This window comes from Streptomyces sp. NPDC104371, from assembly GCF_055583785.1.
In genome coordinates, this window is sequence record NZ_JBVJNF010000014.1 from 54,136 (window position 1) to 105,518 (window position 51,383).

Here is a 51,383-nt window from a genome sequence, read left to right on the forward strand (position 1 = left end):
TACTCCGTGCTGGCGTCCGAGATCGAGGCCGAGTTTCCGCTGTCCGAGGCATACAAGAAGTTCGGGATCGACGAGAGACAGGTTGTCCGAGTCCACGAGAACTGGACTGAGTGGGTTATCGGAACCCCGGAGAAACTCAAGGACGCCGTTGATTGGGCCAAGCCGTACGGGCCAGTCGTTGTCATGTCGGCCGGGGACGCGGACCTTGCCCACTTCGCTGGGAGGCGTGTGGCGGTCGCGCCGTTCATCTGCGGGTCGACCCCGTTCGAGGGTGTGCAGAACAAGTCCTACGTCGATGAGGCGAGCATCACGGTGACCGACTCCACCACGGAAGGATGGGAGTTCGGCCTGACCGCCGAAGCTGGCATGGAAAAGAAGGACGGGCCCAGCGTTAAGTCGACCGCCTCGTTCCGCTGGTCGAAGACCACCACGCACACCACCGAGGTCCGCAAGAGCCACACTGAGACCACCACCATCCCGGGCAAAGAAGGGCGGTGGACGAAGCTGGACATGCGTGCCTGCGCTGGCGTCTATTCCGGCTGGCTCAGGTATCCCATTCGCCGCGACGAGTATGGCATTTACCCGATGCGGGCCCCCGTCCAGGCCCCCGGCTTCCCCAACCCCGTGGCCGAACACCAGCTCCACGCCCCCGCCAGCACGTACAGCGACACCGAAGCCACCCTCCTGAGGGACTACCACCAGGCTGAAGAGGACTACGCAAAGGCGCTGCAGGACGCCACCACCGCAGGCCCCTCCAACAGCTACGAAGGCATCTTCGCCGGTGCCAACCTGCACCTGATGAACGCCGATGCCGAACGCCGCCGCCTCGAAGCAGCCATCGACGCCCTCGGCATCTGACCCCCGAACCCAACACCAGCCCACAACAGCCTCGGGATACCGCGGCCCGACGCGCCTCTCCGGCGCATCGGGCCGCTGTGCTGCTCGATACCGAGGGACCGCGTTCAACCGGCCAACATTGGTGAATATCGCTCACTAACGGACAAGAGTCGATATGTCCTTGTCGGGCCAAGTAGTACATTGGCCGTTGACATCCCAACAGGTATGGCTCGTAGCGCAACGACTCGCACCCCACCCTGAATCACAGCACGCCCCGCGTACGCCGGCCAGCGGGCAGACCCGGGGATGACCGGCGTCCAGCAGGAAGCGCAGTTGCGCGGCTTCCCGCTCGATCAGCGCATCCGGGCGTAGCACGTACTCCCGCTGGGCGTGGCGGACCTGGGGCCACGGGCAGCAGGCGCCCCGCAGCACGGATACCAGCGACACCCCGAGCAGCGAGTGCTTCGCGTACAGTGGACGGCCGTTCACTGTGATCTGGCGAACGTATCCGGTGACGCTCGGGACGTGGTCGCCGAGGCCGACGTCGGCGTGGGGCCACTGCTCGGCTGCAGCGGCGCCGATCTCCAGGTCCGCGAACGCGAACACCTGGTCAACGGCGGGAGTCGGACTGTTGGGCAACGTGCTCACATCTGTGGTGCTCACATCTGCCTCCAACGGTGGGTGTTGACCATCTCCCGGGCACGCCGCTGTGCGACCGGGCAACAGATGAAGCTGGCCGGCGGGGTCGGGGGGACGTCCCGGCCCGGCCCCGCCGGGGTTTTACGAAGGGTGGCTCCTCACAGGTCACCCCAGGTCCCACGACGGGCAACCAGTTCGATCGCCGCCCAGGTTGTCGGCCACGGCTCGACGAACCCGGCGCCGTGCCGGGAGCGCAGGTACGGAACGCCTGCACGCACATCGGTCAGGACCGCCTGGCAGCCTCGAGCAGTGTCGCGGACGAGGTCGCCCACCCCTGCTGTGCGGGAACCCGCTTCGCCGGTCACCGGGCCGTCTCCACTTCACGGTTTCGACGTCGCGTGATCGCGTCTATGGCTCTCGCACTGCCCTCGCCGTCCTGGACGCGGCGCCGGTACTCCTTCCAGTCCTCAGGGATCCACCAGTCCAGGGCCGACGGGAACGTCTCGTCACGACCCTTCACTGGCCGCCCTCTACTGGCTGAACGCCGTACATGGCGGCGCAGCACTCGCAGGCGCGCAGGCCGCCCACGGGGTATCGGGGCAATGCCGTCCCCGCGCACCACACGCACGACGTCCCCGCGCGCTGCCGATCGGTCAGGGCATCCAGGTTGATTGTCGGGGCGTCTACCAGCCCCGGCAGGCGGAGGGGCGTGCTGCGCGTCGTCATGATCGGTCACCTCGCGCTCGCGGTCGATGTGGCGTGGTCGTTCCCGACGAGGGGGCGGGGACGACCACCGGCCTGAACACTCCCCGGTGCGGGGCTGGTTGGGCTGACACCCAGTCAACGATCACCGTGACGCTATGGGACCATCACCGATGCGGCATGCGCATACGGATATGCGCTCAGCGGGTACGGGCAGGCGCCGGTCGCCGCATGGACTCCTAGCGTGGGGGCACGTCGTGGACTTCCAGACAGGTCCGATCCGGGACGCCTCCCGGGCCGGAGACTACGGACGCGTCGTCGAACTGGCCCGCAAGGGGCGGCAGATGACGCAGGCAGCGCTGGGGCAGGCTCTGGGCATGTCCCAGTCCGCCGTCTCCCGTCTGGAGAAACGCGGCTCAGCCTCATACAGCACGGACGTCCTGACCGCGGCGGCTGCGCATCTTCAGATTCCGCCGGCGTTGGTGGGTCTGGCAGACGGGCGCATGACGCAGGTCCAGGTGAGAGACGACGATCCCATGCACCGACGCACCGTCCTTGGCGGCGCCCTTGCCGCGATGGCAGCCCCCATCCTGGCCACCGTGCCAGACACGCACGACCAGGTCGGCGGGCAGGCCGCCGCCCTGCGGCTGACCACGAGCGCCTACCGCAGACTCGACGGCACCACCCCGTCCAGGGACCTGGCCGGAGCGGTGGACGGCCACATCCGGCTCATCCAGACCATCACCCGCACCGCGACCGGTGATGCGGACCGGGCGCGACTGGCTGCTGTGGGCAGTGAGGCCGCCTCCTTCGCGGGCTGGCTCGCGTGGGACAAGGGAGACCACGGATCTGCCCGCTCCTGGTACGGCGGGGCCGTCAAAGCCGCACGAACATCCGGGAACACGCTCCTGAGCGCCTACCAGACCGGCACCCTCGCCCAGTTCGAGGCGCACGCCGGCAACGGCGTGCAGGCCTTGAACCTCGCCCGCCGCGCCCGCCGGGTGCTCGGCGACCAGCGCCCGGCCGTCGCCGACGCATGGCTGTCCAGCGTCGAAGCCCTCGGGCACGCGGCAGCCGGGAACCAGCGCAGCGCCGACCGGTCCTTGACCGAATCCCGCGCAGCGGCACAGGCGTTGACGGCCGAGCAGGAGCCGCCTCCGTGGCCGTGGGTGTTCTCCTTCACCCCCGACAAAGTGGCTGCCTGCCGTGTCACCTGCGGCGCGCGCCTGGGACTGCCGGAGTGGGCGCTCGATGAAGACGTTGCGGCGCTGACCACCGGCCACGTGAAACAGCGCGCTCTGCTGGTACTCGACATCGCAGCCGGACACCTTGCCGGCGGACGAGTAGAGGCCGCGTTCACCTTCGCCTCCCGTGCGCTCGACACCGGCTTGCAGTACCGCTCCGGCCGGATCGTGGAACGTGCCCGCGCCGTGCGCCGTAGCCTCACCACCACCTCTCCGCCCAAGGTGGTGCGGGAATTCGACGAGCGCCTGCACGGCGTCTACCTGTAGGAGAGTGACCACAGCATGAGGGTAGGAATCACCGGACACCGCGGACTGAACACGCAGGTCGAACGGCAGGTGCGGGTTCTCCTGGACGACCGGGTCAGGCAGTACGACCCGGCCGAACTCGTCGGCGTCTCGTGCATCGCCGACGGGCCCGACTCCTGGTTCGCCGACGCCCTGTTGAAGCATGGTGGCCGTCTTGAGATCGTCGTCCCGGCCACCGAATACCGCCAGGGCCTGCCCGAATGGCATCACCCCGTCTACGACCGGCTCACCTCCCGTGCAGCAGATGTCCACCACACCGGCCTGGCCGAGTCGACCTCCGAAGCACATCAGGCCGGATCCGAAATCCTCGTCGGCCTGGTGGACGAACTGATCGCCGTATGGGACGGGAAACCGGCGCGGGGGTATGGGGGCACCGCGGATGTGGTGGCGTACGCCGAACAGACCGGCGTGCCGGTGCACGTCCTATGGCCTGGGGGCGCCAGCCGATGACTGAGGACGCAAAACAGGCGCATACGCCATGAAAACGTCACCGCTATGCCCGTCGCACTCTGGCATGGACAGTCGTCTCCTGGGGAGACGCTGGCCGACATGAGACGCCCCATCTCTTCCCGCCCCGGCGGACAACACCTGCATCACGCCAGCTCACCCGCAGGTTGAAGAGACCAAGGAGTAACACCCGTTACATACCGCGCTCAGGTCCATGCCACTCGATCAAGCGATCAGACTCACTCAAAGGCATGTTCTCGAAAATGATCGGGCCGGGGTAGAAGACCGCACTGCCAGGACCGAACATGTCTTCGCCTGATAGATAGCGGTAAATCCACCCAGAGAACGAAATATGATACTCGTAAAAATCCTGCTCATCACCGTTGCAGGCCAAGATTCGCCATTCTCCAGGAGGGGACCCTGCCACTCCGAAGGCGTATTCTCCCCGGTCGGTACTGACAAGCGGGATAAGGCCGGATGGCCCGCCAAATATCGGACCATCCGGGAAACCAGGACACTCCGCGTCCGTCAAGTCACTGCGGGAGAATGCCTCGACGGTCTCCTTCATCCATCGGCCCAAATTCCACCGGTCAGTGGAAGGATGCTCCAAGAACAGGTGTACGTTCATCTGCACTGGCGCATATCCCCCAATGATCTCCTTGTAGTCGTCGGGCAGCTGGACACCCAACTCTCCCTCCAAGCCCGCCCACGCCGCAGCCGGAGGCGGAACACACCACGCCGGCCCCAGGATGCCGGTCACGGAGTTGATGAAGTTGCGCGGCATTGTCTTCCTCAAGGTTACTTCGGGCAGGTACTGGAACCAGTAGTTCTACCACCCGAGGGAAGCGGATGGATTACACAGTGTTTAGCAACTCCCGTACTTAAATCCGCGTAATTGTACTCAATCTCGGTCGGGATACCAGAATTCCTATCTCTGTAGTGCGGGTTGATGAACAAGGCAACGCTGTGACCGCTCTCGAGTGACTCTCGAATGTCATTTTCGACGCCGTCCCTGATATAGGGACTGTTAGTTCTCGCGTACTGCGGCACGAGGTTACGGAGGTCCTTCCCGTCCCCACCCGCCAACTTTGACTGAAGGTGTCCGTTTTGCGGGTCTCCACCCCTGAAATTCATTTCCTTGTACCCAGGCGGACGCTTGCTTCCCGTATCGGTACCCGGCCCCGGATGTTTCTTCGTCGTCAGGTCCTGCTGATCGACGATCCCGAACACGCCGAGGGCACGGCACTCTTCCTGCTTCGAGAAGTTGTCATAATAGCGCTCACGCGGCAGATACGTGACATGCCCGGTCGGGCTCTTTCCAGGCCCGTCGTCGCATTTCTTGTCGCTACGCTTTCGCCAGTTGTTGCCGCCACCCGGCTTATTGGAAGGATCAGGCAGCGGGACGAGATCTGTCCCATTGAGCACAGTGGGGGAGAAGACGGCTGCCCCCGCTAGGTTCACCATCGCCTGAGCCGAGATCGTCGCGGCCACGCCCTGTTCGGCCGTCCAGGCTGCTGCGGTCACGATCGCTTTCGGAGCAGGACATGTGGGTGCCGGAACCGGGTGCGGTCCCCTGTTGGGGTTCTGGATGATCGGGGGCTTCGGGGGCTTGGTCGTACGGACGGTGCAAGAGCCGCTGCAACCGCCACCGACGTGCTGGGACCTGCCGCTCCTGTAGTAGGTGACGCCCCTGCTGTAGCTACCGCTGCTGTAGTAACCGCCCCCCTCCGCTGGACCAGTTGATGGTTCCGCGACTGTAGTGGCCGCCGCTGCTGTAGGAAGACTGTCCGCGCCCGCCGCACTGCACCGCCCAGGAGTGGGTGTCACAGAACAGGTCGTGAGCCTGGTCCGGGACAGGTTCAACCCCGGGGACGAGTCAATCTGTATCGGGGCAATACACCTAGCGCTCGGTGAATGCGGTCGATCGGAGGGGAGTCGTTGTCTGTGACGATGATCTGTAGGCGGTCGATCTGTTCGGCTGGAGGAGGAATTGCTCCCAGGCCTCGCCCAGGCCTCGCCGACGCGGTCACGGAGGCGGCCGGGCAGCTGAGCGAGTCCGCTTGAACCCCAGCTTCACCACGCTTGCCGACCCGTGGCTGCCCGTCTGAGCGGGCCGGGCAGATGCGGCGCACAGGCATCCCGCGCGATCGCCGTCCGCGGTGGCGGCCTGAGCGGCACCCTGCTGGTCGGGGGCGCGTTCACCGCCGCCGCGCTCGCGACCGCCGCCGTATGGGATGCCGGGGCGCGGGATCCGGAACCGGCCTACTGGGCCATCGGTAAGGATTGTTAGCGTAAGGACTTCACCGCCCCTTCGCTGCCTACGGCCGTACCGGTACCACGGCGGCGCGGGTATCCGTCGACCGACCCGATTGCTTGGAGAGAGTGTGACGCAGCGTCAGGACCTCATCGCCGTCCGCCCGATCACCGAGGCCGATGTCCCCACCGCGGTCGACACCCTCGCCCGGGCCTTCGCCGACGATCCCTTCACCCGGTATGTGCTCGCCGCCGACGGCCACGAGGAGCGGATCCGGCGCTTCCAGGAACTGTGCCTGACCCGCATAGGCATGGTGTACGGACGCACATGGGTCGCCGACGGGGGCCGCGCCGTCGCCGCCTGGACCACCCCCGAGCAGGACCCCTCGCCCGCCTTCGCCGAGCTCGGCCCGCTGTTCGGCGAGCTCGCGGGGGACCGCGCAGCCGCCTTCGAGGCTGCGGAGCAGGTCGTCGAGCCCCATCGGCCGCAGGAGCCGGTATGGTTCCTCAACACGGTCGGTGTCGCCCCCGAAGCCCAGGGGCGGGGCCTCGGCGCCGCGGTGCTGGCCCCCGGCATCGAGGCGGCCGCCGACGCGGGGTACCCGGCCTTCCTGGAGACCTCCACCGAGTCCAACGTCGCCTTCTACCGGCGCCTCGACTTCGAGGCCACTGCCGAGGTCCCGCTCGACGGCGGACCCCACACCTGGTGCATGCGCCGGGACCCCCGCTGAGCGCGGGCCGCGAAACCTTCTGAACCTGGCCACCGCCCCTCGCGGGGGCGGTGGCCAGGTTCAGGGGCGAGGGTGGCACAGGGGGACGGCGGCGCGGACGGGGCGCCCTTCCCGCTCACCCACTGCCAGCCAGTGCTCCCTCCAGGCTCCGGTCCCGGCTCCGGCCGCGACGAACGGCTCGTCCCACAACTCCCGGAACCCCACCGTCTCGCTGTTCGCCAGAGGACGCCGAGCCAGCAGCAGCGCCCCACGCTCCTCAGCGAACAACTCCCGCACGTTCAGCCGCTCCTGCCCCGGAAACGGCAGACGCACCACCGCCGCATCCACCTCGCCTTGGGCCAGACCGGCGCTCAAGTCCGACCAGTCGAGCTGACGCAGTTCCACCGTCACTGCGACTACACCTGGCGGAAGTCGGCGATGACCTCAGGGACGGCGCCCACCGCGCCCGCGTCCAGGGAGCCCAGGCGCAGCACCCGCGCCACCCCGCCGGTTGCCCGGACCGCCTCGTCCCAGCCGTCCAGCAGTGCGGGCACCCGCGCTGCGAGCTCCCGGTCGGCCTCGGTCAGCGCCATCCCGGACCGAGAACGCGAAGAGTCGTACCCCGAGATCGTCCTCCAGGCGCAGGATCTGCTTGGTCAGCGCGGGCTGCGAGACGAACAGCCGCTCCACCGCCCCGGTCAGGCTGCCTACGCCGCTACTGCGGCGAAGTATCGGAGCAGGCGCGTGTCCACATCCATGCCGCCAGGTTATAGAAGAAGGTATTGGACGGTGCGGAGACGTCCGGGGAGGCTGAAGGCATGACCGGTACCCATGGTGCACTCCTCGTTGTCACCCCGTTCACCGCTGCCATCAACATCGGTATCGCTGCCGCCGACCTCGCTGGAGCGCGTTTCGTGCCGGCCAACTCGGCAGAGGTGGGGGTGCCCCGAGCCTGGCTGCCCGGCTGGGCGTCCTCACGCCAGCCGGTGCGGCTGGCCTCCTCCTCGGTCTCAGCGACACCCTGCGTCCCCTCGGCGCTGCCGCGGCCTGCGGTCTCGTCCTGCTCTACCTGGGCGCGCTCGCCTTCCACCTGCGCGCCCGTGTGCTCCACAACCCCGCGTTTCCCGGCTTCTCTTTCGCCGCCGCCGTCGCTCGCCGGCCCTGACCGTCTCCTCCTGACGGCGGCACCGCCCAACCTTTGATGAGAACACTCCTGCGCGGCGACAGGACATCTCACCGTCCAGTGCCGAACAGGGCCGGGCACGCGTGCCATCGAACCCTGGCCGTCACGCAGGACCGAGCCACTCCGGTGGCACGCCGGCCTGCCGCTGTCGTGGCACGCGCGCCGCCGCAGGCCAGGGCGTCGAACGTACAGGGGAAGGGTGTGTCGAGCGAGAGGAACGCGGTGCCGCCGACCAGCCCCGCGACACCGAGGAACAGGCACGCGGCCCCGCCTCTCGCGCACTGACCCGCGACCGGCCGACGTCTCAGCACCGACGCCGCGTTGGCGGCCACAAGCGTACGGCTGGCAGGCCGCACACCCCGGGCGGGTCCACAAGAGCCCGCCTCACCTGCCCCACGCCGCGAGGACAGCCGACAGGACCACCCCGCCGACGGCGTTAGGCCCAGTCAGGCCGGTCGCCCGGGCCTGTGCCGACGACACCGACCCCGTCGCCCAGGGCACCATCCACTGCTGCCCGGACAGACCGCGGCCCAAGAAGACCACCACCCGATCACACAGCCAAACGTGTCGAGAACGACGCCGGCCCGAATGGCCCGCGGAGCCCCCCCGGAGGGCGCAGCAGCGCCCCAAACCCACCCTCGGAGACAGGACGACCGACATGACCCGCCTTCACCCCCTGACCCGGCACGGACGCTGGGCGATGACCGGCGCGGCCGGCAACGTGGGGCACCATCTGCGCGGCGCGCTCGCGGAGCGCTTCGAGCACCTGCTGCTCCTGGACACCGCCGAGATCTCCGACTGCGCGCCGCACGAGAGCGCGGTCCGGGCGGACCTGCGGGACTTCGCCCTGCTCAGAGAGGTCCTTGCCGACCTGGACGGGATCATTCACCTCGGCGGAATCCCCGATGAGGCCGACTTCCACGACCTCGTGGACGTGAACATCACCGGTTCGTTCCACGTCCTGGAGGCCGCCCGGATCAACCGCGTGCCCCGCGTGGTGTACGCGAGCAGCAACCGCGCCACCGGCTTCTACCCCACGACCCAGTCGGTGAACCCCGACCTGCCGGTACGACCGGACGGGCTCTACGGGGTGAGCAAGGCGGCAGTCGAGGCACTGGGACGCCTTTACGCGGACAAGTTCGGCCTCCAGGTCGCCTGCCTGCGCATCGGCAGTTGCGAGCCGGCCCCCTCGACACCGCGGGAGCTGGCCACCTGGCTCAGCCCGGACGACTGCACCCGGGCCTTCCGTGCGGCGCTCGACGCCGACTACGGGTTTGTCACCTTCTACGCGGTCTCGGACAACCGCGGCCGCTGGTGGGACCTGGAGGCCGGACGGGCGATCGGGTTCGATCCGCGCGACGACGCCGCCGAAGTCGGCGCACGCATCGCTGGAAGCCCCACCGAGCCTCAAGGAGGTGACTTCGCGTCTCCCGGCTACACACTGAGCCGGCAGCGCCATCTGAGCAACGACCCGACCGGAACAGAGAGTTCACAGCCGTAACCAGCCGCCCCGGGACGGTCTGGCATCCGAGCGCGGCGACCATCCGCCATACACAGCGCGGCACCGGCTGCACCCTCGGTCCAGAACCCGGGCAGGTACGGCCCGCGGCCCGCCAACGCCCGGCCCTGAGCGGAGGCACAGGCGGCGAGTACCCGATCCGGCGGTTCTCCCGCCCTCACCGAACTCGCCTCGCCCCCAGGAAACCTCTCAGCCACTTGGAGCCTCAGCCCCTCCCAGACACACCGGCCCTTGATTCCCGCCCCCTTGTGGACGCCAGAAGCCTCCGGTGATACCGCAGCCAGTCGCCGAGCCCCCACGACACCAGCGGTCCGGGGCATCGGCGAAGGTCTGTCACCGGCACCGATATGCGCCCCTTTCCACAACCCAAGAGATCCTGAACCACTGGAGACCCGCAGTGTCCCGCCGTACTCCCATGCCACCCGCCCTGCTCGAAGCGTTCGATGCCGAGATGGCCGCAGCCCGGACCCCAGGACCCACGGCGCAGCGATGGAGGGCCGTGGAGCGGGCCCACATCCTGTCCCAGCCCTGGCCATGGCCCCACACCCGAACCCACGGCGTGATGTTCCGCCTTGCCCTCCGCGACCGCGACGTGTGGGAGATGCTCGGCCAAGTGGTACGCCTGGTCGTCGCCGCGCCCGGTTCCGCGGCCGGGAACTACCCGGACGGCAACACCGGCCGCACCCGGGTCGGGCTGACCACCCACATGCCGATCCCCGACGACCTCGCCGCACTGCTCCACGACGCCGGCGCGCTGCGACCATAGGGCCACCGTCAAACCCCGGCGCTGTCAGGGAGCTTGAAGCACGCGAAGGCCGACGAGCCCGTGCCGCTCGCCACCGACGAGAGGGCGATCGTCGGGCGACCGCTTCGCTCACGACTGCCGCGGCCCGTGCGACGCGAGTCGATCACCTCCACCACCCTTACCTGGGGGGCCGCACTATGAACCACCAACCCGGTGATCTGCCTAGCTGGGACGGGCGATGAAGTCCTCGCCACTGCCATCCTCGACCGCCTCCTGCACCACTGCGACGTCGTCTCGATCAACGGCCCCAGCTACCGACTCAAGAACCGCCTCGCCGCTATCGAAGCTATCGAACGCGGCAACGCGGCCTGACCAGCAGGTCCGTGACCAGAAATCGATCGGCTCTCTCCGTGTGGGCCTGGTAGAACCAGGTCCACACGGCACTGGGGCCGCGCGATTCAGGGAGCATCATGGCGGGACCGGCAGTGGGACTGTGGCTCTTCGGACATCGGAACATCGAAGAGATAGGTGCCAGTGCGATTCCGTGGCTGGAGACGTTCTGTGATCCGGTCGAAACCGAGGCCGACGGCGGCCTGGCCTTCCGAGTTCGAGAACCTGCAGCCTTTGGACTCCACCCCTTCAATACCGCCGGGGCGGGCATGTTCTTCCTCTCGGAGGACGACTTCATCCCGGCAGACGACGAGGACTACTCAGCCTTCTCAGCCGCACCCGCTCAGGGCCTCGTACTCGCCGCCGGCGTCTCGGGGCAGGTGAACCACACTCTGCTCGGCCACCTTGCTCTCGCCTTCGCCCGACGACTCCACGCGCTGATCGACTTCGACGGCGTCCTTGGACACACCCCTGGCGATCGGAGGCAGGAAGCCGCAGACCTGGCCCGAGCGCGGGCAATGGTGGCATCGCTCCCGGGCACCCTCAGAGAAGTCTCCTACGACACTGGCCGCGGCGACCGCTGGATCCGACATGTCGGCGACGAGGAGTTCCTCACCGCCTGGCTGCACCACCCAGACTTCCACCTCATGCGGACAGGACCATCCCCGCATGCCCCAGTAGCACCAGCCGTTTCGCGTGCGCTCGGCCCACGAGCCGCCTTCCGGTCACGGTGAACCATCCCGGTCACAGCAGCCGCGTCGCCGTCGTACTCGACGCCCTGCCGGGCGGGCTGCCGCCACGACCAGCCGTACTGCCGTTCCAAGGAAGCCGCTGTCACCGGGCGCGAGACCGGCCGGAACAGTACAACTCCACGTTCCCCCTTCCCATACGCACAAGTTCATGAGGCCGTAGCCGCGTGCGGGGGCCAGGCGCGGGGGCCGAGGATGCCGAGGATGTAGGCACGGGCGACGAGGGCGGGCCTGGTCGCCGCGCCCAGCAAGGCCCGGAGCCGGCTGAGGTGGTAGTCGACCGTCTGCCGGGAGAGCCCCAGCGAGGCGGCGATCTCGCCGTTGGTGCTGCCTCCTGCGAGGAGGGACAGTATGCGGATCTGCGCGGCGGTGAGCGGGGGTTGGGCCTCGTGGGCGATGCTCTGGTGAGTGACGACGGCCCACACGTGCGCGACGCGGCCGGCGGGCCCACTCACCGTGGCCAGGTGGAGCCGCGTGCGGCGCTGGCGTCCCTGGGCATCGAGGAGCACGGCAGAGGTCTCAGCCCGTCTGATGCGGCGACTGATCAGCCCCTCCCACGCGTGACGCAGGGGGCGGAGGTCGGGCGTGCCGGCGAGCAAGGTGTGGGCGCGGCGGCCGATGAGGTCGGACAGGCGTGTCCGGAGCAGTTCGGCGGTGGCTGTGCCCGCCTGTTCGATACGGCCGTCGACCGAGAGCAGCGCGCAGGGCAGACCGCTGTGATCGCGCAGTGCCTTCAGGTTCTCCTCGGCCTCTCGGCGCTGTTCCATCGCCCGGGCGTGCTCGGTGATATCGACGTAGATTCCGGCCACGCAGGTCCGGCCGCTCTCCTGGACGGGGAAGCGATGGCCGGCCGCCTGCCCCGTGCCGCCGTCGGTGCGGTGATACCTCAGGTGGTGGCGCACCGGCTTGCCTCGGCTGAGTATCTCCTGGTCCAGGGCGCGGAACTGGGCGGCGTCGGAGGGGGTGTCGAGGTCCTCGATATGGCTGCCGATGATCCGCTCCGGTGTGGTGCCGTAGAGGTGGGCATAGGAATGGTTGGCCCATAAGTAGCGGCCGTCGCGGTCGCGGAGGAAGGCCGCGGCCGGGGCGAAGTCGGCGAATTCCGCGAAGGCGGCGTACTGGCGGTCGCCCGCGGGCTGCGCGCCGGTCTCCACCGCGAACCCGCGGGTGCGGCCGTGGTCCGGGCTCTCGCCCGGGGGCCAACGCACGTGGAAGGTCCGGTCGTCGAACTGGACCAGGAGGTGACCCTCTTCGAGGGAGCGTCCCCGAGCGGACATCTCCTCGCGCGCGCGGTCGAGGAAGCGCTGCGCGGTGGACAGGTCGGCGAAGGCACCGCCGCCACACTCCGTCACGCGCGACTGCTCGTCGGCCTCCCACCAGAACACGGGGAGTTGCTCCAGGAATGCCATGACACCGGAATCGTCCACAACTGCCTTTCTGCCAAGTTACTGCCGGGCGGCGGAAGGTGACTCCGCGATGCCTGTCCCGGGCCGGACCCGCCCATGCTCGGTTATCGGCCGACTGCGGTGCGTGAGCGCATCCCCGCACAACTCACCGTATGTGGCCCCAGAACCGCACTCCTCGTTCAAAGGGGTCTGCGACTCAGGCATTTGCCTGATCCCGCGGTCGTCTCTTGTGGCACTTCCGGGGTTCGGCGTCTGGTTCTCTTGAGCACACCGCCAGTACCCCGCGTGTTCTACGCGGGTTGCTCCCGGGGCCGGTTGAGCCGGGCCGACCGGTCGTGAGCGGAGCCGGGCCACTGCTCGATGCCCGGACAGGACATGCGATAGGAGACGAACTTCAGTGAGCACAGTGCTGTTGGTGCACGCCAAGGGTGGTCCGCCGCTCGGCCATGTCCTGTCGCGGGCCACGGCGAGAGCGGAAGTGCATCTGCTGGCGCTCAGCGCGCTTCCGCCGACGGTCGCCGCGTCCGCGAGCAGGCTGTGCGCCTCGGTCGTGAGGCCGACCGACGCGGAGCGGTCCGACCTGGTCGCGCTGATCGTCTCGCGGGCCGAAGCCGTGGGCGCGGACGCCGTTCTCACCTTCTCCGAGTACGCGGTCGTGGCCGTCGCCGAGGCGTGTAAGGCGCTCGGCCTCCCCGGGGCGGGAGGCGCCGTCGCGCTCGCCCGCGACAAGCGCCGGATGCGGCAGACCTGGCATCAACACGGCCTGCCACAGCCCGCGTTCCACCCCGTCACCACGCGGCAGGACCTCCACGAGGCCGCCGCTACTCTGCCCGTCCCCATGCTGCTGAAGGCGGCCTGGAGCGCGGGCTCCACCGCCCACCAGATCATCGGCTCCCCGCAGGAAGCCGACGCCGCGTGGCGGCGCTCGCGCGCGACGATGGCCGAGTCCGCCCAGATGGGCTTCGCCGAACTGCATGTGGCCGAGGCCGACGCGCATTACGTGGTCGAGGAGATCGTGACCGGCGAGGCCACGCGATGGTTCGACGAGCCCGGCTGGGGCGATTACGTCAGCGTCGAGGGGGTCGTGACGGACGGTGTCTTCCGTCCGGTCTGTGTCAGCGGACGGATGCCGACGGTCGAGCCGTTCACCGAACGGGCGAGCATCACCCCGGCGTTACTCCCCGCGGATCTCCAGGACCGCGTCGTGGCCCTCGCCCGGGACGCCGTCGACGCCCTCGGCCTGCGCGACTGCGGCACGCACACCGAGATCAAGCTCGGCCCTGACGGGCGCATGTGGCTGATCGAGACGGCCGCCCGGCTCGGCGGCGCGATGACCGTCCCGCAGATCGAGGAGGTCTTCGGGCTCGACCTCGTCGGCATGCTCGTGGACCACCTCCTGGGCCGCCCGGTGGACTGGCCCGAGCACGCCCTGGGCCCCGAGCAGGCACGAGGCGCCTCGGGTTCCCTCGTGGTCCTCGCGGTGGACGGCCACGGCGAGGCCTGGCGGGACCGCCGGGTGTGGGACTTTGCCGCGGTGCGGGAGACCGTCGCGCTGAGCGAGGGCAGCGCTCTGTCGGTGATACCGGAGAGTTCGCTGCCGGACGGCACCACCGTGCCGGTCTACGACCCCGTCGGCGGGGCCAACACGATGGCGGCCCTGTGTCTGCTCTCGGCCCCCGATGCGCGCACCGTACTCCGCGACTTCACGACCCTGATAGACGCGCTGCCCACGGTGCTGCCGCCTGCCGGGGGCGCCGTAGCGCAGTCTGCTTCCGTAGCGCAGTCCACGTCCGCCGCGCCGCAGCCCGAGGGAGCCCTCGCATGAGCACCGTCACTCTCCCCACCGACATAGCGGAACCCGCGACCGACCGCACGGTCGTCGGCGAGCACCTCTCGCTGCCGCTGTTCCGCACGCTGTCCGGGGTCCTGGCCGGGCACCCGTACCTCAAGGTCGTGGTCGACCGCGCCGAGTCCACCTGGCACCTGCTGGACACGGCCGCGCACCCCTTCCACGTCAACTACATAGCCACCCGTGTCCTCGGCATGGACCTCGCCGAACTCGACGCCGCCCTGGACGAGTTCAACGCGTCCGTCTACATGGACCCTGGGCGCCGCTTCCTGCTCGGGGTGCTCTCCCTGCACACCGACACGGACGGGGAGGGCCGCGAGCGTACCTTCCTCGTGCTGGAGACGACCGAGGCCGACACCATGCACGGCGAACTGCTGGAGTTCTTCTACTCCTTCGTCCGCGAGCGCGTCGACGGCAGGCTGCCGCTCCTGCTCAAGCCTGCCAATCACGGCCAGGAAGAGGAACTCGCCGCGGTCAGCGAGCAGCGGGTGCCGCGCATCCTCAGCCACCAGCTCTTCGGCACCAGGACCCGCACGCCGCTCAACCCCGGGGACGCGACAGGCCGGTTGCACCACTTCCGGACCGTGGAGGCGTACGAGGCGGCGGCGGGCGGGCTCGGCTGGTCCGACATCGTTGCCATGCCCTGTCTGCCGGACGACGTGCAGAGGGTGGCCGGATTCATCAACACCACGCCCATCACACCGCTCTCCCACACCAACGTCCTCGCCTCCGGGTGGGGCATCCCCAACGCGATCGTCCGCGACCTGGAACAGCTCGTCGAGAAGGACGCTCTGGACGGCGCCTGGGTCCGCTACCGGGTCCGCGAGGACGAGATCATCCTGGAGCGGCTGGAAGAGGTTCCGGAGCTGCGGGCCCCGGCCTGGCACCAGCAGCGCATCCGGCTGGAACCACCGCTCCTGGAGGACGCGCCCGTCCTCTCCCTGCGCCGACTGCGCAGCACCGACCGGGACCGCTACGGCACCAAGGCGGCCAACCTCGGGGAGCTGCACCACGTGCTCGACAGCCGCACGGCCGACCTCACCGCGTTCTACAGCCGCCCGCGCCCGCCGCGGGAGAACCTGTACGGGCACCTCGCGGCCCGGCTCGGCCTGCACGCGCCCTCCGCCGTCGAACTCCGCGCGGCCGCGGCCTCCTTCGTGGCCGACACCGTCGAGGCCCCCGAGGGTGTCGCCCTGCCGTTCTCCCTCATGCACCGCTTCCTCACCTCCTCCCCCGCGCTCCAACAGGGCATCGGCAAGCTGAAGACGGCACTCGAACTCGACGCCACGGACCTGCTCGACTCGCTCTGTCCGCAGCTCCAACACCTGATCCGGCACACTCCGTTGCCCGACTCCGTCGCCCAGCAGATCACGCGAGCCTGTCGCCCCCTGCTCGTCGCGGGCGGCCGACTCGTGGTGCGCTCGTCCTCCAACGCCGAAGACCTCCCGGGCTTCTCCGCGGCCGGTGTCTACGACTCCGTCACCGCCGTGCACGGCACCGGCGAACTCCTCAACGCCGTACGGCAGGTGTGGGCCTCGCTGCTCTCCCCGCGCAGCGTACGACTGCGTCACCAGGTGGGCATCTCGCTGAACGAGACGTACATGGGCGTGATCATCCAGGTGTACGTCCCGGCCACGCTCGGCGGCGTCCTGGTGACCTGTAACCCGACCCGGCGCGAGGACTTCCGCAACGTCTACCTCAACTGTTCGCCGGGCTCGCCCGAACGGGTCGTCGAGGGTCAGACCCTTCCGCAGCAGTACCTCTACAACACCGTCGAGGGCGGCGGGCGTACCGTCGCCCTCGGTTCCTCGAGCGAGGAACTGCCCGCCGCCACGCGGGCCCGGCTCGCGGACCTGTCCCTGACCGGGCGGCTGTTGCAGTCCCACTTCAGCGCACCCGAGGTGGACCGCCCTCTGGACATCGAGTGGCTCCTGACCGACCAGGGCGGCCTCCGCCTGGTCCAGATCCGCCCCTACGCGCTGTGAGCCCCCGCCTTCCGCGCCTCACGGCAGCGTCACGGCCTGCAACAACCTCCCTGACAGGCACGGCTCGTCGCATCATCCGGCTCAACTACGGCTTCCAGCTCCTGTTCAACCTGCTGTGGTGGATGCCGGTGTTCTACGCCTATCAGAAGGACGCCGGACTCTCCGACGGGCAGATCTTCGGCATCCAGAGCATCTACTACGTGGCCTTCTGCCTCTTCGAGATCCCGACCGGGCTGATCGCCGACCGCATCGGCACCCGCAACTGCCTGCGGGCCGGGGCCGTCGTGATGACGGCGGCGAATCTCGCCCCGGTCTTCAGCGCCTCGTACACCGGATTCCTCGTCCACTTCCTCGCCATCGCCGCCGGCCGCTCGCTCACCTCTGGAGCGGCCAGCGCCTACCTGTACGACGGGCTGCGTGCCGAGGGGTGCGAGGAGCACTACCTGAAGGCGGAGGGCACGGCGCGGGCGCTCGGGCTGGCCGCGAAGGTCGTGTGCTGGCCGCTGGTCGGTCCGCTGATGGCCCTCGCCCATCCCGCCCCGTACATCCTGAGCGCCGTGAGCGCGGCGGGCTCCCTGGCCTGCGTCGTGGCCCTGCCCCGCGCGGCAGTCCCCGCCGGGGCACGGCGTACGGACGCGCCGGGCCACACAGGAAAGGGCCGGGCCACGAAGCGCGGGCGCGGCGGTTCGCTGGGCGAGGCGAAGGCCGCGCTGCGCTGCCTTGTCTCCTCGCCGTGGCTGGCACTGGTGATGGTGCAGGGAGTGGCCGTGTTCACGCTGTCCAGGATCTGCCAGGTCAACCTCTTCCAGCCGATTCTGCTCGACCACGGCATCGGCGAGGCCTCACACGGCGGGGTGCTCGCCGCCATGACGGTGGCGGAGGCCGTGGGCTCGGCGCGCCCCCAGTGGCTCGGCCGCCGCCTGTCCCCGGTGGCCTGGGTGTCCGTCCTCAGTCTCGTCCTCGCGGGCACTCTGGCGGGCATCACGCTCGGCGGGCCCTGGACGGTCGTCGCCCTGCTCTGCCTGTTCGCCGCCGCCGCCGGATTCGCGTACCCGATCCAGCGCAAGCTGGTCAACGACGCCGTGCCTGCCCACGCCCCGCGGGCCACGCTCCTGTCGGTCGAGTCGATCGTGGACCGCGCGGTGTGCGCCCTGGCGGCCGTCGCCGTGGGCGCCTACCTCTCCGCCGGACACCTGGACGCCCTGCTCTGGCACAGCGCCCTGGCGACCGCGGTGCTGCTCGGCGCGTTCCAACTGGTGGTACGCGCCGGGGCGATGCGGCGCGGTCCCCGGGAGGCGGCGGAGCCGCAGACATCGCAAGCGCACCCCGAGGCCGTCATGTAAAACGGGCTCACGCCCGCGCTCTGCCTCGGGCGCGGGCGTGCGGGAAGCCGTGCGGACGCGTCAACGGGAGCCGTGCGCCAGCCGTTCGATCACGCCGGTCGGGAGGTAGGCGGGGCGAGAGGGCCGACCCGTCTGGTAGGCCACGTAACCGAGCGAGGCCGCCACGTGGGTCTCCTCGGCCGTCTCCCCCTCGTAGACGAGCCGGCAGCCCCGCGCCTGCGTCTTGGCACGCTCCCAGAGGGTGGGCGCCGGCTTGCGCTCCGCCTCGGTACGCGGAGTGAGAACCCGGTCGCCGAAGTCCTTCCAGGCGAAGGGGACGGAACCCTTCCAAGCGCCGTCGACCTCCTTCTTCAGGGCGGCGGCACGCTCGGCGTCCGTCTCGCCCCAGGAGGACGGCACGTTGGTGATCAACCCGACCTTGACGTGCCGCTCCCGCAGCTTGCGCAGATAGGCGGCCGCGCCGGGCATGTAGCCGGTGCGGGCGTCCTCGTCCGTGTGTACCAGGGTCTCACCCAGGTCGAAATAGACGACGGCGCAACCACGCGCGGCTGCCGTTCGCGCCACAGTCGAAGCGGCGTGAGACGTGTCCGTCGGCACGGCCGCGCTCGCCGCGGTGCCCAGCGTGGCCGACGCCACCACAGCGCCCAGCATCGCAAGACCGGTACGGCAATAGCCCCGGTAAGGCGGTCTGTCCATGGCGTTCGATACCTCTCTCTTCGGCGCATCGCACGGATGCGGCACATGTCAGGTGCGTGACAAGCACGTACACGGGGCACCCCTACGACCCCCACGTGCTCGAAGAGCTTCCCCTCAAGACCCGCTCCTATCCGCCGCCACACATCGCGCTGTGTGCTCCGCTCGCCCTGCGCCTGCCGAAACCAGGCGTGTGATAAGCAAGTTCCCGGACACGGACACTCGAATCGGTACTCCCGCACGGCTGGTGATCACCCGTCAGGACGGCCGGTCGTGCCGCTTCGACTGACTCACCTGCACGGCTGAGGCCAACGGGATACGGGCGGCCGACTCCGGCCGCCCGTGAGGCCGCCGTTCGACCGCCCAGTACCCGGCCACGGTAGTGCGGTCACCGCTGGACAGTTCGCTGAGGACCACCAGCGCCGGTACGGCGTGCGGCGGTTGTGCCGCCTCCCGGCCCTGGGCTGGTCAGCCTTCCGCTACTGGCACCGGACCGTCAGTTGGGGAAGGGGACCGCGTCGGCGGCGTTGGCGTGCCAGTTGGTGGTGATGGGCTCGTCGACCAGCACGGTGCGAGGGAGCTTGAAGGTGACGGGGTGGGCCTCGTCGTCGGAGACGGCGATGATCAACTGGCCGAGTTCCTTGCCGTAGTTGGTGTTTGTGGACTTGGGGCTGATGCCGGCGTAGGCGGTGGTGGAGCCGGAGAGCTTGATGGTGTCGCTGACGGCCTGCTCGGCGGGCGATGCCTGGGAGTCGGGAGAGGAGCCGAAGGCGGCGGAGGGGATGGTGCCCTCCAGGTAGCACGTGATGCCGGGCTTGGCCTTGGCGGTGACGAGGAAGTAGCCGCCCGCCTGCGTCTCCTCGGTGACCTTGTAGGTCAGGTCGAGGGTGCCGCAGGACTTCTGAGCGGTGTGGGCGTTGCTCCGGCCGTCGGCGGCGAACACGGTGGCGGAAGCCGTGGTCGTGAGGGCGACCGCGGCGACGGCGGTCAGGACGAGGCGGGCGGAGCGCGTGGCAAGGCGTGAACGCATCGGGATCTCCATGGTGCGGAAAGTGGGTTCGTCCGGCGGTGTGCCTGGACGACCACAGTGTGTGTCGCGTTCCGTTCCATCGACCACGCCTGACCGGCATTACGGGACGCTGGAATGCCGGGACGGGCAATGACCAGCACAGATGCTGACGGCCTGGAACGGACGGCTGGGACGGGAGGGGACGCCGACCGCATTGGACCTGCTGAACGAGAAGTCGATCGTGGGCGCGCCGCCGAGGCGATGCGGGACGTCACGGTGCTGGTCAACAGCGCGGGCACCGCGACCGGAGCCAACCGGCTGACCGATGACCTGGACGCGATCCGGCAGGACCTGGAAACGCATTTCCATGACCGACGGTGTACACGCTGACTCGCCGGCCAGGAGACTCTCGTCCAGGGCGTGCTTCTGGCGGCCGCGGGCACTGACATGACGGCGGGGCGCGGCGCCCCAGGATCGATCCCGCGGACGTCGCACGAGCCAGCCTCGACGGGGTCCAGGCTGGTGCCATCGAGGTTCTGGTCGACGACTCCCGTCGCTCCGCCACGCCGCCCTCGCCGCCGACCCCGCGCAGCTCTACGGACCGCCGCCGTCCGGGAACCGACCCGTTGCCCGATGAGCCGCTCGTTTTGCCTGCGGTCACTTCTCGGTGGTGGCGCCCTGTTGCGTCAGCATCGCCTCGAACGCCAGCATGGCGGCGTTCGCGGGCCGTTCCGGGGAGCGGGCGACATAGACGTGCCACCGCAGATCTGCGTGCTGATCCGCAATCACGCGATACCGTCCGCCTCGGCCGACCGCGGGGACGCGACGACAGCGATGCCCAGTCCCTCCCGGACGCAGTCGGCAGCGGTGTCGGAATCGCTGACCTCCAGAGCGACCTGCCGGGCAATGCCGATGTCCTCGAAAGCCCGGTCGACCACCGTGCGGCTGCCGTAGCCCACCGGGAAGCCGACGAAGCTCTCGTCGGCCAGCTCGGACAGCTGAACCGCGTCACGCCTGCCAGCCTGTGATCGCCGGGAACGAGTACGCACATCGGCATGCTCTCCAGGCGGGTGACGACCAGACCACGCGGCGGGGTGCCACTGACGGACAGGATGGTGATGTCGAGTTCGCCGAGCTGCAGTGCGCGCGAGGTCGCGGGACCCGCCGGGGCGAGTGCTCAGCCGGACGACGATCCGCGGATGAGCACGCCGAAGGTGGCCCAGAACTCTCGGCAGATCGACGGAACCGACCGAGGCCATCGTGCCGACGCGCAGCAACCCCCGCGGTCCGCCGCGCGTTTGGTCCACGGCGTCCAGCGCCCGCTGCGCACTGGCCAATGTCTCGCGCGCATCGGTCAGCCTCACCTCCCGCGCCGTCCGGTGGAGGATGCGCACGTGCGCAATCTTCACGACGCCGAAGACGCCGTCATGAATGCCCTACTGACCATGCACCGCAAGATCGAACGCATCCGCGCGGCCGCGAACCCGATGGGACTCGCGATCAAGATCGCTGCAGGACTCGATCACCGACTACTCCCGCCGGAACATCCGGCTCGCCGACAACGAGCACCTGGTGCCCGAAGTGCCCGCCAGTTCGCACCTGATGGAACTGGGCCGCTGTGACCAGCTAGACAGGGCGATGGAGGCGCTGGAGATCCTCTCGCCCCTGCAGGCCCAGTGCGTGCAGTTGCACGACGTGGCCCAACTGCCCTACGCAGAGGTCGCAGAGATCACTGGCATCACCAAAGGCGCAGCGAGAACGAACGCGTACCGCGGGCGTAAACAGCTGATGGAGCTCATGCTCACTGAACCTGCTAAGGAGAGAGGGGACTCCTGATGCCGAAAGACCTCCTGAACCAACAGACCGGGACCGTCCGCAAGAAGGCCGCTCACCACTTTGAAGAGGCTGAGGACGGCCCGGACGAGCCCGCTGGACCGGACCAGTCCCCGGGCGCAGCGGGAACGGAGGATGCGGCGGAACTGCTGGCCCGCCAGGCCGAGGCAATCCGCGCCCAAGTCCTGTCCCACAGCACCGAGGACTTCATGCAGCGCCTCGCGGCACGGATTGCATCCGAGGCCAGGCGGCCCGCACGGGTGCAGTACGCGTCCGCAGGTCCGGCCGCCGACGCAGACCCTCTGCACACAGAGGAGAGCGCAGAGATCACCCAGCTGGCGCCGCCGACCGCCGGGCCGTCCTCACGGACAGCCCGGCCGGACGGACGGCCTCACCTCCGGCTCCGGTCCCGCCGGCCCCGCCCAACCCCCATCAACGCCTTCGATCTGAAAGCCAGCCAGCACGTCGCCTTCAGCTACGTGACCGAGCTGTGCAACACCGTCCTGCGCTCCGCGGAGATCGACACCCTCGACGCCTTCGCAGCCGACTACGACGAGGCCGGCGCCCGAACCTTCGGATGCCTGCTCTACAGCCTCGACAAACGCGAGTCCGCAACCTACTGGTGGCGCTTCGCCGCCGGCGCCGGCGACGCGCTCGCCGCACATCTCCTTGCCGCCCACCACGCGGCCACCGGCCCCAACACCGACTCCCGCGCATGGCGCGCCTTCTCCAGAATGCTCGGCTTCCGGCGGGACCGGCACGTACCCCAGCCGGTCCGGCACCGCACCGAACTCGCACCGAACTTCGCCCGTGAGATCCCTGTGCGGAAGGAAGCCCGTATCTTCCTGCGCTACCCGCGACTACCTGCGGGGCTCATGACCCGGTAACCCGCCCTCACCGTCCGACAATCCGGCGTCGCCCGGCCGACAAGCCGTCCGACGCCCAGGAGGCATGTCCGTGAACAACATCATCGAAAACGTCGTCGCCGGTGTCATCGTGGCCGCGATTGCCTGGGGAGCCGCGCGAGTCTGGAGCCGCTGGCATCGCAAGGAGCACACGGATTAGCCCGGCTGCCAAGCCCATGAGCGAGGGGGCGGCTGTGGTGGGTGCTCACCACCGCCACCCGAACTCGGCAGCGACGTAGGGGCCTTGACCGATCTCACGATGCTGACCGGCGAATCGGCCTAACGCCCGCCTGCCTTCAGGCTACCGAGGTCACCGGTAGCAGTCCGGTACCGGGTCGGTCTCGCTGGAGATCGCGGTGTCCTTCATGAAGCCGAGCCGGCCGTTGTCCGCCTTGGTCATCAGCCAGCGCGTCGGGTGCGGGCCACCGACCCAGGCCTGGCCGTCCTCCTTGCACCAGAACCAGCTCGGGTTGGAATACATGTATCCGACGATCGTGCTGGGGTCCGGGTACGAGTGATTGTTGCCGATCATGCCGTACACCGGCGCGCCCGACACGTTGTTGCAGTACCAGCGGATCCCGCCATCGTTCGTCCAGCAGCCGGGTGCCGCGGTGGCGGACGACGCCGCTACGGCACCCATCCCCACGGTCAGCGCCGCCGTCGCCAGCACCGCTCCGAGCTTCCTGCGCATACGCATGTGTCTCCCTCCCGCCACTCATCGGTCGACACACCGATCGTGGTGAGCTTTTGGAACGCCGGGGGAGACGCGATCCGGCCGACTTCAAAGGCAGGCACTTCTCCGGGGCGACGCCCCTTGCGCCGACCCAGGCCTGGCCGAAGGTCAGGTCGGGTTCAGTGGAGTAACGCCAGTGCCCGCGTACAGCTCAGGTTCCAGCGACAGGACGGTGAGTGGCTCCCCCGCCTTCACCGCCTGCCAGGCGATCGCCGTCGCGTGCGCTGCGGTGAACGGCACGTTCTCCGCGAACCGAAGGGACGCCGCGTGCTTGCCCGCACCGGCGACCTGCTGCTCGGCGGCCAGCATGGACAGCGAGGGAATGATCACCCGGCCAGTGCCGCGTGAGGCCTCGATGTAGAGGCCGGTGAAGAAGGGATCCGCACGGACCAGGGCGGCCAGAGCGGTGTGGTCCAGGACGGCCGTCAGATTCATGCGGCGGCGGTGCCCTGATGGGCGCGGATCTTCGCCCAGGCCTCCTGGCCGGCCCGCTGGACCTGCTCCGTGTACTCGACGCCGAGCTCACGGGCAGCCTCAACAGCCCGCTGCTTCCGTCACGGTCGATGGCCGGCTTGTCGGCCCGGGTCCCCCGTCAGTCGGGCGCCTCGCGGTGCGTCGTTCGCGGGCCCGCCGCCGCGTTCACGCCCGTGTCCGAGCCCGCATGCGTACGGGACGGGTGAAGGCGGTGGTAGGCGTACAGGGCCGCCAGGAGCGTCCCGGCGCCGGACAGCAGGATCAGGGTGCGCGCCCCAAGCAGCACACCGGGGGTGCCGAGGAGGTAGCCGGTGGTGACACACGTGTTGGCCAGAACTCGGTAGCACGCCCAGGTGACTCCGTGGTCGGACGCGGGGACGTGACGGTGCACCAGGGTCCGTATGCTGGCGTTGTGGGCGCCGTTGCCGAGGCCTCCGGCCAGGAACGCCACGGCGATCGCGCCGGTCAGCGGGATCAGGCCCTCCGTCAGCAGCGCGGCGCCCATGAGCACGGCACCACCGCCGACGAGCAGGTTCTCCCTGCCGCCGAGGCGGTTCCAGCCCGCGAGCAGCGCCCCGGGGACGGAGCCGACGGCCCAGGCGGAGAGCAGCAGTCCGTACGCGCTGTCGCTGGCCGTGACCTCGCGGAGGTAGAAGACGCCAGCGACGCCTTCCACAGCCGTCGCCAGGATCGTCGCCGCGAGGACCGGCAGCAGGGGGCCGGTCACGCCGTTCCGGCGCAGGAGCCGGAAGCCGCGCCGGGTCGGCTTGCGCAGCGGCTGCTCCGTAGAGTGCTGGGCGGAACGGGCTGGTGCCACGAACGCCACGGCGCCCGCGACCGCCAGAAACGACAGGGCGTCGACGGCGAGGATCCAGCCGGTCCCCAGCGCCGTGTGGACGGCTCCGCCGAAGCCCGGTCCGACGAGCGCGGCGGACGATGTCGCCGTCGTCATCCAGCTGTTCGCCTTGGCGATGCGGTCGGCACGCGAGATGTCTGGCAACAGCGCGAAGCAGGCGGCACCGGTCGCGACCGCGAGGACACCGGAGAGCGCCAGCAAGGCGACGCGCAGGTGGAACCCGCCGGCCGCCGCGGCGCACCCGAACAGCGCCGCCTGCGCGAGGGAGCCTCCGAGCCACACCCTGCGCGTGTCGTACCGGTCCACGAGCGCGCCAACGGCCGGGGCGAGGAACACCGAGGGCAGCAGCTCGGCAAGGAAGACCTCAGTGACGCGCCAGGTCTGTCCGCCGCGTGCCGCGTCGAGGACCAGGCCCAGCGAGGCCGCCGCGTCACCGGTGGTCGAGACGAACGTGGTGACGACCACGGCGAGCATGGCCGCCGTGCCCTGCCGTCGCCCCGTCACGTCCGCGGTTCCGCGTGGGGCGGCCGGTGCATGCTGCGCAGGAGCAGCGCGTCGCACGGCCATCCCTCGGCGCCGCCGTCGTCCACCACGGCCAAGTCCTGCGCCAGGAGCTCGAACCCGCGGGCGCCCGCCTCGGCGACCACTTCGCTCGTGGTCCACACCCGTTCCCGCACCAGGCCGAGGACGCCGGGGAACCGCTCGTCGTCGTACTGGATGAAGTAGTTCTGACGCAGGTCGCGGTCGTGCTCCGGCCGGAAGTCAATACCGCGCCAGATGAGACGGCGCCGACCGCTGTCGTCGCTGAACGGCACCGCGTCCATGGCCCGGCCGAGCACGCGGAAGAGGTCGGGCACGTGGTCCTGGTAGACCAGAAGCGCGGCGTGCCCGCCGGGCCGGAGCACGCGGTGCAGGAAGTCGAGGAGCCTGGCGAGCTGCTCGCGGGTGCGGAAGCTGTTGACGGTGACGCTGCCCATTACGGCCAAGTCCGCCTCCGCCGCGGTCTCTTCCGGCGCGGTGACGTCCACGTGCCGGAAGCTCACGCCCGTCTCGCCCGCGAAGCGTCCCTCGAAGCTCTTTCGCGCCGAGGCGGAGGTGTCGAGCCCGAGGTGGCGGCTGCCGATGCCGTGCCGGCGCAGGTGCCACAGGATGCGCCCGTCGCTGCAGCCGACGTCCACCACAGTGTGCGGGGCAACGCGTGAGGCGAGCCGGGCGAGCGCCGGGACGTCCCACTCCTGCGGCCAGGCCGCCTCGCGCGAGTACGCGAAGAAGTCCGCGCCGTAGTAGCTGAGCAGAGGTATGTCCGGGAACTGCCGCTGGATGGCGAGGAAGGGGCCGAAGAGGGGGTCATCGCCCCAGAGGTCAGACACCGAACGCCTTCAGCTGCGCGCGGGCGTCCGCGTCGTGGGTGGTGTCGAGGCCGATACCGAGGTCGGCCAGGTCCGTCGCGTGCCATTCGAAGACGGACACCAGCCACCGGACCATGGCCCGTCCGTCGAGGTCAAGCGCCGGGTCCAGCGCGCCACTGGCCGCGACGAGCCAGAAGAACCGGGCCCTGCCCCAGTACTCGGTGAGGCGCTCCTCCGCCGTGGGGTGGGCGAAGCGCGTGCGACGGAGCGCGATGAAGAAGGCCGTGAGGTGGGTGTAGACGTGCAGGGTGGAGAGGATGCGCAGGCAGTCCATCACCCTGCGGCGGCCCTCGACGGGGCTCCAGGGGATCGTGAACAGGGGGCCCTGGAGGAAGTCGAAGCCGGGCCGCACTACGCGCCGGGTCGCGATGAGGTCGTACAGCTTCTGGTGGCACGCCTCGTGGAACACGGCGTCCGCGGTGGCGACGACGTCGTCGAGGACGCGGGTGCTCAGGACCGACACCCGGGGGGCGGGCACGATGAACGCGGATTCGATGGTGTTGCTGTCGACGAGCAGAGCGCCCGAGACACTGGCCAGAGCCGATCGCGCCAGGCCGCCCGTGGTGTCGGCGAGCAGCTCGATGCCCGCGCGGATCCGGGCGGCATGCTCCGCCGTGGCGTCCGCGAAGGTGACCGCGTGCGGGAGGTCCTGGGCGACGTTGTCGAGCAGCCGCCGGCCTGCGGGGCTGCCTGACCAGCCAGCGGCCACCGCGTAGCCGTCGCTGACGGGGAGGCAGAAGCTGGCGCCCAACGGCTCCTTGAGGAGCGTGGAGGCATCGGACAGGGCGGCGGCGGCGGTCGCTGCGTCCGCGTGGACCAAGAGCGCCTTGGAGGCCCGGTCCATGGCCCACCGGCGGACACTGGCGCCGATCATGTCGTCGGACGCCACCAGGTGCACGCCGGTGGTGTGCGCGAGCATCTCGGCGAGCCCGACGTGGAAGGTGGCGAGGTCCCTGCCGAGCCCGTCGGCGTCGCCGAAGGGCCCGCTCTGCAGCACGGCGATGGATTCCTGCTCAGTCACTTCTCGTCCTTGTCCCTCATAGGGCCGGTGTGCGGGCGGGCGGCGTGCAGGCGCCGCCCGCCCGCATTTGGTGTCAGATCATGCGGGGGTACTGCGCCTGCGCCTGGATGTCCGGTACGACGACGGCAGACACGGGCTGCGTGTCCGCCGTCGCGTCGATCTCGGCGAGCAGGCCGTCGAACTCCTGCTCGTAGCCGGATGTCTCGTGCGTGATCTCCATGATGGTCACCTCCTTCCTCATCGTCGGAATCGCGGGAGCCCCGGACGCGGGGCCAGCCGGCCGGAGAGCCCGGTCGGAGTCAGGGGGCGGTGTGCTCGACGAGGCGTCCGAGTCCCGCCGTACGGAGCGACGCGACGGCGTCGTCGAACACCCGGTCACTGGTGCCGGCATCCGTGCCGCGACGGGCCATCAGGCCGCGGAACCGCTCGCGGAGGGACTCCTCCGGAGCGGGCTCCGTTTGGGCCAGACGGATGACGAGGACGGTGACCGCGTCGAGGATCACGACCGTGGGCGGCTCCTGGCTGAACAGGAAGTACCGGCCTTTAACGGACATCGGCTTGATGCGGATGCCAGCGGGCGACGAGGTGTGTGCGGTGGTCATGCGGAGACCAGATCCTCTCGGTTCCATGTTCCGGTGGGGTAGGGGGCCAGGGTCAGTCCGTCGGCGGCGCCGACGGCCGGTGCCGGACCGAGCACGTCCTCGGCCAGCCAGTCCCGCAGCCGCACCCCGTCGGGGCCCAGGTGCTCGGCGATTTCCGGGAACCGCAGCGCTCGTGCGAGATAGGCACCGCGCTCGTAGTTGGTGGTAAGGCGCCTCCGTGCCTCCGCGTGGTGTTCCCGGTGCGCGGCGGAGGCCAGTACCGCCACGTGCAGCGCGGTCAGGTGCGCGTACACGTGCAGCGTCGACAGGAGCCGGTTGACCGCGAACCGGCGCCGCTCGCCCATGGCCAGCGACCAGGGCAGCAGGACGCGGGGGCCAGCGGTGTCGCTCTGGCCGGGCCGGACCAGCCTGCGGACCAGCCGCAGCAGCGTGTACTTCTCGTGCAGCGACTCGTGCAGCAGGCACTCCCCCACGACGAGCGGGCTATGCGCGCGCAGCAGCCCGTCCGACAGGAAGACGCTCTCCGGCACCTGCGTCAGATACATGCTGGGAATCTCGCCGCGCAGCACGCACAGGACGCGGACAAGCGGCAGCGTATGAGCGGTGGTCCGCGGCAGCGCCTTTTCAAGCAGCGCGACCCCGGCGACGACGGCACCTCCGTCGCGGTGGTCCGGTGCGTGTCCGTCGATGCTGCCCGCGTACCCGCTGAAGTCCATCACCTGGCGCGTGACCCGGAGGAGAACTCCGGTACGGGCGTGGCCCCAGTCCCGGACGAACCAAGCCCGGTGCCCGCGCGCCCACGGCGCCGGGGAGGTCGGATCCGTGGCCGCCCCCTCGACGCCGTCCCCTTCCACCGGGGACAGGGACGCGAAGGACACGTTGGCACCCGCGCGGTCACGCTCGGCGCGCTCGGCGATGCGGTGGAGCGCCTCGATCCCGGACGCGGGCCGTTCCACGGGTACGGTCCTGCGCAGGGACCAGCTCTGGCCGGCGACCAGTGTGTCGCGGTCCGCCGCGAGGAGGTCGCCGTCGCCGAACGGCCCGCTCGACAGCGCGGTGTCCAGCCGGGCGGCGATGCCGGAGGAGGACGTCATGACAATGCCCCTTCTTTCGAGTCGCTCAGGGCCGCCATCCGGTAGCCGAACGAGAGGAGCGTGACGCGCTCCCTCTCGCTCAGCTCGGTGCGGCCGTGCCGGGTGCGGACCGAGTGGAGGACAACCTCGCCGGGCGAGGCCCTGGGGAGGTACAGGCCGCCGCTGGCGCCGCCGCCCGGACCGCGCACTCCTCGTCCAGGCCGAACGTGTTCCTTCGTCCGAGCTGCCGGTGAGTTACAGGTCATCTCATTTGGCTGGGTAGGCTGTTGGTCGTGGTGGGGATTGTTGAGCGGCTTGTGCCGGATGAGTTGTGGGAGCTGTTCCAGCGGGTGGTGCCGGAGGCGCCGTCGCGGCCTCAGGGTGGCGGCCGGCGTCGCCATGGTGACCGTGAGGTGCTGGCCGCGATCGTGTTCGTGTCCACGTCGGGCTGCACGTGGCAGCAGCTGCCCTCGGCGTCGTTCGGGCCGTCCGGTGCAACGGCCCACCGTCGGTTCACCGAGTGGACGAAGGCGCGGGTGTGGGCCAAGCTTCACCGCCTGGTCCTCGACGAACTCGGTGCCCGCGGCGAGCTGGACTGGTCCCGTTGCGCGATCGACTCGGTGAACATGCGGGCCCTGAAAAGGGGGACCTGACAGGTCCGAATCCTGTTGACCGGGGCAAGTACGGCTCGAAGATCCATCTGATCACCGAGCGGACGGGTCTGCCCCTGTCCGTCGGCATCTCCGGCGCCAACGTCCACGACAGCCAGGCCCTGATCCCGCTCGTGAAGGGCATACCACCGATCCGGTCCCGTCGAGGCCCTCGTCGGCGCAAGCCGGGCAAGCTCCACGCCGACAAGGGCTATGACTATCGCCACCTGCGGAAATGGCTGTCGCAGCGGGGCATCCGGCCCCGCATCGCCCGCAGAGGCGTCGAGGCTTCACAGCGACTCGGCCGACACCGCTGGACCATTGAACGGACCATGGCCTGGCTCGCCGGCTGCCGCCGACTCCACCGCCGCTACGAACGCAAAGCCGACCACTTCCTCGCTTTCACGAGCATCGCCTGCACCCTCATCTGCTACCGCAGACTCGCCAATTGAGATGACTTCAAGGGCTGTCCGTAATCCCTGGCGGATCAGCGTGCGGCGTCAGATGCGGTGCATCGCAAGGCGGAGGGACGTCCGCATACTGGATGTATGCGGACGTTCCGACAACGCGGCGAGGTGCCGTAGCTGTCGTCGCACGCCCGCCAGGGATTACGGGACAGCCCTTAGGACTCCGGGGTCATCAGGGGATGACGTACGACTTACTGACGTAGTTCTCGTAGGCGCCTGCTGCACCCTTCGACCGCCAGACGTCGACGGCAACGCGGTGACCACTAGGGGGGACCGAGAGGGACTTATGGGCACAGCTACCGCCGGCGCCACCTGTGTCCTCGACCTGTCCCAATGTGGCGCCAGTAGTGAGGTTGCGAACCCTGATAACCGCGCGTCGGTTATCGCCGAGTGTGTCGCAAGCTTCGGTGTAGCCGTCGTCGTACCAGTAGAACCCGTCTGCTCCGGTAGTGGTGACGTAGTAGCAGGCGGCTGCGTACGCGGTTCCAGACAGACTCGACGCGAGCGCCAGTGCCGCGATTGCCGTACCCGCCGTCGATAGGATTCGGCGAACTCTCATTCGTTTCTCCCGTTGTAGGAGCGGTAGCTGGGCTGAAGCTTCAGACTCCGAGCCCAATGGCTTGAACCTTTCCGGGCGGTGACAGCCCATGAGTAAGGCACAGGGGTGCACGAGAGTTAGGCCGAATTCGCTCCACAGATCATTGGCCAACCACTTCCCGTGCTTCACCTGGTCTTGGACACATCATCTTTGGCCGAGCGTGATCTCGACAAAGACCGTCGGTTGTAGCCGAATGTCCCTGGTCAGTACGCACCACGCGCAAGAATTCGGACATTAGGGGCTTTATGTTGCGAATCCACTTCACTTCGCAAGACCTGGCACGGGTGACGCTCGGCTGCAACAACTCACTCCCAGTGAGTGAGGCCGTGATGAGTCTCCAAACGCTCCGTCGTGGCTCGAGCCCACAGCTCTCCGCGTGGCGCCACCTCGTCAGAAAGCGACTGCCTCCCCGAGCGTCGCTGCTCGGCTCCCTGGTGCCGGCCTCCGGCTGGGTCCCAGACTTCCTCACTCCAGGACCCGACCAGGCGTCCCCCGCCACAGGGGCATTCGACGCCATACGAGCTACGCCGCGAAGACGTCTCGCAGCTGAACTGCGCCAGATGTCGAACCACCACCGCCTGCCCGCCTGGGCACAGCTACTGGCCGACGGAGACCGCGAGGCATTGGACGCGGTGTCCGACACACTGGCCGCCTACTACGACGTCGCGGTGACCCCGTTCATCGATCGCATGCGGGCCGTACTGGACGCAGACCGAGCCTGGCGGGTGCACACCATGACACGTCTCGGCGTCGGCACGGTACTGGCTGACCTGCACCCACAGGTGCGCTGGAAGGATCCCGTGCTGGAACTCCCCGGCCCGCCCGGACAAGGCCAGGTCGACTTCCACCTGGAGGGACGAGGACTCCTCCTGTCCTCCCACATCTTCTGCGGCTCTCGCCCCCGGGCACTGCTCAACGAGGTCGGCACGCCCATTCTCGTATACGCGCCCGTCTGGAATCTGCAGAGCGACAGCCTCGTCGTCGAACGACGGGATACCCAGCAACGTGCATCATCAGCCCTGGCGACCCTGCTCGGCCGCACCCGCGCGGCCGTTCTGGAGGCCCTGGCATCCCCTGCCGGCCACAGCACCAAACAGCTCGCCGAAAGCCTTGCTATCTCTCCTGCCTCAGCCTCGGAACATGTCACCGCCCTGCGAGCCGCCGGGCTGGTCACCAGCCTCCGACAGGCCAACACGGTGCGACACACCACCACCGCCTTGGGGGCCAACCTCATCTCGACCGCAGCGTAGGTCAGTTCTCCCACCCACAGGCTGGTTGTGGGCCATGGCGGAGAACCGGTGATGCGGAGACGGCCAGCCTGCGGTAATCAGCCGCTCCCCCGACACGCCGATGGCGAAGTCGGCGAAGGCGGCAACAGTGCCTCGGGGACGTGAGTCTCCACGAGGTGGCTGTTACCGCCGCAGTGAATGGCCGACCGAGTGGCTTCCTGAAGGAATGCCAGAACGGCGTCTGTTCCGTCCTGGGCGGCTGATCAGGTCCAGGCTCAGCTTGCAGCACCCGTGGCAGCCGGTCAGGGTCAGGAGCAGGTGTCGAGCATGGACGACAGGATGCTGGGCCGGACATGTCCTGATCACTGCACAATCCTGTCCGAGATCAAGCCGCGCTTCTTCGCTTGCGGCCATCCGAGGTAGAGCGCGCCTCGCCGCAGCCACACCGCCGACGTGGTGTCGCCAGGGCCGGACGCGGGACTCGCCGCCGATGAAGAGGCGACACCCCAACGCGGGCCAGGGCAGCGCCAACGCTGCAGCGGCATCAAGGCCGACGGCCAGGTGGGCCCCGAAACCTGGAACTACGCTCGACACCTCCATGTCCGGCGGCGGCCACTGACGCCCCCTCAGGAACCGGGCCTCGCCTCTCAACAGTCGCACCCCACGGCTCACCTCCGCTCGCGCAGAGAAGACAGTTACCTGATCGTCAGCCACGCCACCCCCGACGGCTCACCTCCGCTCGCGCAGAGAAGACGCCATGTCTGGGGTCGTGTGGTGATCCTGGCACGGCTCACCTCCGCTCGCGCAGAGAAGACAGGTCAGGGATCAGTTCCTCTACCGGCTGTGTCGGCTCACCTCCGCTCGCGCAGAGAAGACTCTTCCTGACCTGCATCGTTAGGGGAGGTTTGCTGGTTCTTTACTGTCTCTCGCGAAGGACATGAGGGTCAGCCCGTCGAAGTCGACCGGTGTTCGGCGTTGGGCTCCAGCGGTGCGTAGTTCGAAGCCCTGCTCGTTGTTGCTGGGGTAGGCCAGTACGGCGGTGCCGTTGTCGGCGCAGGCAGTGACTGATTCCCAGAGTTCATCGCGGACTCGGGCTGAGACTGTGCCGATGTACAGCTCGGGTGTGACTTCCAGGAGCCAGCGGGTGAGGGCGCCTCGCAGGTGGTCGGGGACAGCGGAGGCGGACAGGATGATCATTGACGCCATGGCGGCTGTACCTCTGGTCGGGGACCGTTCATGATGCGGCTCCGTGGTTGGCGCCGCCGGGGAGAGGCCCGGCTACCGGGTCCCAGAGGTCGACCAGTTGCTCCTCAGGGTCGGGGGCTTCTCTGTTCCCGTCGGGGTCGAGGAGCTGCTGGATGTCGTGAACGATGCGCGGCAGGAGACGGAACAGGCGTAGCCCGTCACGGAAGGAGCGGCGGGCTTCTGCTTCGGGGTTGGTGGAGGCGTGGAGGGAAAAGGCCAGGGGGATGGCGAGTTCGGCTTTGTAGAGGTCGGCGATGTCGTAGACGAGGGCTTGCTGGTTACCGCTGTGGACGAAGCCGAGTGCGGGAGAGCAGCCGAGGGCAAGGATCGCGGCATGGACGATGCCGTACAGGCAGGTGTTGGCTGAGGACAATGCGAGGTTGACCGGGTCCTGGTTGTGCCATTGTGCGGGATCGTAGGCGCGTCGGAAGCGGCCGATTTTGTACTGCTGAGCGAGGATCCGGTATTGGGCTTTGACGCGTTGGCCTTCCATGCCACGCAGTTGCTCCAGCGTGGTGCCGGGCGGGACCGTTCCGGTGCCGAAGCGTCTTTCGTACATAGCGGTGGCCACCGCAACACGGAGGTCGTCGTCGGCCCAGGAGCGGACTTGGCGTTCGAGCCAGGTGGTACTCAGGGAGTCCGGCTGGGCTCCGGCGTAGCAGCGGACGCCGCCGGAGCCGGTGACGAGAACCGTGGTGCCGTGGCGGGCAAGGGTGGCCAGGGCTCGCGCCGTGATGGAAGTCCCCGGGCCGAGAAGGACGCAGCTGAGCGCGGCGGTGGGCAAGTACACCGTTTCCCTGCCGTGTCGCTCGCTGGTCACTTCGGCACAGACTCCGGTGTCGTCCTGGAGGACGCGGACGACGTCGAGGTAGAGGAAGGACAGGGAGTCAGCGATGCGGGGCAGCATGGCGACAGTGGGGGCCGCCAGCCTTCGGCGCGCCTCGGTGCCGGACGGGGCTTTCATTCCGCGCCGCCGCGGGCGGGGGCGATGGTCAGCAGTCCGCAGCCGTAGGCCTTGCCGCGCCCGATGCCTTCAATGATCTTTGTGCGGAGCAGGTCGGGGTCGATGATGACGGCGGTGCCGTCAAAGCGTGTACGGGCGTGGCGGACACGCTGCTGGTCGCCGCTGCCGCGCTGGCCGCGGATACCCGTGGCACTGTCCAGAGGCTGGGCGTTGTGGGTGAGGACTTTCAGTCCGGCCATGTCGGATTGTCGCAGCCACCACTCGTCGGCGTGAGCGCCATGGAGGGGGATGACGGCGGGGAGGTTGTACAGCTCGCGGGTGGTGGCGCCGGGTTTGCGTACGGGGCTGGCGGTGCAGCGGAAGTTGATGTGCGCTCCGGAGCGCAATGCGGCGAGGAGGGGGGTGAGTTCGCGGGTGGCAGCTTGGCCGTAGTGGGTGGGCAGGCGGCTGAGGTCGGGCTGGTGGCGGGATTGCAGGAGGACGTAGGGCCCGGTGGGGGCGTCGTCGATGCGGTGGAGGACGCCGAGGGCGGCGCGGGGGTCGGGTCCGGCTTTGTCGGGGAAGAGGGCCATCAGCCGCCGGTGGAGTGCGACCACGTCGGCGAGGTCGCGTCGCGCGTCGCGGGAGGCGGGGCTGGGGACGATGCGGGTCAGCCAGAGGGTGCTCATCGGCGGCTCCCTTCGCTGGTGGGCAGGGCTTGGTCGAGGTAGGTGGCCAGTCTTGTGAGGTAGTCGGCGCCGAGGCCGCCCCACTGGGTGGGGGGCGGGGTGAAGGTGCGCCGGTACAGGGGCCTTGACCGGTGGGTCCGCCGGCGAGGGTGGAAGGTGGTGGGCTGGTCGTTGATACGCCCGCTCGGATGGGCCGCGTCGGCTGGGTCGGAGGAGTCGGCGCTGTCGGGCAGGGGGAGCTGGTCGAGCGGCTGGCCGCCGACGATCTCCACTGTGGCGGGGCTGCCGGGGCGGGGGGCGGTGGCGGCGATGGGCAGATGCACCAGGTGGTGGAGGGCGTTGTCGTGGGCGCCCAGCAGCAGGGGCCCGGCGGGCGGGCAGGCACGTCGGCCGAGGTAGAGCGGCCAGCGCGGGGCATTGAGTGCGCTGGCGTACTTCCGGAGGAGATCGGCCTGTGCTGGGGCCTCTGGCGGGGGCGTGATGGCCACGGTGAACGCGGCGTCGGCGAGATAGTGGCGGTGGGACAGCAAGGTGGTGGCGTCTCCGGAGCGTTTTTTCCCCTGCGCTGTGGTCACGGTTTCGGAGGGGGACAGGCCGCCGCCGACCGTGTGCAGGTCGCGCAGGAGAACGCCGGCGCGGTCCACTCGGACAGTGATCCGCAGTTGGGCGAGGTCATCGATCGGTTCACCCCGGCCGCGGCCCAGGGCCGCGGCGAGGAGGCCGATGATGCCGGAGCGGGTCGGGAACGCGGCGGTGTCACGCTGGTTGAAGTGACTGTGGTGGCCCCATGACTGGAGCGGGCCGCTGCAATGGAGCAGAAGTCCCGGTCCTGGCAGGGTGGTTGCGGAAGGTTCGGCGACAGGGGTGCTCACGCGGCGGCTCCGGAGCCGCTAGGGGCAAACGCCGTCTCGAGAGCGGCGGTGACCAGGCCGCCCAGGGATGTGTGACGGTCTCCGAGGCCGTTGTGGTCCTTGGCGTCCAGGCCGGTCCAGCTGGCGCGGAGGATGCCGTCGTCGCCCATGAACGTGTTCACAGCGTCGGCGTACTGGGCGAGGGCGTCGCGGGAGGCAGCGGCGTATCCGCCGTCGGCAGCCATCTGGACGGGCCTTTCGAAGGCCGCGGCGAGCGAGAGCGGCCGGTCGGCGCGGACCGTGAGGTGGATGAGGTCCGGCACCGTGTTGGGGGCGGTGGAGTTCTTCTTCGCCTGCGGAAGCGACCTGATGAAGGAGTCCAGGAAGGCTTCGGTCAGTTCCCTGGCGGCTGCCGCGTCACCGCCGAGGTTGGCGGCGAGTTCCTCAAGGTCGATGGTGGCGTAGCGGTAGAACGTACCGGCGCTGAACTCGGCGTGGCCCATGTGGCCGCTGCCGGTGGAGTCGTTCCATTCGTCGGTGACGTCGTCGACGGCGGAGAAGTAGTCGATCTCGATGTCGGTGGGGTGGGTGGTCATGGCGTGAGCGACCTGGACGGCGCCGTCGACGCCTGCGTCGTCGACCTCGGCCAGCATCCGGCCGAAGAGGTTGATCACGCCGTTGCGCGTTCGAAGGATGGCGGTCACCCGGTCCTTGGGCAGGATGCTCTTGTCGCTGGATTTCTTGATGTCCTTGGCCTTCTCCAGCTCCGCCCGGTGCTCTGCGGCCAGGTCGGCGAGCTCGGCGACGGCGGTCTGCGGCACGTACACCAGCGCGTTACCGATGACCTTGTTGACCTGGACCTGCTTGTCCTTCTCTTCGAGTTCGAACTTGATACCGCTGGCGGCAGCGAGGTGCGCGCCGGCCCGTGCGGCCAAGTCCTGGGGCCAGCCGCGCTCTTCGGCCAGGAAGCGGGAGACGCGTTCGCCGATCCGACGGGTACGCAGCGCGGCCTGTCCGATGCGCTTTTGGAAATCGCTCCGCGTTGCCCGCTTCCAGCACTGGCTCGAGACCCGGGTGCGTAGGACGCCGCCGTACTGGACGGTCTTGACCGAGTTGGTGTCGTCCCGGTTGAGGTTGGCAAATGGCACGGTCTGCAGGACGTGGATGCAGATGAAACGGGCGAGGGGCCTGGCGGTCACAGGTGCTCCTTCTGAAAGTGCTGGTCGATGCGAGTTGTGGGGTGGGATGCGTGCTGTGCGGGGCGAGTGGGTCAGCCGGCGTCGGTGCCCGTCGGCTCAGAGGCGTCGTCGCTGTCGCGCTGGTCTGCTTCGCGGCGGGCGTCTTCCTGGCAGCGGCGATAGAAGTCCTGCAGCCAGCGGCGTGTAACGCGCCCGGAGTGCCGACGCCAGTCGACAAGGTCCTGCAGCAGCCGTGCCCAGTCCACGGGCACGTCCAGGGACCGCAGGTAGCGGACAGAGGCGGGCAGGTGCCGGTGCAGGCCCGTGACGCCCTGCTTGCAGAGGATGTTCAGGCGGCTTTCGGCCGTGCTGCGCCGCATCTGGCGTTCCCGGCCGGGGCTGTTGATGACGGCCAGGGCGAAAACGGCCCCAAGGCTCGTACCGTAATCCCGCTCATCGGCATCGCTTTCCTCCGCAGGCGTCGCCTGGGCGCCCTTTGCCGATGGCTCCTCGGCCTCGGGTTCGGCGGCTTCGCTGTCCGTGGTGTCGCCTGTGTCGTCGGCGGTGGTGCCCGGCCTGCGGGCCTGTTCGGCGATCATGGCCGCGATGGCGTAATACGCCCTCTGCGTGTCGTCGGTGACGTTCGGCGGGACCAGGTGGGCGATGACCCGGTGCATACGAGGTACGGCGTCGAGGTCCTTGCGTACTCCGGAGCGCAATGCGGCGCGGGCGCCCGGGTCACGCTCGCACGTGCGCAGGACTGCGTCCGTGAACTTCCGGTAAGCGGTGAGCCGGGTCGTGCCGACAGAGCGCTGGGAGGGTACGGAGGTGGTAGGAGGGCATGAAGCAGTGGTCACTGGCGGATCTCCTTCGCTGTCGTGCGATTCAGGCGACGCCGGGACGGGCGGGCTTGCCGCGGCGGTCGCCGAACAGTTCGATACGGGCTTCCTCTACCGCTTTCGCACCGCGCTGCGTGCGGGCCGCCGAAGCAGTGACGTCATCGAACGCACGCACGGCGAGCTGAAGGAATGCGGTCCGCGCAGCCGCGATGTCCAGGCCGCCGTCGAGCACGGTCCCCGTGCGGTCCAGCAGAGCGAACCGGTCCCAGAACACCCGTTCCGCGGCAGGCCAGTACCGAGCGGTACCCTCCTGGGCCCAGGCGTCCGCGCTGTCCTTCTGATCGTTCACATACATGCGCCAGGCTCGGCGCAGAGCCCGGTCCAGCCGGATACCGAACTGCTCCCCCAGCGCCCGCAACCGCCCCACGGCGGGCTGGGTCCGCGCCGAGCGCTTCTCCACGAAGCCGAGCACGGGCGGGGTGGCAGCGTCCACGAACTGGGTGTCCTTGGCCTGCCCGTCCTGCTCGAACCCAAGTGCCCGCACGCGCAGTTCAGGCGACACTTCGATGGCCCACTCGAAAACGGCCGGGCGCCGCGGCTGCGCGACACCGGGCGGATCGATCAGCAGCAGCGCATCCAGGTCCCGCCACAATGCCCGACGGGAGTTGGCGGGGCGCGGGTAGGTGTTGCCCTGCTTGCTGATCTGCAACATCAGGTAGGCGTCGTCCGGACGGGTGCCGCGCCCGGTGCGGTAGGCCCACGTGATGTAGGCGTCCTGCACGCGCGCGCCGTCGTCAGGGTCGGGGACGAGCAGCAGGGCGTGCATGGAACCGGCTGTCAGCCGCGAGCACGGGCCCGTGAGCGCGGGCGGTTGTCCGTCAGGGTCGGGGAGTTCGTCCCACTCCCACGGGCACTGATCGTGCTCGGCCTCAACATCCCGCGCTGGCGGTACGAGACCGGCAAGCAGCGTCTCGAAGAGCGTGTCCCCCTCAGGGTGATACGAGAGGCTGGTGCGCAGGGGACCCGCCTTGGCGCTGGCACTCGAGACACCGTTGACTTCGCGGGCCGAGCAGCGCCCGGATGGCCCGTAGTAGTGCCACGTCAACAGGTTGAGGACCGCCTCCGCAGCGGTCGGCAAGTCGGGGCGCGCATCGCTGGCGTGCCGGAACCAGGAATGGTTGTTGCCCGAGGGCCGCGTCACCACCAGCTTGTTCACCCCGGCCGTGTTGGACGGGTCGCACTGGTCCTTCAACCGTCGATCCTGCATCCAGGGCCGACCGCCCGGCTCCACGTCGAATAGGAAGAAACGCTCCCGGTAGCGGTCGAAGTACTCCTCGATCCCCTTCTGCGGAAGGCGCCCCTCTGCCAGTACGTCATCGCGCAGGAGCTGCCAGTCGTCCGGACCATCCTTCGCCTCGTCCAGACCGGTCACGCGCGCGGTCAGCGCATACAGGATGCGCAGGAGAGCAGAGTGCGCGGGCGCGTCCGGCACGGCGAGCCCCTCGATCTCGTGACTGCGCAGCAGCAGTTCGAGCAGACCTACGCGGGATGGCCTGCTGCCCGCGTTGCGCTCGGCTTCCGGGGACCACCGCACGGGAAACAAGGGTTCTTCGACGATGTTCACGGTTGCGGGCATGGGTCTCCCGAAGAAGTACAGAATGAAGGTGGGGTCCCTGCGCGAGCGGGGGTGAACCAGCTGCCGTCGCGAAACGGCCCAGACGACCAACCCCCTGCATGCGAAAGCAGGCGTACTCACCCAAGTCCCCCCGGACTAGGCATAGTTGGACGCTACCAAAGGCTGCGGTCGCAAAGAGAGCACTCCAAAGAACTCGGTCACAGTTGCTCGAGTCCGACTTCAGAGATGCCGATCGTCCGATCACCGCAGCGGCAGCTCCACACGCCGTCGTCGGCCCTGGTCATCGACAACACCGCCAGATCCCGAAGCGCGGACGACTTCTCCCACGCGTCAGGGAGGCTCGCCAGGCCCGCTTCCCTGACCCACTTGCCTGGCACCGGCGCCACATGGGCGACGATGCGCGCCACAGCGTCCCGGTTCAAAACGCGCCCTTCAGCACCAGGCAGAGGCACCGAACCGGCAACATCGAGGGTACTCCGCCCGTCCTCCCGGACATACAGACACACAACACGGCCCGTATCAGCACCCAGCCGGGCGGTCAGCAACTCCTCCGTAAATCCTTCGAGTTGGCGGCTGATGAGGTGCAGATTTCCTTGGATGTCTCCAGGGCCCCCGATGCCGACCATGCCGGCGAGATCCGTCTCCGCCGTAGTCGACGCCAGGCGCTCGCCATCCAGCAACCGCAGCTCCTGCCTGGCGGCAGCGTCAAGCCCGTCGACAAAGTCGGGAGCATAGACAGCGTCCACGAGCTCCTGCACCCCGTCCGGCACAACAACCCCGCCCGCCGCCCGCTCAGCCAACAGAAGCGACGTACGGATCAGCAGGCTGGTGTCGTAGACCGAACCCCAACTGCGCGGCTTGTCCGCCTTCTGCGCATGCCGGAACGGATCGAGAACGACCAGCCTCGGCCGATCCTCCGCACGCGCCCACGCCGGACGCCCACCAGGCCCCCTGCGGTGACGGCGACCACGACCCGCACGCTGCAGCAACTGCGCCAACGGCGCAAGGTCACTGATGACCAGATCGAAGTCGAGATCGAGGGACTGCTCCACCACCTGTGTGGCCACCAGCACCGACGCCTCACGCACCCGCGCACGCTCCCCATCGCGAGGCTTTCCGTACGCGGCCTCGCACTCCGCGGTGATGCGCTGCCTCGTGTTGGCCGGGAAGCATGAGTGCAGCAGACGCACCCCACCCTCACGGACCGCCAACTCAGGGAAAGCCGCGCGCAGATCACGGAAAGTCTGCTGCGCCTCGGCGACCGTCGTACAGCACACCAGCGCAGTCCCGCCCTCCTCAACCACCGGGCGTAGCTCCTCCCTCAACACCGCTCGCCGCCCCCCAGGGCGCACAGGCGTGCCGGGCGCCGCCGACAGAACGTCCCAGGCCACACGGTGCACCGCGACATCCACCGTGCGAGGCCGACCCGTACTGGTCGCCCGCGGCAGCGAGACCTCACCCGTCTCCGCACTCGCGTACAGCCAGCCGGGATAGCAAGGCGCGACATCAGCCGGCTCCACGAACCCGGCACCACGACGGTAGGCATTGACCAGCGAAGCCGCCGTGCTACCAGTCAGCGTGGCCGACAACAAGACCACCGGGGCCCTGAAAGCGCCCAGCCACTCCAACAAGGTCAGCAGCAGCTTGTGCATCCACGGCCCGTAGGCATGGGCCTCATCCACGACGAAGACCTTCTCGAACAGGCCCAACAAGCGCAGCACGTTGTACCGCAACGGCAGAACGCCGCTCAGCACCTGGTCGATCGTGCCAACCGACAGCGGCGCAAGGAAACCGCGCTTCGGTCCGCGCAACCAGGCATCCGCCTCCACCGCCGTCGCCCCATCCGCACTGAACCCCTCAGCAGGCCACTGTGTTTCGCCATCCGAGACATCGTTCGCAGACTGCCCGTACAACGGGTTCAGCCACGCCATGGAGTGCAACAACGTCAGCGCACGCTCACCACCCAGAGCACCAGAAGCAAACGAGCGAACCCGCCCGAACATCCCATCCGCCGTCGCCATCGTCGGCAGCGCCACGTACAGACCCCGCGCCCCAGCCGCCCTGCCAAGCACCGAAGCCGCATACAACGCAGCCTCCGTCTTCCCGTCCCCCGTCGGTGCGGTCACCAACACCAGGCCCGAACCGTGCTGCGCCACCAGCCCAGGAAGACGGGCCACCACATCCGCCTGCAACGGATTAGGCTCAAACGGGAACATCTCGCCGAAACTGGCAGCATCGAAGCTGGCCCGCCCCAGCCGCGCACCCGCCACCAGCCCCGGCGCAGCAGCCGTCGCACGCTTGAAATGCGCGTCGACCTCATCCCGGCTCCCCCGCCAGGAGGCAGGCGGCCGCACCGCCACGATCGCCTGCGTCTGACTCGCCAGCCAGTCAGCAGCAATCACCAGCCCCGCAAGCACAACAGCAAGATCAGCAGACAGCGCACCCACCGGCACCGCGTGACCATCCGTCACCCGCCGCAGCTCCTCAAAGTGCAGGCGCCGCTGCTCAGCCCACCCCTCCTCCCCCAACCCTGCCTGATACCGGCTGGGACAGCGCATGTGAGACACCGACAGCGACGCACCGAACAAGCCGTGATGACCACCGAGAAGGTGCGCCACCCAGTGCGCCAACGGCGCACCAGAACCCCCCGACGTCGCCTTGATACGCTGGTTCGGATACCCGGCATCGACCAGCAGCTCGGCAAGAGCCCAGTGAGTCGCCATCTCATGACGGAAACCCCGATCCCGTTCAGCCCCCGGCGCGAACACGTACCCTCGCTCATCACGCACCGCACCAAACAACTCGGGAACCTGCGCCTGGAACACCGGGGTGATCTTGCCTAGATCATGCAGTCCAGCCCAGAGAGACAGGACCGACCGACAATCGTCCACACCCACGCCCAACTGCTGGGCAAAACGCTCGCGCGTCCGCTCATCCAACAGCTCATCCCACAGCACCGCGAACACCGCGGCTACGTCCAGCAGATGACACATCACCGGATAGGGACGGCTGAGCCCATGCTCCTTCCCCCATAAACGGTGGTCTGGGCAGGCACAGGCAGGCTCTGTCATGGGGTACTTGCTACCAGGAGCCACTGACAATGACGCTGAGCAGCCGGAACGCCGACACGGCGGACATGAAGGGACCTACACTGACCATCGGAGTGAATGACCACTGTCAGCGGACGGCCCATGAGTAAAGAAATTGCTATGTCTCCGTAAGCATGCAGGTCAAGAAGTGTCCTCTCCGCGGTCCTCTCCGCGCGAGCGGAGGTGAGCCGCTCTACCCGTCCAGCAGGATCGCCCGGGAAGCGTCCTCTCCGCGCGAGCGGAGGTGAGCCGTAGCCGGGGCTCGCGGGGAGGGCGCCGGAGGGTCCTCTCCGCGCGAGCGGAGGTGAGCCGTTGGGAGTGGCGCGGCGGGCAGGAGCGAGGCCGTCCTCTCCGCGCGAGCGGAGGTGAGCCGCCCCGGCACCCGAGGCACCCCCGGCCCCGGAAGTCCTCTCCGCGCGAGCGGAGGTGAGCCGGCGAGGCCTTCCGCGCTGGCGGTGATGGCCATGTCCTCTCCGCGCGAGCGGAGGTGAGCCGTAGGTGCCGATGCCGCCCGCGATGCCCACGGCGTCCTCTCCGCGCGAGCGGAGGTGAGCCGTCGTCCGGGCCGAGGGTGGCCAGGATTTCCTGGTCCTCTCCGCGCGAGCGGAGGTGAGCCGCGCCTTCGCGGCGATCAGGTAGAGCGCATCGGGTCCTCTCTGCGCGAGCGGAGGTGAGCCGCCGGAGATGGTGGAGGCGTTCTCCACCTGACTCATTACACGGGCGTGAAGCGCCAATCCTGCAGGCAGCAGTCGACTCAGCGGACTGTCGGAGCTGGCAGTGTGACCGCCTCACGCAGCTCGGTGGCGGCCTGGGCCATGAGCTGAGCGAGGGTGGTGTCCGGCTCGGCCAGCCAGCGGGGCATGGCGCGCCGGTGGATCGCCAGCACCACGTCGGTGATGAAGCGTGCTTTGCCGGGCTCGACGCCGCGGCGCTCGAGCGCCGGTGCTAGCGCGTCGGCGATGTCGGCGAGCTTGATCAGATCGCGCTCAGCCAGCGCCGGGTTGGCGGCGATCACTCTTCCCCGGCGTAGCAGGAACTCGCGTGGGCGGAAGACCTCCTCGGCGGTCCCCAGCGCGGTCAGCAGCGCCTCGATCGGGGTGAGGCCCGGGTCGGCCGCCTCGACCTGGGCGACGAGGTGGGCCTCGAGTTCGTTGCCGACGAAGAGGACTTCCCGCTTGTCGGGGAAGTAGCGGTAGAAGGAGCGCTCCTTCAGACCGGCGGCGCCTGCGATCTGCGCGACCGAGGTGCGCTCGAACCCCTGCGTCTCGAACAGCTCGAGCGCCGCGCGTTCGAGCCGGCCCTGTGCGTCTGATTCCCGGTTCGGCGGAAGATCCTCGATCGCTGTCGGGGCATGGCTACCGTCCGCCGCATGCCGGTGGGGATCTCTGTCGGCTCAGTGCGGCGGTCCCTCAGACCGAGGTCGCGCATGAGGTCAGCCGCGGTCTCCACCAGGGCACAGCTGAGCTCGATCTCCATCAGGTCGAGCAGCTCGGGGTGATCGTCAGGGTGGTGACCCCATTCGTCGATGAGCGCGGCGGCAATCGCGCGCATGCCTGACAGGGGTGAGAAGAAGTGGGAGGTGCTTCAGTTCGCCTGAACCGGGCTGTTCGATGTTCACGAGAGCGAACAGCAGCCAGCCGCCGGTGGCGAGTTGCGGGTGTCTGCGCCGCACGGCCCCACCGCCTACTCGGGTCAGGGGTTCTTCAGGCTCAAGATCAGGGACAGCCCGGAGGCGTGGATGCCGCGAGCGGCCCTAGCGTCGGTGCGGCGGGTGACTGATGCCCCCCGACCGATGCCCCTATGGAAAAGGTGAGCGAGTGTTCCGGAGCAAGGCTCTACCGGCACGGGCTTCGAGCCCGGCCTCCGTCGGTGCGGAGAGGGTGGGCGACATCGTCCGCCTTACCGCCGTGCACAAGACGTACGGCCGTGGTGACAATCGGGTACGGGCGCTCGACGGGGGGATGTCAACTTCGAGGCGGGCACTTTCACCGCCATCATGGGCCCCTCGGGTTCGGGTAAGTCGACGTTGCTGCAGTGCGCGGCGGGCCTGGACCGGGTCGACGCGGGCCAGGTCCTGCTGGACGGCGCGCCGTTACACGGGCTTTCCGAGCGGGCGCTGACCGAGTTGCGCCGTGAGCACATGGGCTTCGTCTTCCAGTCCTTCAACCTGATCCCGGCCCTGACGGCCCGGCAGGACATCGAGCTGCCGCTGCGGTTGGCCGGGCGGGAGATCGACCCGGTGGTGATCGATCGAGGGCTGGCGGAGGTCGGTCTCGCCGAGCGTGGCGAGCACCGGCCCGCTGAACTGTCGGGTGGTCAGCAGCAGCGCGTCGCGATCGCGCGTGTGCTGGTGACCAGGCCTAAGGTGATCTTCGCGGACGAGCCGACCGGCGCGCTGGACTCGCGTACCGCGCGTGAGGTCCTGGCGCTGCTGCGCGGCGTCGTCGAGGAGCACGGGCAGACGGTGATCATGGTCACCCACGACCCGGTGGCCGCCTCGTACTCGCAGCGGGTGGTCTTCCTCGCCGACGGCAAGGTGACCGGTGAGGTGTCCGAGCCGACGGCCGAGACCGTGGCTCTGCGGATGGCCGCGCTGGAGCCCGGCGAGAGCGAGGCGAAGGCATGCTGAAGATCGCCGCAGCCACCCTCCGGCACCGTCTGATGGGCTTCGTGGGCGCCTTCCTCGCCCTCGCCCTCGCCCTCGCCCTCGCCCTCGCCCTCGCCCTCGCCCTCGGCACGACGATGATCGGCGTGATGACGCTGACCCTGGCGGCCACCTTCGGTACGCCGCACCCCGGGGCCGCAGCGGTTCAAGGAAGCCTCGACCGTCATCGCGCCGCAGGGCTTCGAGGGGCGTCCGATGAAGGCCCCCGCGGTGCTGCCTGCCGACGTCGTGACCAAGGTGACCGCGGCCGGGAAGGTCACGGCCGATCGCAGCTTCCCGGTACGGCTGAACTCCGGTTCCGGTGAGACGACCGGCCACCCCTGGACCTCGGCCACCTTCGCGGGCTACCACCTGGTTGCCGGGCGCGCGCCCAAGGCCGCGGACGAGATCGCCGTTGCCGGTGGCGCCGAGTCGCTGATCGGGCGTCAAGCCGAGGCCATCACCGCCGACGGCGCAGGCCGCTACCGGGTGGTGGGGGTCACCGACGCACTCTGGTTCGAGAACGCGGTCTTCTTCAGCGGCACCGAGGCGGAGCGCCTGTCGCCCGGTGTCAACGCACTGGTCACCGAGCAGAAGGCGAGCCGGCTGTCTGCCCTCGTGGGCGACCGGGCCGTGGTCCTCGGCGGCGACGACCTGACCCGGATCGACCCCGACTCCACCGGCGGCGCGCAGGCGCTGGCCAATGCCCAGGCGATGGCCGGCAGCACGACCGGACTCGCGGTGTGTGTCGCGGTGTTCGTCGTCATCGCGACCTTCGCCTTCGCCACCGAGCAGCGTCGCCGCGAACTGGCGCTGATGCGGCTGGTGGGTGCCGCGCCGCGGCAGGTGCGGCGCATGGTCCTCGGCGAGGCGATGCTGATCGGCCTGGCGGCGGCAGTCGCCGGCTGCGTCCTCGCCCCGCTGTGCACCATGCCGCTGCGCTCCTGGATGCTCGACCACAACGTCGCCCCGTCCTGGTTCACCATCCCCTTCAACCCCCTGCCGCTGCTGATCTCCTTCGTCATCGGCGTGGCCGCGGCACTGGCCGGCTCGGCTGCCACTCTCGTCCGGGTCTCGCTGATCCGGCCGATCGAGGTGCTGCGCGAGAGCGCGGTGGAGCGCCGCGGGATGACGCCGATCCGCTGGCTGCTGGGGATCGGGATGCTGATCGGTGCCGTCGTCGCGGGGATCGTGATCTCCCGGGCCGAGCCATACCTGGCGGCCAATGCCCGCAAGTACGAGGCACTGCCGGTCCTCTACGTCGGCGCGGTCACCCTGCTGGCCCCGATCCTGCTGCGACCGGTCACCAGGCTGCTGATCGGCCCGCTGCGCCGCTCCGGCAAGGCCTGCCCGCTGCTGGTGCGCGAGAACATCCTCACCTCCCGGCGTCGCACGGCCGCCACCGTGGCGCCGATCGTGGTGGCCGTCGGGCTGGTCGGCACCCTGCTGACGATGCAGAAGTCGGGCAGCGCCGCGGTCCTGGCCCGCTAGCAGCAGGAGGTTCACGCGACGGACGTCGCCGTGCCCGGCGGTTCCGGGATCGGCGCCCGCACGCTGGAGCGGCTGACGGCCGTACCCGGGGTCCGGGTTACCCCGGTCACCTCGATGAACATCCGGATCGGCAACACCCAGGGCGACCAGATCGACTCGCTGAACACCAACGCGGTGCCCGCGGCGGCGCTGGGTACCACCATCACGCCGCCCGTACTCTCCGGCTCCCTCGCCTCGCCGCCCGAGAACTTCCTGGTCATCGACGAGCACACGGCCCAGTCCAGCAGACTGTCGGCTGGTGACCAGGTGGTCACGCTGCTGCCGACCGGCGAGAAGGTTCCGACCGTCATCGCGGCGGTGGTCGCGCGCGGTCTGAACGGCGACGACACCTATGTGTCCGCGTCGCTGACCGGCCCGCTGATGCCAAGCCAGGTCTACCTCAACTCGACGGCGGGCGTGGGCCAGCCGCTCGACAAGCAGCAGACGGCCGCGGTGAACCAGGCGCTGGACGGCTCCGGCGCACACGTCCTGACCTACGGCGCCTACCTGGAGGCCCAGCGCGCGCACGCCGCCGAGCAGACGAACAACGCGGCGGTGGTGATCCTGGGGATCGCACTGGCCTACGCGCTGATCGCGGTCGCCAACACCTTGATCATGGCGATGGCCGGACGGCGGCGGGAGTTCGCCCTGCTCGGGCTGGCCGGCGCGGTGCGCAGCCAGATCGTGAAGGTCGCTGCCGCCGAGTCGGCCGTGGCGGTGGTCGTCGGCACCGTGCTCGCCGCCGTGGCGACAGGACTCGCCGCGGTGACCCAGCACGTCTCGCTGAGCAAACTCGTGACTGGCGCGCCGACGGTGATCCCTTGGGCACAGATGCTGGGGACCATCGCGCTCTGCGCCCTCGTCACCGTCGTCACCGCATCCGCGGCGACCGGACGGGCGACCCGCCGACGCGATCGAAGCCGCGGACATCCGCGAATAGGACACGGCCGGGACCACGTGTGGGCCGCTGGTTCGTTCCCAGATCTCGTCAGCAGCTGTCGCCAGCGGCTGCTCGGCGTCCCCGCCGAGCGCCCTGGCGCTGTCGAAACCGGTGAACTCTTCGACTCGCTCGCGGCGGCCAGACGCCTCCCGAACTGGTGCACAAACGCTGTCGTTCTCGCGGCCAAAGCCAGATCACGGTGTACTCAGGCGGGATAGAGCTCATCATCGGCTACGCCCCGAAACCAGCGGGTTCGCAGATTCTGAAGGTCGACCGGATGCGAACCTGCTGGTGGGGGCGTCCTGTTGAGGGGCTGGGCCTTCGGGTTGAGTACTGCTTGAATGCTCCGGTGAGCGAACTTGTGGTCATCCTGGTAGCAGGCGGACTGACGGCCTGGCTGCTCCGTCGGAAGGTGAAGCGACGTGCAGACAGTGCCGCTCAAGGCAATGTGATCAAGGTTCCCTGCCTGCTGCGGCATCCCTCGCTTGAAGGCCGGTGGCTCCGGGGGCGGATGGTGATAGGCACCTCCACGATGGCCTGGGAGCCCCGCACCAGGGCCGGTGCGGCGGTATCACTTCCGGCAGGGTTGCGGCAGGTCAGCCTGCGTTCACCTTCACGGCGCGAAGCAATGAAGATCAACGGTAGGTCCAGGATTGTTGAGTGCACCTCTTCTGAAGGTGCTGTTCTCATTGTCGTGATGCCGAATGAGCTAGATCACGTGCTCACTGCCTTGAGCAGGAACGGAGCCGAGTAAGCGGCGGCCTTTCATGCCTGCGTGAGGTCGATGGTGAAGTACTCGGGGTGGGCGGCGCGGACGTAGTGGATCGCGGTGTGCGAGGTGATGCCGAACAAGCGCATCAGTCGGACCGGGTCCGATCCCGATACGGTCCCGCATCGGTTGGAAGTTGGAGATGCCGACTGCCGGCCGGTCGACGTGCATGGCGGTGATGGGGCTGACGATCAGATGGGGGTTACTACTCAGCGGCCAGCGGCGGTGACGCTGGACCAGCCAGTCTTTGACGAGCCGCAGGGCGAACTCGTCCAGGCAGATCACGTGGTCGGGCCGGTTCGGCCTGCGGATCCGCAGACGTCCCGTGGACCGGTCGAGATCGTCCAGCCAGAGCTCGGCGATCTGCTTGGGACGGATGGCATAGACAGCGATCAGGACGAGGGCGAGTCTGTCCTTGGTGCCCGGGACTTGCTGCAGGAGCCCTTTGAGCCGGTCCGACGGGATGGCCCGCGGGACCCTGACGGGGGCCGTAAGGTGCACGTTTCCAGCGCCGGCTCCATAGCCTTGCCCGACACCCGCATCGGGCCCAGCCGCAGCCGCTCCAGCTCCGACACCCGCTTCTTCTCCGGCACTTCGAGCAGCCGAATCATCTCCGTGCGCAGGTCGTACGGCACCGCCTCGTACAGCGCGGCGTGCAGCCGGTCGTTCTCTTCCTGGCGGACCGCGGCCACCATCCGGGCCAGCGTCGTCACGCCGGGCAGCAGTACCCGGTTGTTCACCAGCCACACCACCGCCCGGTCGAACAGAGCGCGCGGCCCCTCCAGCGACGACCACACCCGCGCCGCCAGAAACCCCCGCAGCTCGGCCTCACCCGCGGCGAAGTCCCGGTAGCCGTACTCGTCGCGGATCTCCCACGCGTGCTCGTACACCGTCTGCGAGCGCGTCCCGTACTCGGCGAAGTACTCGTCGTCGATGCCAAGCTGCTCGGCGACGAACCGCACCACGGCGACCGGGACCGCCGTGGGATCCTCCGTCAGGAAGGCGCCGAGCATCCGCACTGTGCCCCACTGCACCGCCCACCCCAGCCTCGTCGCCGGACGGCGCTTCGCCCGCGCCAGGCCCAGGGCCTTCGTGTCCAGGCGGAAGAACTGTTCCAGCTCCCCGGGCGACAGTTCCGTGGCGAACCGGCCGTAGCGGGTCTCTTGGTCAGCAGACAGGTACTCAACAGGCATGCCGAGGACCGTAGAGCCCGCTGACCAGGCAAAACGGGCACGTCACCGAACCGGAATCAAGATCGCTCCGCTACCGCTAATTCCCGTTCGGATACTCCCCGAGGGCCAAGCTGTGCATGGATGGGACGGAAACCGATCACTGTGTTTATACGGACAGAACTGCGCAGCAAGGTGATTCATGGGACCCCCGTGAGGAGCCGCAGAGGGGGCGACCGGAGCAGGCTCTGCCATGGAGAGCCCGGCCTGCCCGCATGGTGTGCGGGCAGCTGCGGGAGCTGGCAGTGCGGGTCGTGGGCCCATGCGACTCAAGATGTGCTTCCAAGACAGCTGTAGTGGCGGCCCGGCACGTCACAAGCCGCGAAGGACCTGCCGTGTCATGCGGATAAGCGGCAGCGCTGCGGTCCGCTCGCGCCCGCGTCCGTGGCCGCTGTGCACGATGCGGTTGCCCACTGCCGCGACAGCTCGCGCCCGCGGGCTCTCCGCGCAAATTCACCGATCATCATCAAGTTCCGAAGGACTCTCCATTCTCCTGACGGGTGTGCTCGGGGTGCCTTCGGCTGTGTTCAGGCGTCCTTGGGAACGTCGTGGCGGGTTGCCTGGCCGAACTCGTTCTCCAGGCGGCCCAGCAGGCGGCTGAGCAGCGCGTTGAGTTCCTCGATGTCCTCGGGGGAGAGTGCGTCGGCGAACAGGCCGTGTTCCCGGGCGGTGCGTTGCTGTGTGGCGGCACGCCAGCGGTCCTGGCCGCGCGCAGTGAGCCGGACCGGCTTGCTGCGGCCGTCGGCCGCCGCGACGGACTCGATCAGGCCAGCCTGGGTGAGGCGGGCCAGGCGCACGCTCATCGTGCCCGAGGTAATGCCCAGCTGGTGAGAGAGGGTGGTGGGGGCGGCCTGGTAGGGCGGGCCGGAACGCTGCAGGGCCGAAAGCGCTGCCCAGTCGCCTGCGGTGAGCTCGTTGGTGGTGGCCACCTGGGTGAGGAGGCGCTCGAACAGCCTGGTAATGCGCCCGATGCGCTGGCGGGCGGCCTCGGTCCCGGGGTCGACGCCGGGCATGTCGGCGATCCACCGTGACAGTTCGGCCTCCACTGAGTCCTGTGGCTTGGGCTGCTGCTCGGGTCCGGGCACCTTTGACACTCCCTTGAGTCTCAAGATAATTTACCTTGGCACTCAAGATAACCACATCAGGAGGGCTCGTGACAGACACGTCCACTCACGAGGACACGCAGGGCCTGCCCTGGGCCGGGCTCCTCGCCCTTGCTGTCGCCGGATTCGTCACGGTGCTCACCGAAACGGTCCCCGCAGGCCTCTTGCCTCAGATCAGCAGAGGCCTCGACGTCTCCCAGGCCACCGCCGGACAACTGGTGACCGTCTACGCGGCAGGGTCGATGCTCGCCGCGATACCGCTGACCGCACTGACCCGCCGCTGGCCGCGACGCCCCGTGCTGCTCGCCACCGTCCTTTCCGTGGTCGCCGCCAACGCCGGCACAGCCGCCTCGCCCTGGTTCGCCCTCACCTTCACCGGCCGCCTCATCGCCGGACTGGGCGCAGGCCTGCAGTGGGCGATGATCGCCGGATACGCCATGCGGATGGTCCCCGAAGCCAGCAAGGGCCGGGCACTGGCCATCTCCATGGGCGGTGTCCCGGTAGCCCTGGCCGTCGGCGTCCCGGCCGGAACCGGGCTGGGCACCAGCATCGGATGGCGCTCCACCTTCGCCGTCATGGCCGCCCTCGGCCTTGCCGTCACCGTATGGGCGCGTGCTGCTCTCCCGCCGATCGCAGGAGAAGCCGCCCACGAACGCGTCCCGGTCAGGCGAGTCCTCACACAGCCCGGCATCGCCGTCCTCATGCTGATCGCCTTCGCCTTCGAAGTCGGCCACTTGACTTCCTCCCCCTCGGTGAACGAGGGGGATTCCTACGGCTCGCGCCGCAGGGTTTCCTGCTTCATCGCCGACTGCCCGCCCGGAGTGCTCCGTTGAGGTCTT

The 51,383-nt window shown here is 69.0% G+C and carries 52 protein-coding genes, 3 pseudogenes and 1 CRISPR repeat array (1 of these 56 running past the window's edge); of the genes and pseudogenes, 25 read left to right on the forward strand and 30 right to left on the reverse strand.

Features of this window, described 5'->3' with window-relative positions:
- On the forward strand, nucleotides 1-858 hold the 3' portion of the coding sequence (locus ACZ60T_RS31455) for a hypothetical protein (RefSeq protein ID WP_469669024.1). Its footprint begins 165 nt before the window's first position; 858 of the gene's 1,023 nt are visible here — the last part of the coding sequence; its start codon lies beyond the left edge, outside the window; its stop codon occupies nucleotides 856-858.
- 135 nt (nucleotides 859-993) lie between these two features.
- On the opposite strand, the gene ACZ60T_RS31460 is transcribed toward ACZ60T_RS31455, so the two are convergent.
- On the reverse strand, nucleotides 994-1,500 hold the full coding sequence (locus ACZ60T_RS31460) for a hypothetical protein (RefSeq protein ID WP_469669025.1): 507 nt from the start codon (nucleotides 1,498-1,500) through the stop codon (nucleotides 994-996).
- An 872-nt stretch (nucleotides 1,501-2,372) separates the two neighbouring features.
- Between ACZ60T_RS31460 and ACZ60T_RS31465 the strand changes: the two are divergent.
- The 3 genes and pseudogenes from ACZ60T_RS31465 to ACZ60T_RS31475 form a co-directional block, all read left to right on the forward strand.
- Nucleotides 2,373-2,651: pseudogene (locus ACZ60T_RS31465) on the forward strand (helix-turn-helix domain-containing protein); the annotation flags it as partial.
- 126 nt (nucleotides 2,652-2,777) lie between these two features.
- Entirely contained in the window at nucleotides 2,778-3,689 is a 912-nt protein-coding gene (locus ACZ60T_RS31470) for a helix-turn-helix domain-containing protein (protein WP_469669085.1), read from the forward strand.
- Nucleotides 3,690-3,704: 15 nt separating this feature from the next.
- Nucleotides 3,705-4,178 (forward strand): hypothetical protein, encoded by a 474-nt coding sequence (locus tag ACZ60T_RS31475; protein WP_469669026.1) that lies wholly within the window; start codon nucleotides 3,705-3,707, stop codon nucleotides 4,176-4,178.
- Nucleotides 4,179-4,368: 190 nt separating this feature from the next.
- Here ACZ60T_RS31475 and ACZ60T_RS31480 read toward each other — a convergent pair whose 3' ends face one another.
- Nucleotides 4,369-4,959 carry an SMI1/KNR4 family protein gene (locus tag ACZ60T_RS31480; protein ID WP_469669027.1) on the reverse strand — a complete coding sequence of 197 codons (591 nt, stop codon included), beginning with the start codon at nucleotides 4,957-4,959 and terminating at the stop codon, nucleotides 4,369-4,371.
- A 14-nt stretch (nucleotides 4,960-4,973) separates the two neighbouring features.
- Complete coding sequence (locus tag ACZ60T_RS31485; RefSeq protein ID WP_469669029.1) at nucleotides 4,974-5,699, reverse strand: DNA/RNA non-specific endonuclease; 726 nt, start codon at nucleotides 5,697-5,699, stop codon at nucleotides 4,974-4,976.
- A gap of 568 nt (nucleotides 5,700-6,267) precedes the next feature.
- Between ACZ60T_RS31485 and ACZ60T_RS31490 the strand changes: the two genes are divergently transcribed.
- Entirely contained in the window at nucleotides 6,268-6,465 is a 198-nt protein-coding gene (locus ACZ60T_RS31490; RefSeq protein ID WP_469669030.1) for a hypothetical protein, read from the forward strand.
- Nucleotides 6,466-6,559: 94 nt separating this feature from the next.
- Complete coding sequence (locus ACZ60T_RS31495; RefSeq protein WP_469669032.1) at nucleotides 6,560-7,159, forward strand: GNAT family N-acetyltransferase; 600 nt, start codon at nucleotides 6,560-6,562, stop codon at nucleotides 7,157-7,159.
- A 60-nt stretch (nucleotides 7,160-7,219) separates the two neighbouring features.
- On the opposite strand, the gene ACZ60T_RS31500 is transcribed toward ACZ60T_RS31495, so the two are convergent.
- The 3 genes and pseudogenes from ACZ60T_RS31500 to ACZ60T_RS31510 form a co-directional block, all read right to left on the reverse strand.
- Nucleotides 7,220-7,549, reverse strand: a complete 330-nt coding sequence (locus ACZ60T_RS31500; protein ID WP_469669033.1) for a LysR substrate-binding domain-containing protein — start codon at nucleotides 7,547-7,549, stop codon at nucleotides 7,220-7,222.
- A 5-nt stretch (nucleotides 7,550-7,554) separates the two neighbouring features.
- Complete coding sequence (locus tag ACZ60T_RS31505; protein ID WP_469669093.1) at nucleotides 7,555-7,731, reverse strand: hypothetical protein; 177 nt, start codon at nucleotides 7,729-7,731, stop codon at nucleotides 7,555-7,557.
- 61 nt (nucleotides 7,732-7,792) lie between these two features.
- A pseudogene (locus ACZ60T_RS31510) lies at nucleotides 7,793-7,978 on the reverse strand (hypothetical protein); the annotation flags it as partial.
- A 124-nt stretch (nucleotides 7,979-8,102) separates the two neighbouring features.
- Here ACZ60T_RS31510 and ACZ60T_RS31515 point away from each other — a divergent pair.
- From ACZ60T_RS31515 to ACZ60T_RS31535, 5 genes and pseudogenes are all read left to right on the forward strand, one after another.
- Entirely contained in the window at nucleotides 8,103-8,303 is a 201-nt protein-coding gene (locus tag ACZ60T_RS31515) for a DoxX family protein (protein WP_469669086.1), read from the forward strand.
- A 676-nt stretch (nucleotides 8,304-8,979) separates the two neighbouring features.
- Nucleotides 8,980-9,822 carry an NAD-dependent epimerase/dehydratase family protein gene (locus ACZ60T_RS31520; protein ID WP_469669035.1) on the forward strand — a complete coding sequence of 281 codons (843 nt, stop codon included), beginning with the start codon at nucleotides 8,980-8,982 and terminating at the stop codon, nucleotides 9,820-9,822.
- Nucleotides 9,823-10,255: 433 nt separating this feature from the next.
- Nucleotides 10,256-10,606: a DUF3703 domain-containing protein gene (locus tag ACZ60T_RS31525; protein WP_469669036.1), complete on the forward strand. Its 351-nt coding sequence runs from the start codon at nucleotides 10,256-10,258 to the stop codon at nucleotides 10,604-10,606.
- Nucleotides 10,607-10,819: 213 nt separating this feature from the next.
- Nucleotides 10,820-10,957, forward strand: a pseudogene (locus tag ACZ60T_RS31530) (ATP-binding protein); the annotation flags it as partial.
- Between the two features lie 98 nt (nucleotides 10,958-11,055).
- Nucleotides 11,056-11,709 (forward strand): DUF6368 family protein, encoded by a 654-nt coding sequence (locus tag ACZ60T_RS31535; protein ID WP_469669037.1) that lies wholly within the window; start codon nucleotides 11,056-11,058, stop codon nucleotides 11,707-11,709.
- Nucleotides 11,710-11,873: 164 nt separating this feature from the next.
- On the opposite strand, the gene ACZ60T_RS31540 is transcribed toward ACZ60T_RS31535, so the two are convergent.
- Nucleotides 11,874-13,133 carry a PAS domain-containing protein gene (locus ACZ60T_RS31540; RefSeq protein ID WP_469669039.1) on the reverse strand — a complete coding sequence of 420 codons (1,260 nt, stop codon included), beginning with the start codon at nucleotides 13,131-13,133 and terminating at the stop codon, nucleotides 11,874-11,876.
- 394 nt (nucleotides 13,134-13,527) lie between these two features.
- Between ACZ60T_RS31540 and ACZ60T_RS31545 the strand changes: the two genes are divergently transcribed.
- Genes ACZ60T_RS31545 through ACZ60T_RS31555 form a run of 3 tightly spaced genes read left to right on the forward strand, consistent with a single transcriptional unit; the run spans nucleotide 13,528 to nucleotide 18,307 of the window.
- Nucleotides 13,528-14,955 (forward strand): ATP-grasp domain-containing protein, encoded by a 1,428-nt coding sequence (locus tag ACZ60T_RS31545; RefSeq protein WP_469669040.1) that lies wholly within the window; start codon nucleotides 13,528-13,530, stop codon nucleotides 14,953-14,955.
- Complete coding sequence (locus ACZ60T_RS31550; RefSeq protein ID WP_469669042.1) at nucleotides 14,952-16,964, forward strand: PEP/pyruvate-binding domain-containing protein; 2,013 nt, start codon at nucleotides 14,952-14,954, stop codon at nucleotides 16,962-16,964. The genes ACZ60T_RS31545 and ACZ60T_RS31550 overlap by 4 nt, the downstream gene beginning before the upstream one ends.
- Nucleotides 16,961-18,307: an MFS transporter gene (locus ACZ60T_RS31555; RefSeq protein ID WP_469669044.1), complete on the forward strand. Its 1,347-nt coding sequence runs from the start codon at nucleotides 16,961-16,963 to the stop codon at nucleotides 18,305-18,307. The genes ACZ60T_RS31550 and ACZ60T_RS31555 overlap by 4 nt, the downstream gene beginning before the upstream one ends.
- A 60-nt stretch (nucleotides 18,308-18,367) precedes the next feature.
- Here the strand turns inward: ACZ60T_RS31555 and ACZ60T_RS31560 are convergent, their stop codons facing one another.
- Nucleotides 18,368-19,003 carry an HAD family hydrolase gene (locus tag ACZ60T_RS31560; RefSeq protein ID WP_469669046.1) on the reverse strand — a complete coding sequence of 212 codons (636 nt, stop codon included), beginning with the start codon at nucleotides 19,001-19,003 and terminating at the stop codon, nucleotides 18,368-18,370.
- A gap of 493 nt (nucleotides 19,004-19,496) precedes the next feature.
- Nucleotides 19,497-20,030: a DUF4232 domain-containing protein gene (locus tag ACZ60T_RS31565; protein ID WP_469669047.1), complete on the reverse strand. Its 534-nt coding sequence runs from the start codon at nucleotides 20,028-20,030 to the stop codon at nucleotides 19,497-19,499.
- A gap of 129 nt (nucleotides 20,031-20,159) precedes the next feature.
- Between ACZ60T_RS31565 and ACZ60T_RS31570 the strand changes: the two genes are divergently transcribed.
- Entirely contained in the window at nucleotides 20,160-20,399 is a 240-nt protein-coding gene (locus ACZ60T_RS31570; protein ID WP_469669048.1) for a hypothetical protein, read from the forward strand.
- 267 nt (nucleotides 20,400-20,666) lie between these two features.
- Here ACZ60T_RS31570 and ACZ60T_RS31575 read toward each other — a convergent pair whose 3' ends face one another.
- The gene (locus ACZ60T_RS31575; RefSeq protein WP_469669049.1) at nucleotides 20,667-20,798 is read right to left on the reverse strand and encodes a hypothetical protein; all 132 of its coding nucleotides are present in this window, start codon (nucleotides 20,796-20,798) and stop codon (nucleotides 20,667-20,669) included.
- Entirely contained in the window at nucleotides 20,795-21,058 is a 264-nt protein-coding gene (locus ACZ60T_RS31580) for a LysR substrate-binding domain-containing protein (protein WP_469669088.1), read from the reverse strand. Before ACZ60T_RS31580 ends, ACZ60T_RS31575 begins: the two co-directional genes overlap by 4 nt.
- 150 nt (nucleotides 21,059-21,208) lie before the next feature.
- Between ACZ60T_RS31580 and ACZ60T_RS31585 the strand changes: the two genes are divergently transcribed.
- Genes ACZ60T_RS31585 through ACZ60T_RS31595 form a run of 3 tightly spaced genes read left to right on the forward strand, consistent with a single transcriptional unit; the run spans nucleotide 21,209 to nucleotide 22,729 of the window.
- Nucleotides 21,209-21,631, forward strand: a complete 423-nt coding sequence (locus ACZ60T_RS31585) for a hypothetical protein (protein WP_469669095.1) — start codon at nucleotides 21,209-21,211, stop codon at nucleotides 21,629-21,631.
- Between the two features lie 16 nt (nucleotides 21,632-21,647).
- Nucleotides 21,648-21,845, forward strand: a complete 198-nt coding sequence (locus ACZ60T_RS31590; protein ID WP_469669089.1) for an RNA polymerase sigma factor — start codon at nucleotides 21,648-21,650, stop codon at nucleotides 21,843-21,845.
- Entirely contained in the window at nucleotides 21,845-22,729 is an 885-nt protein-coding gene (locus ACZ60T_RS31595) for a hypothetical protein (RefSeq protein WP_469669050.1), read from the forward strand. Before ACZ60T_RS31590 ends, ACZ60T_RS31595 begins: the two co-directional genes overlap by 1 nt.
- Nucleotides 22,730-23,057: 328 nt before the next feature.
- On the opposite strand, the gene ACZ60T_RS31600 is transcribed toward ACZ60T_RS31595, so the two are convergent.
- The 8 genes from ACZ60T_RS31600 to ACZ60T_RS31635 all read right to left on the reverse strand — a co-directional run bounded on the left by ACZ60T_RS31600 (nucleotide 23,058) and on the right by ACZ60T_RS31635 (nucleotide 28,936).
- The gene (locus ACZ60T_RS31600) at nucleotides 23,058-23,438 is read right to left on the reverse strand and encodes a hypothetical protein (protein WP_469669051.1); all 381 of its coding nucleotides are present in this window, start codon (nucleotides 23,436-23,438) and stop codon (nucleotides 23,058-23,060) included.
- A 150-nt stretch (nucleotides 23,439-23,588) separates the two neighbouring features.
- Nucleotides 23,589-23,915, reverse strand: coding sequence for a PIN domain-containing protein (locus ACZ60T_RS31605; protein ID WP_469669052.1), 327 nt, complete (start codon nucleotides 23,913-23,915; stop codon nucleotides 23,589-23,591).
- Between the two features lie 157 nt (nucleotides 23,916-24,072).
- Complete coding sequence (locus tag ACZ60T_RS31610) at nucleotides 24,073-25,314, reverse strand: MFS transporter (protein WP_469669053.1); 1,242 nt, start codon at nucleotides 25,312-25,314, stop codon at nucleotides 24,073-24,075.
- A complete protein-coding gene (locus ACZ60T_RS31615) occupies nucleotides 25,311-26,180 on the reverse strand; it encodes a class I SAM-dependent methyltransferase (RefSeq protein WP_469669055.1) in 870 nt (289 codons plus the stop codon). Before ACZ60T_RS31615 ends, ACZ60T_RS31610 begins: the two co-directional genes overlap by 4 nt.
- Nucleotides 26,173-27,240 (reverse strand): hypothetical protein, encoded by a 1,068-nt coding sequence (locus ACZ60T_RS31620; RefSeq protein ID WP_469669056.1) that lies wholly within the window; start codon nucleotides 27,238-27,240, stop codon nucleotides 26,173-26,175. Before ACZ60T_RS31620 ends, ACZ60T_RS31615 begins: the two co-directional genes overlap by 8 nt.
- A 73-nt stretch (nucleotides 27,241-27,313) precedes the next feature.
- On the reverse strand, nucleotides 27,314-27,460 hold the full coding sequence (locus tag ACZ60T_RS31625; RefSeq protein WP_469669058.1) for a hypothetical protein: 147 nt from the start codon (nucleotides 27,458-27,460) through the stop codon (nucleotides 27,314-27,316).
- A 79-nt stretch (nucleotides 27,461-27,539) separates the two neighbouring features.
- On the reverse strand, nucleotides 27,540-27,842 hold the full coding sequence (locus ACZ60T_RS31630) for a hypothetical protein (protein ID WP_469669059.1): 303 nt from the start codon (nucleotides 27,840-27,842) through the stop codon (nucleotides 27,540-27,542).
- The gene (locus ACZ60T_RS31635) at nucleotides 27,839-28,936 is read right to left on the reverse strand and encodes a hypothetical protein (protein ID WP_469669061.1); all 1,098 of its coding nucleotides are present in this window, start codon (nucleotides 28,934-28,936) and stop codon (nucleotides 27,839-27,841) included. Before ACZ60T_RS31635 ends, ACZ60T_RS31630 begins: the two co-directional genes overlap by 4 nt.
- Before the next feature lie 281 nt (nucleotides 28,937-29,217).
- Here ACZ60T_RS31635 and ACZ60T_RS31640 point away from each other — a divergent pair.
- A protein-coding gene (locus tag ACZ60T_RS31640) for an IS5 family transposase (RefSeq protein WP_469669090.1) occupies nucleotides 29,218-30,017 on the forward strand; the annotation gives its coding sequence in 2 pieces (ribosomal slippage) (nucleotides 29,218-29,553 and nucleotides 29,556-30,017; 798 coding nt in all).
- Between the two features lie 1,173 nt (nucleotides 30,018-31,190).
- On the forward strand, nucleotides 31,191-31,880 hold the full coding sequence (locus ACZ60T_RS31645; RefSeq protein WP_469669062.1) for an ArsR/SmtB family transcription factor: 690 nt from the start codon (nucleotides 31,191-31,193) through the stop codon (nucleotides 31,878-31,880).
- Between the two features lie 873 nt (nucleotides 31,881-32,753).
- Here ACZ60T_RS31645 and cas2e read toward each other — a convergent pair.
- From cas2e to ACZ60T_RS31690, 9 genes are all read right to left on the reverse strand, one after another.
- Nucleotides 32,754-33,065, reverse strand: a complete 312-nt coding sequence (cas2e, locus tag ACZ60T_RS31650) for a type I-E CRISPR-associated endoribonuclease Cas2e (RefSeq protein WP_469669063.1) — start codon at nucleotides 33,063-33,065, stop codon at nucleotides 32,754-32,756.
- Nucleotides 33,066-33,093: 28 nt separating this feature from the next.
- Entirely contained in the window at nucleotides 33,094-34,011 is a 918-nt protein-coding gene (gene cas1e, locus ACZ60T_RS31655) for a type I-E CRISPR-associated endonuclease Cas1e (protein WP_469669064.1), read from the reverse strand.
- 53 nt (nucleotides 34,012-34,064) lie between these two features.
- Nucleotides 34,065-34,736: a type I-E CRISPR-associated protein Cas6/Cse3/CasE gene (gene cas6e / locus ACZ60T_RS31660; RefSeq protein ID WP_469669065.1), complete on the reverse strand. Its 672-nt coding sequence runs from the start codon at nucleotides 34,734-34,736 to the stop codon at nucleotides 34,065-34,067.
- Entirely contained in the window at nucleotides 34,733-35,608 is an 876-nt protein-coding gene (gene cas5e / locus ACZ60T_RS31665; protein WP_469669066.1) for a type I-E CRISPR-associated protein Cas5/CasD, read from the reverse strand. The genes cas6e and cas5e overlap by 4 nt, the downstream gene beginning before the upstream one ends.
- Entirely contained in the window at nucleotides 35,605-36,786 is a 1,182-nt protein-coding gene (cas7e, locus tag ACZ60T_RS31670; RefSeq protein WP_469669068.1) for a type I-E CRISPR-associated protein Cas7/Cse4/CasC, read from the reverse strand. The genes cas5e and cas7e overlap by 4 nt, the downstream gene beginning before the upstream one ends.
- A gap of 71 nt (nucleotides 36,787-36,857) precedes the next feature.
- A complete protein-coding gene (casB, locus tag ACZ60T_RS31675; protein ID WP_469669069.1) occupies nucleotides 36,858-37,622 on the reverse strand; it encodes a type I-E CRISPR-associated protein Cse2/CasB in 765 nt (254 codons plus the stop codon).
- Nucleotides 37,623-37,650: 28 nt separating this feature from the next.
- A complete protein-coding gene (gene casA / locus ACZ60T_RS31680) occupies nucleotides 37,651-39,228 on the reverse strand; it encodes a type I-E CRISPR-associated protein Cse1/CasA (RefSeq protein ID WP_469669070.1) in 1,578 nt (525 codons plus the stop codon).
- A gap of 209 nt (nucleotides 39,229-39,437) precedes the next feature.
- Nucleotides 39,438-42,311, reverse strand: a complete 2,874-nt coding sequence (locus tag ACZ60T_RS31685; protein ID WP_469669071.1) for a CRISPR-associated endonuclease Cas3'' — start codon at nucleotides 42,309-42,311, stop codon at nucleotides 39,438-39,440.
- A gap of 180 nt (nucleotides 42,312-42,491) precedes the next feature.
- A CRISPR array of direct repeats spans nucleotides 42,492-43,007; the repeat unit is 29 nt; unit sequence GTCCTCTCCGCGCGAGCGGAGGTGAGCCG.
- Nucleotides 43,008-43,083: 76 nt separating this feature from the next.
- Complete coding sequence (locus tag ACZ60T_RS31690; protein WP_469669091.1) at nucleotides 43,084-43,668, reverse strand: TetR/AcrR family transcriptional regulator; 585 nt, start codon at nucleotides 43,666-43,668, stop codon at nucleotides 43,084-43,086.
- Nucleotides 43,669-44,325: 657 nt separating this feature from the next.
- Between ACZ60T_RS31690 and ACZ60T_RS31695 the strand changes: the two genes are divergently transcribed.
- From ACZ60T_RS31695 to ACZ60T_RS31710, 4 genes are read left to right on the forward strand one after another with little or no spacing between them, the layout of a single operon-like run.
- On the forward strand, nucleotides 44,326-44,958 hold the full coding sequence (locus ACZ60T_RS31695) for an ABC transporter ATP-binding protein (protein ID WP_469669072.1): 633 nt from the start codon (nucleotides 44,326-44,328) through the stop codon (nucleotides 44,956-44,958).
- Nucleotides 44,952-45,299, forward strand: coding sequence for a hypothetical protein (locus ACZ60T_RS31700; protein WP_469669073.1), 348 nt, complete (start codon nucleotides 44,952-44,954; stop codon nucleotides 45,297-45,299). Before ACZ60T_RS31695 ends, ACZ60T_RS31700 begins: the two co-directional genes overlap by 7 nt.
- Entirely contained in the window at nucleotides 45,190-46,464 is a 1,275-nt protein-coding gene (locus ACZ60T_RS31705) for an ABC transporter permease (protein ID WP_469669074.1), read from the forward strand. The genes ACZ60T_RS31700 and ACZ60T_RS31705 overlap by 110 nt, the downstream gene beginning before the upstream one ends.
- 30 nt (nucleotides 46,465-46,494) lie before the next feature.
- A complete protein-coding gene (locus ACZ60T_RS31710) occupies nucleotides 46,495-47,661 on the forward strand; it encodes an FtsX-like permease family protein (RefSeq protein ID WP_469669075.1) in 1,167 nt (388 codons plus the stop codon).
- A 943-nt stretch (nucleotides 47,662-48,604) separates the two neighbouring features.
- Here ACZ60T_RS31710 and ACZ60T_RS31715 read toward each other — a convergent pair.
- Nucleotides 48,605-49,405: a DUF4158 domain-containing protein gene (locus ACZ60T_RS31715; RefSeq protein WP_469669077.1), complete on the reverse strand. Its 801-nt coding sequence runs from the start codon at nucleotides 49,403-49,405 to the stop codon at nucleotides 48,605-48,607.
- A gap of 563 nt (nucleotides 49,406-49,968) precedes the next feature.
- The gene (locus ACZ60T_RS31720) at nucleotides 49,969-50,487 is read right to left on the reverse strand and encodes a MarR family winged helix-turn-helix transcriptional regulator (RefSeq protein ID WP_469669078.1); all 519 of its coding nucleotides are present in this window, start codon (nucleotides 50,485-50,487) and stop codon (nucleotides 49,969-49,971) included.
- A 107-nt stretch (nucleotides 50,488-50,594) separates the two neighbouring features.
- Here ACZ60T_RS31720 and ACZ60T_RS31725 point away from each other — a divergent pair, with 107 nt between their 5' ends.
- The gene (locus tag ACZ60T_RS31725; protein ID WP_469669079.1) at nucleotides 50,595-51,377 is read left to right on the forward strand and encodes an MFS transporter; all 783 of its coding nucleotides are present in this window, start codon (nucleotides 50,595-50,597) and stop codon (nucleotides 51,375-51,377) included.
- Nucleotides 51,378-51,383 lie beyond the last annotated feature (6 nt).

Excerpts from the sequence above, each read along its gene's own strand:
- ACZ60T_RS31475 (WP_469669026.1), top strand. The coding sequence starts at position 3,705 with ATGAGGGTAGGAATCACCGGACACCGCGGACTGAACACGCAGGTCGAA.
- ACZ60T_RS31480 (WP_469669027.1), bottom strand. The coding sequence starts at position 4,959 with ATGCCGCGCAACTTCATCAACTCCGTGACCGGCATCCTGGGGCCGGCG.
- ACZ60T_RS31505 (WP_469669093.1), bottom strand. The coding sequence starts at position 7,731 with ATGGCGCTGACCGAGGCCGACCGGGAGCTCGCAGCGCGGGTGCCCGCA.
- ACZ60T_RS31520 (WP_469669035.1), top strand. The coding sequence starts at position 8,980 with ATGACCCGCCTTCACCCCCTGACCCGGCACGGACGCTGGGCGATGACC.
- ACZ60T_RS31525 (WP_469669036.1), top strand. The coding sequence starts at position 10,256 with ATGCCACCCGCCCTGCTCGAAGCGTTCGATGCCGAGATGGCCGCAGCC.
- ACZ60T_RS31535 (WP_469669037.1), top strand. The coding sequence starts at position 11,056 with ATGGCGGGACCGGCAGTGGGACTGTGGCTCTTCGGACATCGGAACATC.
- ACZ60T_RS31540 (WP_469669039.1), bottom strand. The coding sequence starts at position 13,133 with ATGGCATTCCTGGAGCAACTCCCCGTGTTCTGGTGGGAGGCCGACGAG.
- ACZ60T_RS31550 (WP_469669042.1), top strand. The coding sequence starts at position 14,952 with ATGAGCACCGTCACTCTCCCCACCGACATAGCGGAACCCGCGACCGAC.
- ACZ60T_RS31560 (WP_469669046.1), bottom strand. The coding sequence starts at position 19,003 with ATGGACAGACCGCCTTACCGGGGCTATTGCCGTACCGGTCTTGCGATG.
- ACZ60T_RS31565 (WP_469669047.1), bottom strand. The coding sequence starts at position 20,030 with ATGCGTTCACGCCTTGCCACGCGCTCCGCCCGCCTCGTCCTGACCGCC.
- ACZ60T_RS31570 (WP_469669048.1), top strand. The coding sequence starts at position 20,160 with ATGACCAGCACAGATGCTGACGGCCTGGAACGGACGGCTGGGACGGGA.
- ACZ60T_RS31585 (WP_469669095.1), top strand. The coding sequence starts at position 21,209 with ATGAGCACGCCGAAGGTGGCCCAGAACTCTCGGCAGATCGACGGAACC.
- ACZ60T_RS31590 (WP_469669089.1), top strand. The coding sequence starts at position 21,648 with ATGGAGGCGCTGGAGATCCTCTCGCCCCTGCAGGCCCAGTGCGTGCAG.
- ACZ60T_RS31595 (WP_469669050.1), top strand. The coding sequence starts at position 21,845 with ATGCCGAAAGACCTCCTGAACCAACAGACCGGGACCGTCCGCAAGAAG.
- ACZ60T_RS31600 (WP_469669051.1), bottom strand. The coding sequence starts at position 23,438 with ATGCGCAGGAAGCTCGGAGCGGTGCTGGCGACGGCGGCGCTGACCGTG.
- ACZ60T_RS31605 (WP_469669052.1), bottom strand. The coding sequence starts at position 23,915 with ATGAATCTGACGGCCGTCCTGGACCACACCGCTCTGGCCGCCCTGGTC.
- ACZ60T_RS31625 (WP_469669058.1), bottom strand. The coding sequence starts at position 27,460 with ATGGAGATCACGCACGAGACATCCGGCTACGAGCAGGAGTTCGACGGC.
- ACZ60T_RS31630 (WP_469669059.1), bottom strand. The coding sequence starts at position 27,842 with ATGACCACCGCACACACCTCGTCGCCCGCTGGCATCCGCATCAAGCCG.
- ACZ60T_RS31635 (WP_469669061.1), bottom strand. The coding sequence starts at position 28,936 with ATGACGTCCTCCTCCGGCATCGCCGCCCGGCTGGACACCGCGCTGTCG.
- ACZ60T_RS31645 (WP_469669062.1), top strand. The coding sequence starts at position 31,191 with ATGTCGAACCACCACCGCCTGCCCGCCTGGGCACAGCTACTGGCCGAC.
- cas2e (WP_469669063.1), bottom strand. The coding sequence starts at position 33,065 with ATGGCGTCAATGATCATCCTGTCCGCCTCCGCTGTCCCCGACCACCTG.
- cas1e (WP_469669064.1), bottom strand. The coding sequence starts at position 34,011 with ATGCTGCCCCGCATCGCTGACTCCCTGTCCTTCCTCTACCTCGACGTC.
- cas6e (WP_469669065.1), bottom strand. The coding sequence starts at position 34,736 with ATGAGCACCCTCTGGCTGACCCGCATCGTCCCCAGCCCCGCCTCCCGC.
- ACZ60T_RS31685 (WP_469669071.1), bottom strand. The coding sequence starts at position 42,311 with ATGACAGAGCCTGCCTGTGCCTGCCCAGACCACCGTTTATGGGGGAAG.
- ACZ60T_RS31695 (WP_469669072.1), top strand. The coding sequence starts at position 44,326 with ATGGGCCCCTCGGGTTCGGGTAAGTCGACGTTGCTGCAGTGCGCGGCG.
- ACZ60T_RS31700 (WP_469669073.1), top strand. The coding sequence starts at position 44,952 with ATGCTGAAGATCGCCGCAGCCACCCTCCGGCACCGTCTGATGGGCTTC.
- ACZ60T_RS31705 (WP_469669074.1), top strand. The coding sequence starts at position 45,190 with ATGAAGGCCCCCGCGGTGCTGCCTGCCGACGTCGTGACCAAGGTGACC.
- ACZ60T_RS31715 (WP_469669077.1), bottom strand. The coding sequence starts at position 49,405 with ATGCCTGTTGAGTACCTGTCTGCTGACCAAGAGACCCGCTACGGCCGG.